The 55,975-nt window shown below is 71.5% G+C and carries 54 protein-coding genes and 1 pseudogene (2 of these 55 only partly in view); 32 read left to right on the forward strand and 23 right to left on the reverse strand.

Features of this window, described 5'->3' with window-relative positions; genetic code table 11:
- Positions 1-1,815, reverse strand: partial view of an FG-GAP-like repeat-containing protein gene (locus ACFVVO_RS01955; RefSeq protein WP_390051013.1) — the 5' portion only. Its footprint begins 795 nt before the window's first position; only the first 1,815 of its 2,610 coding nucleotides appear in the window; it begins with the start codon at positions 1,813-1,815; the stop codon falls past the left edge of the window.
- A gap of 402 nt (positions 1,816-2,217) precedes the next feature.
- On the opposite strand from ACFVVO_RS01955, the gene ACFVVO_RS01960 reads away from it, so the two are divergent.
- The 6 genes from ACFVVO_RS01960 to ACFVVO_RS01985 all read left to right on the forward strand — a co-directional run bounded on the left by ACFVVO_RS01960 (position 2,218) and on the right by ACFVVO_RS01985 (position 7,016).
- Positions 2,218-2,703, forward strand: a complete 486-nt coding sequence (locus ACFVVO_RS01960; RefSeq protein WP_390051014.1) for a hypothetical protein — start codon at positions 2,218-2,220, stop codon at positions 2,701-2,703.
- Between the two features lie 181 nt (positions 2,704-2,884).
- Positions 2,885-3,316 (forward strand): hypothetical protein, encoded by a 432-nt coding sequence (locus ACFVVO_RS01965; protein ID WP_390051015.1) that lies wholly within the window; start codon positions 2,885-2,887, stop codon positions 3,314-3,316.
- Positions 3,317-3,424: 108 nt separating this feature from the next.
- Complete coding sequence (locus tag ACFVVO_RS01970) at positions 3,425-4,060, forward strand: RNA polymerase sigma factor (protein WP_390051016.1); 636 nt, start codon at positions 3,425-3,427, stop codon at positions 4,058-4,060.
- Between the two features lie 129 nt (positions 4,061-4,189).
- Positions 4,190-4,975, forward strand: a complete 786-nt coding sequence (locus ACFVVO_RS01975) for a hypothetical protein (RefSeq protein ID WP_390051017.1) — start codon at positions 4,190-4,192, stop codon at positions 4,973-4,975.
- 260 nt (positions 4,976-5,235) lie between these two features.
- Positions 5,236-5,898: an RNA polymerase sigma factor gene (locus tag ACFVVO_RS01980; protein WP_390051018.1), complete on the forward strand. Its 663-nt coding sequence runs from the start codon at positions 5,236-5,238 to the stop codon at positions 5,896-5,898.
- Positions 5,898-7,016, forward strand: coding sequence for a hypothetical protein (locus tag ACFVVO_RS01985; protein WP_390051019.1), 1,119 nt, complete (start codon positions 5,898-5,900; stop codon positions 7,014-7,016). Before ACFVVO_RS01980 ends, ACFVVO_RS01985 begins: the two co-directional genes overlap by 1 nt.
- Before the next feature lie 222 nt (positions 7,017-7,238).
- On the opposite strand, the gene ACFVVO_RS01990 is transcribed toward ACFVVO_RS01985, so the two are convergent.
- Positions 7,239-8,114, reverse strand: a complete 876-nt coding sequence (locus ACFVVO_RS01990) for a L,D-transpeptidase family protein (RefSeq protein WP_390051020.1) — start codon at positions 8,112-8,114, stop codon at positions 7,239-7,241.
- 81 nt (positions 8,115-8,195) lie between these two features.
- Here ACFVVO_RS01990 and ACFVVO_RS01995 point away from each other — a divergent pair, with 81 nt between their 5' ends.
- Together ACFVVO_RS01995 and leuE are read left to right on the forward strand one after the other, a co-directional pair.
- Positions 8,196-9,776, forward strand: coding sequence for a methylmalonyl-CoA mutase (locus ACFVVO_RS01995; RefSeq protein ID WP_390051021.1), 1,581 nt, complete (start codon positions 8,196-8,198; stop codon positions 9,774-9,776).
- 67 nt (positions 9,777-9,843) lie between these two features.
- Complete coding sequence (gene leuE, locus ACFVVO_RS02000; protein WP_390051022.1) at positions 9,844-10,494, forward strand: leucine efflux protein LeuE; 651 nt, start codon at positions 9,844-9,846, stop codon at positions 10,492-10,494.
- A 66-nt stretch (positions 10,495-10,560) separates the two neighbouring features.
- Here leuE and ACFVVO_RS02005 read toward each other — a convergent pair whose 3' ends face one another.
- The gene (locus ACFVVO_RS02005) at positions 10,561-11,472 is read right to left on the reverse strand and encodes a class I SAM-dependent methyltransferase (RefSeq protein WP_390051023.1); all 912 of its coding nucleotides are present in this window, start codon (positions 11,470-11,472) and stop codon (positions 10,561-10,563) included.
- Between the two features lie 166 nt (positions 11,473-11,638).
- Positions 11,639-12,811, reverse strand: a complete 1,173-nt coding sequence (locus ACFVVO_RS02010; RefSeq protein ID WP_390051024.1) for an acyltransferase family protein — start codon at positions 12,809-12,811, stop codon at positions 11,639-11,641.
- 264 nt (positions 12,812-13,075) lie between these two features.
- On the opposite strand from ACFVVO_RS02010, the gene ACFVVO_RS02015 reads away from it, so the two are divergent.
- Together ACFVVO_RS02015 and ACFVVO_RS02020 are read left to right on the forward strand one after the other, a co-directional pair.
- Positions 13,076-14,533, forward strand: a complete 1,458-nt coding sequence (locus tag ACFVVO_RS02015; protein WP_390051025.1) for a hypothetical protein — start codon at positions 13,076-13,078, stop codon at positions 14,531-14,533.
- Positions 14,530-16,845, forward strand: coding sequence for a glycosyltransferase (locus ACFVVO_RS02020; RefSeq protein WP_390051026.1), 2,316 nt, complete (start codon positions 14,530-14,532; stop codon positions 16,843-16,845). The genes ACFVVO_RS02015 and ACFVVO_RS02020 overlap by 4 nt, the downstream gene beginning before the upstream one ends.
- 51 nt (positions 16,846-16,896) lie before the next feature.
- Here ACFVVO_RS02020 and ACFVVO_RS02025 read toward each other — a convergent pair whose 3' ends face one another.
- Positions 16,897-18,231 (reverse strand): polysialyltransferase family glycosyltransferase, encoded by a 1,335-nt coding sequence (locus tag ACFVVO_RS02025; protein ID WP_390051027.1) that lies wholly within the window; start codon positions 18,229-18,231, stop codon positions 16,897-16,899.
- Positions 18,228-19,205, reverse strand: coding sequence for a glycosyltransferase family 2 protein (locus tag ACFVVO_RS02030; RefSeq protein WP_390051028.1), 978 nt, complete (start codon positions 19,203-19,205; stop codon positions 18,228-18,230). Before ACFVVO_RS02030 ends, ACFVVO_RS02025 begins: the two co-directional genes overlap by 4 nt.
- 198 nt (positions 19,206-19,403) lie before the next feature.
- Here ACFVVO_RS02030 and ACFVVO_RS02035 point away from each other — a divergent pair, with 198 nt between their 5' ends.
- The 6 genes and pseudogenes from ACFVVO_RS02035 to ACFVVO_RS02060 all read left to right on the forward strand — a co-directional run bounded on the left by ACFVVO_RS02035 (position 19,404) and on the right by ACFVVO_RS02060 (position 26,875).
- Complete coding sequence (locus tag ACFVVO_RS02035) at positions 19,404-20,723, forward strand: DUF6716 putative glycosyltransferase (protein WP_390051029.1); 1,320 nt, start codon at positions 19,404-19,406, stop codon at positions 20,721-20,723.
- Between the two features lie 32 nt (positions 20,724-20,755).
- Complete coding sequence (locus tag ACFVVO_RS02040; protein WP_390051030.1) at positions 20,756-22,072, forward strand: cytidylyltransferase domain-containing protein; 1,317 nt, start codon at positions 20,756-20,758, stop codon at positions 22,070-22,072.
- Positions 22,073-22,086: 14 nt separating this feature from the next.
- The gene (locus ACFVVO_RS02045; RefSeq protein ID WP_390051031.1) at positions 22,087-23,025 is read left to right on the forward strand and encodes an N-acetylneuraminate synthase family protein; all 939 of its coding nucleotides are present in this window, start codon (positions 22,087-22,089) and stop codon (positions 23,023-23,025) included.
- A 50-nt stretch (positions 23,026-23,075) separates the two neighbouring features.
- Positions 23,076-24,224, forward strand: a complete 1,149-nt coding sequence (locus ACFVVO_RS02050; protein ID WP_390051032.1) for a hypothetical protein — start codon at positions 23,076-23,078, stop codon at positions 24,222-24,224.
- A 164-nt stretch (positions 24,225-24,388) separates the two neighbouring features.
- Positions 24,389-26,256, forward strand: a pseudogene (locus ACFVVO_RS02055) (restriction endonuclease).
- An 85-nt stretch (positions 26,257-26,341) separates the two neighbouring features.
- Positions 26,342-26,875, forward strand: a complete 534-nt coding sequence (locus tag ACFVVO_RS02060; RefSeq protein ID WP_390051033.1) for a GNAT family N-acetyltransferase — start codon at positions 26,342-26,344, stop codon at positions 26,873-26,875.
- Positions 26,876-26,898: 23 nt separating this feature from the next.
- Here ACFVVO_RS02060 and ACFVVO_RS02065 read toward each other — a convergent pair whose 3' ends face one another.
- Both ACFVVO_RS02065 and ACFVVO_RS02070 read right to left on the reverse strand, forming a co-directional pair.
- Positions 26,899-27,093: a DUF397 domain-containing protein gene (locus ACFVVO_RS02065; RefSeq protein ID WP_390051034.1), complete on the reverse strand. Its 195-nt coding sequence runs from the start codon at positions 27,091-27,093 to the stop codon at positions 26,899-26,901.
- An 8-nt stretch (positions 27,094-27,101) separates the two neighbouring features.
- Entirely contained in the window at positions 27,102-27,953 is an 852-nt protein-coding gene (locus tag ACFVVO_RS02070) for a helix-turn-helix transcriptional regulator (protein ID WP_390051035.1), read from the reverse strand.
- 207 nt (positions 27,954-28,160) lie between these two features.
- Between ACFVVO_RS02070 and ACFVVO_RS02075 the strand changes: the two genes are divergently transcribed.
- Positions 28,161-28,568 (forward strand): ATP-binding protein, encoded by a 408-nt coding sequence (locus ACFVVO_RS02075; RefSeq protein WP_390051036.1) that lies wholly within the window; start codon positions 28,161-28,163, stop codon positions 28,566-28,568.
- Positions 28,569-28,678: 110 nt separating this feature from the next.
- The gene (locus ACFVVO_RS02080; RefSeq protein ID WP_358936267.1) at positions 28,679-29,005 is read left to right on the forward strand and encodes an antibiotic biosynthesis monooxygenase; all 327 of its coding nucleotides are present in this window, start codon (positions 28,679-28,681) and stop codon (positions 29,003-29,005) included.
- 13 nt (positions 29,006-29,018) lie between these two features.
- On the opposite strand, the gene ACFVVO_RS02085 is transcribed toward ACFVVO_RS02080, so the two are convergent.
- Entirely contained in the window at positions 29,019-29,543 is a 525-nt protein-coding gene (locus ACFVVO_RS02085) for a hypothetical protein (protein WP_390051037.1), read from the reverse strand.
- Between the two features lie 147 nt (positions 29,544-29,690).
- Positions 29,691-30,347: a class I SAM-dependent DNA methyltransferase gene (locus ACFVVO_RS02090; RefSeq protein WP_390051038.1), complete on the reverse strand. Its 657-nt coding sequence runs from the start codon at positions 30,345-30,347 to the stop codon at positions 29,691-29,693.
- A gap of 226 nt (positions 30,348-30,573) precedes the next feature.
- On the opposite strand from ACFVVO_RS02090, the gene ACFVVO_RS02095 reads away from it, so the two are divergent.
- The 8 genes from ACFVVO_RS02095 to ACFVVO_RS02130 all read left to right on the forward strand — a co-directional run bounded on the left by ACFVVO_RS02095 (position 30,574) and on the right by ACFVVO_RS02130 (position 39,733).
- Positions 30,574-31,797, forward strand: a complete 1,224-nt coding sequence (locus tag ACFVVO_RS02095; protein WP_390051039.1) for an amidohydrolase — start codon at positions 30,574-30,576, stop codon at positions 31,795-31,797.
- Positions 31,798-32,086: 289 nt separating this feature from the next.
- Positions 32,087-33,142 (forward strand): BMP family protein, encoded by a 1,056-nt coding sequence (locus tag ACFVVO_RS02100; RefSeq protein ID WP_390051040.1) that lies wholly within the window; start codon positions 32,087-32,089, stop codon positions 33,140-33,142.
- A gap of 199 nt (positions 33,143-33,341) precedes the next feature.
- On the forward strand, positions 33,342-34,868 hold the full coding sequence (locus tag ACFVVO_RS02105) for an ABC transporter ATP-binding protein (protein WP_390051560.1): 1,527 nt from the start codon (positions 33,342-33,344) through the stop codon (positions 34,866-34,868).
- Positions 34,865-35,992, forward strand: coding sequence for an ABC transporter permease (locus tag ACFVVO_RS02110; RefSeq protein ID WP_390051041.1), 1,128 nt, complete (start codon positions 34,865-34,867; stop codon positions 35,990-35,992). Before ACFVVO_RS02105 ends, ACFVVO_RS02110 begins: the two co-directional genes overlap by 4 nt.
- The gene (locus ACFVVO_RS02115; RefSeq protein ID WP_390051042.1) at positions 35,992-37,281 is read left to right on the forward strand and encodes an ABC transporter permease; all 1,290 of its coding nucleotides are present in this window, start codon (positions 35,992-35,994) and stop codon (positions 37,279-37,281) included. Before ACFVVO_RS02110 ends, ACFVVO_RS02115 begins: the two co-directional genes overlap by 1 nt.
- The gene (locus ACFVVO_RS02120; RefSeq protein ID WP_390051043.1) at positions 37,278-37,685 is read left to right on the forward strand and encodes a cytidine deaminase; all 408 of its coding nucleotides are present in this window, start codon (positions 37,278-37,280) and stop codon (positions 37,683-37,685) included. Before ACFVVO_RS02115 ends, ACFVVO_RS02120 begins: the two co-directional genes overlap by 4 nt.
- A 72-nt stretch (positions 37,686-37,757) precedes the next feature.
- Entirely contained in the window at positions 37,758-39,041 is a 1,284-nt protein-coding gene (locus tag ACFVVO_RS02125; RefSeq protein WP_390051044.1) for a thymidine phosphorylase, read from the forward strand.
- 119 nt (positions 39,042-39,160) lie between these two features.
- Entirely contained in the window at positions 39,161-39,733 is a 573-nt protein-coding gene (locus tag ACFVVO_RS02130) for a Uma2 family endonuclease (protein ID WP_390051045.1), read from the forward strand.
- A 7-nt stretch (positions 39,734-39,740) separates the two neighbouring features.
- Here the strand turns inward: ACFVVO_RS02130 and ACFVVO_RS02135 are convergent, their stop codons facing one another.
- On the reverse strand, positions 39,741-40,673 hold the full coding sequence (locus ACFVVO_RS02135; RefSeq protein ID WP_390051046.1) for an AEC family transporter: 933 nt from the start codon (positions 40,671-40,673) through the stop codon (positions 39,741-39,743).
- Between the two features lie 75 nt (positions 40,674-40,748).
- Here ACFVVO_RS02135 and ACFVVO_RS02140 point away from each other — a divergent pair, with 75 nt between their 5' ends.
- A complete protein-coding gene (locus ACFVVO_RS02140; RefSeq protein WP_390051047.1) occupies positions 40,749-41,135 on the forward strand; it encodes an STAS domain-containing protein in 387 nt (128 codons plus the stop codon).
- Here the strand turns inward: ACFVVO_RS02140 and ACFVVO_RS02145 are convergent.
- Both ACFVVO_RS02145 and ACFVVO_RS02150 read right to left on the reverse strand, forming a co-directional pair.
- Positions 41,019-42,032: a sigma-70 family RNA polymerase sigma factor gene (locus ACFVVO_RS02145; RefSeq protein WP_390051048.1), complete on the reverse strand. Its 1,014-nt coding sequence runs from the start codon at positions 42,030-42,032 to the stop codon at positions 41,019-41,021. The genes ACFVVO_RS02140 and ACFVVO_RS02145 overlap by 117 nt on opposite strands.
- A 178-nt stretch (positions 42,033-42,210) precedes the next feature.
- Positions 42,211-43,500, reverse strand: a complete 1,290-nt coding sequence (locus ACFVVO_RS02150; RefSeq protein WP_390051049.1) for an MFS transporter — start codon at positions 43,498-43,500, stop codon at positions 42,211-42,213.
- Between the two features lie 119 nt (positions 43,501-43,619).
- Here ACFVVO_RS02150 and ACFVVO_RS02155 point away from each other — a divergent pair, with 119 nt between their 5' ends.
- Positions 43,620-44,513, forward strand: coding sequence for a LysR family transcriptional regulator (locus tag ACFVVO_RS02155; protein ID WP_390051562.1), 894 nt, complete (start codon positions 43,620-43,622; stop codon positions 44,511-44,513).
- Positions 44,514-44,547: 34 nt separating this feature from the next.
- Here ACFVVO_RS02155 and ACFVVO_RS02160 read toward each other — a convergent pair whose 3' ends face one another.
- On the reverse strand, positions 44,548-45,309 hold the full coding sequence (locus ACFVVO_RS02160; RefSeq protein WP_390051050.1) for an alpha/beta hydrolase: 762 nt from the start codon (positions 45,307-45,309) through the stop codon (positions 44,548-44,550).
- A gap of 131 nt (positions 45,310-45,440) precedes the next feature.
- On the opposite strand from ACFVVO_RS02160, the gene ACFVVO_RS02165 reads away from it, so the two are divergent.
- Both ACFVVO_RS02165 and ACFVVO_RS02170 read left to right on the forward strand, forming a co-directional pair.
- Entirely contained in the window at positions 45,441-46,616 is a 1,176-nt protein-coding gene (locus ACFVVO_RS02165) for an adenosine deaminase (RefSeq protein ID WP_390051051.1), read from the forward strand.
- A 151-nt stretch (positions 46,617-46,767) separates the two neighbouring features.
- On the forward strand, positions 46,768-47,100 hold the full coding sequence (locus ACFVVO_RS02170; RefSeq protein WP_390051052.1) for an ATP-binding protein: 333 nt from the start codon (positions 46,768-46,770) through the stop codon (positions 47,098-47,100).
- 90 nt (positions 47,101-47,190) lie between these two features.
- On the opposite strand, the gene ACFVVO_RS02175 is transcribed toward ACFVVO_RS02170, so the two are convergent.
- The 5 genes from ACFVVO_RS02175 to afsQ1 all read right to left on the reverse strand — a co-directional run bounded on the left by ACFVVO_RS02175 (position 47,191) and on the right by afsQ1 (position 51,032).
- A complete protein-coding gene (locus ACFVVO_RS02175) occupies positions 47,191-47,394 on the reverse strand; it encodes a PspC domain-containing protein (protein WP_390051564.1) in 204 nt (67 codons plus the stop codon).
- Positions 47,395-47,482: 88 nt separating this feature from the next.
- Positions 47,483-48,043 carry a VanZ family protein gene (locus ACFVVO_RS02180; protein ID WP_390051053.1) on the reverse strand — a complete coding sequence of 187 codons (561 nt, stop codon included), beginning with the start codon at positions 48,041-48,043 and terminating at the stop codon, positions 47,483-47,485.
- Between the two features lie 93 nt (positions 48,044-48,136).
- Positions 48,137-48,775: a hypothetical protein gene (locus ACFVVO_RS02185; RefSeq protein ID WP_390051054.1), complete on the reverse strand. Its 639-nt coding sequence runs from the start codon at positions 48,773-48,775 to the stop codon at positions 48,137-48,139.
- On the reverse strand, positions 48,772-50,358 hold the full coding sequence (locus ACFVVO_RS02190) for an ATP-binding protein (RefSeq protein WP_390051055.1): 1,587 nt from the start codon (positions 50,356-50,358) through the stop codon (positions 48,772-48,774). The genes ACFVVO_RS02185 and ACFVVO_RS02190 overlap by 4 nt, the downstream gene beginning before the upstream one ends.
- Positions 50,355-51,032 (reverse strand): two-component system response regulator AfsQ1, encoded by a 678-nt coding sequence (afsQ1, locus tag ACFVVO_RS02195; RefSeq protein ID WP_390051056.1) that lies wholly within the window; start codon positions 51,030-51,032, stop codon positions 50,355-50,357. Before afsQ1 ends, ACFVVO_RS02190 begins: the two co-directional genes overlap by 4 nt.
- Before the next feature lie 296 nt (positions 51,033-51,328).
- Here afsQ1 and ACFVVO_RS02200 point away from each other — a divergent pair, with 296 nt between their 5' ends.
- The gene (locus ACFVVO_RS02200; protein WP_390051057.1) at positions 51,329-52,066 is read left to right on the forward strand and encodes a SigE family RNA polymerase sigma factor; all 738 of its coding nucleotides are present in this window, start codon (positions 51,329-51,331) and stop codon (positions 52,064-52,066) included.
- A 169-nt stretch (positions 52,067-52,235) separates the two neighbouring features.
- Here the strand turns inward: ACFVVO_RS02200 and ACFVVO_RS02205 are convergent, their stop codons facing one another.
- Entirely contained in the window at positions 52,236-52,832 is a 597-nt protein-coding gene (locus ACFVVO_RS02205) for a uridine kinase (RefSeq protein WP_390051565.1), read from the reverse strand.
- A gap of 160 nt (positions 52,833-52,992) precedes the next feature.
- Between ACFVVO_RS02205 and ACFVVO_RS02210 the strand changes: the two genes are divergently transcribed.
- A complete protein-coding gene (locus tag ACFVVO_RS02210; RefSeq protein WP_390051058.1) occupies positions 52,993-53,409 on the forward strand; it encodes a hypothetical protein in 417 nt (138 codons plus the stop codon).
- A 96-nt stretch (positions 53,410-53,505) separates the two neighbouring features.
- Here ACFVVO_RS02210 and ACFVVO_RS02215 read toward each other — a convergent pair whose 3' ends face one another.
- The 3 genes in view from ACFVVO_RS02215 to deoC are tightly spaced (at most 5 nt apart) and all read right to left on the reverse strand, a layout consistent with a single transcriptional unit that may run on beyond the window.
- The gene (locus ACFVVO_RS02215; protein WP_390051059.1) at positions 53,506-54,390 is read right to left on the reverse strand and encodes an aldehyde dehydrogenase family protein; all 885 of its coding nucleotides are present in this window, start codon (positions 54,388-54,390) and stop codon (positions 53,506-53,508) included.
- Positions 54,383-55,819 (reverse strand): aldehyde dehydrogenase family protein, encoded by a 1,437-nt coding sequence (locus ACFVVO_RS02220; protein WP_390051060.1) that lies wholly within the window; start codon positions 55,817-55,819, stop codon positions 54,383-54,385. The genes ACFVVO_RS02215 and ACFVVO_RS02220 overlap by 8 nt, the downstream gene beginning before the upstream one ends.
- Before the next feature lie 5 nt (positions 55,820-55,824).
- Positions 55,825-55,975: the 3' end of a deoxyribose-phosphate aldolase gene (gene deoC, locus ACFVVO_RS02225; protein WP_390051061.1), read on the reverse strand. 815 nt of this gene lie beyond the right edge of the window; 151 of the gene's 966 nt are visible here — the last part of the coding sequence; its start codon lies beyond the right edge, outside the window; its stop codon occupies positions 55,825-55,827.

Raw genomic sequence — 55,975 nt, forward strand, 5'->3', positions numbered from 1 at the left:
GGAACCGGTGGCCGTGGTCAACGTGCCGGAGGTGGTGGCGCCGCCGGTCAGCCGGACGTTCCAGTTGCCACCCGTACCGGTGCCGGCCGAGAAGACGTCCGCCTTGCCGTCGGCGTTGAAGTCGCCGACCGCGACGGTGGAACCGAGCTTGGCGCCGGTCGCCGCGACGCTGCCCGACGTGGCGTACGAGAAGCCCGAGTCGAGGCCGGGCCCGTACATGACGGTGACCGCGCCGCGGTCGGCGTGGCCGCTGGTGTCGTCCTCGCCGGGCGCGCCGATCGCGAGGTCGGCGTAGCCGTCGCCGTTGACGTCGCCCCAGGCGGTCGCGGCGCCGAAGCTGTCACCGGACTCGGAGGAGCCGGGGACGCCCGGGCTGCTCTGGGTGAGCGTGAGCTTCTCGGCGGAGACAGGACCGTCCACCCCGCCCGGCACGACCGTCACCGAGTTCGCCTTCGGGGTGCCCGCCACCAGGTCGGCCAGGCCGTCCCGGTCGCGGTCGGAGGTCGGCAGCGCGTGCGAGATGCCCGGGGTCTTCGCCAGCGCGGCGATCAGGGACAGCTTGCTGTAGAGGTTGTCGCCGGGGCAGGCGGTGGCGTTGGTGTCCCGGTGCCCGAAGACCCGGGGCAGGGTGATGTCCTGGCCCTTGTCGATCAGGTTGCCGTCCTGGCCCTTGGGGCTGCCGGAGGTCAGCGTGACCTTGCCGGTCGGGTCGATGCCGTACATCCCGAACTTCCACGCCACGATCCGGGCGATCGAGTCGAGCGCGGCCCGGGACGGCTTCGCGGACACGTAGTTGCCGATGTAGGAGATGCCGACCGTGTTCGTGTTGAACCCGATGTCGTGCGCGCCCACCACCGGCAGGTCCATGCCGCCGCTACGGCCCTCGAAGATCTGGCCGCAGCGGTCGACGACGAAGTTGTAGCCGATGTCGAAGTAGCCGCGGGAGAAGTGCTCCTGCTGGATCGTGCGCATCCGGGCCCGCGAGTCGGCGCAGGACACCGCGTTGTCGCTGTCGACACCGGTGTGGTGGATGACGGCGGCCTTGATCTCCGTGCCGTAGCTCGGCGTGCCGTCGTAGTCCGTGGAGGCGCCCCACTCGGACTGCGTGATGACCGGCGGCTTGACGACCGTGGAGGGCCGCGGCGCCGGGACGGTGCTCGACGGGGACGGGGAGACCGAGTCGGACACCGACGGCGAGGCGGACGCGCCGGCGGAGTCGGACACCGAGGGCGAGGGGGACGACGTGTCCGGGGCCGACACCGAGTCGCTGGGCGCCGGGGAGTCGGTCGGTGACGACGGGTCGGACGGCGCAGGTGACGTGGTGTCCGCGGCGAACGCGGCCGGCTCTGGGCTGCCCGCCGGGTCCGTGCCCGGGTCGAGCAGCTTGACGTCCATCCCGGCCGGGAGCCCGGACGTCGTGGTGCCGTCGGCGTCGACCACCCGGACCGCGATGCCGTCCGCGTCGCCCGTCCACATGGACCCCGTGCCGCCGCGCGCCTTCGCCCGCGCGCCCTCGGCGCCGTCGGCGGAGAACGGGTCGTCGGGCAGCTTCGCCCAGTCCGACCACTTCCCGGTCTCCCGCGAGCGGTAACGCAGCTCCGGGGTGCCCTTCAGCTCGGCCCGCTCGTTGTCCCAGGTGAGCAGTGCGGCGCTGAACCGCTCGGTGTCCCGCTTGCCCAGCCCGCGGCGGCCCCCGCCCTGGTCCGCCAGCTTCACTGTGTGCACGGAGGCCTTGCGGCCCGCACCCTTGCCGTCGTTGTGCGCACCCGGGTCCGCGACCGCGTAGGTGACGGCTCCGGCACCGCCCAGTACCACGGCGCCGAGCGTCAGCCACGCCCGTCGCTTGAGACTGAGCGGTCTGTACGCATGGGTCCTGCGAGGACTCAACTGTCCCACCCCTAGAAAAAGAACACGGTGACATCAACTGCCACACGAGTGACACCTGTTCAGCGCACAGACCCCGCCGAACGTCACCCTGCCCGGCTCCGGCCCTGCCCGGCTCCGGCCCTGCCCGGCTCCGGCCCTGCCCGGCTCCGGCCCGGCTCCGGCTCGGCTCGGCCTCGGGCCGCCTCGGGCCGCCTCGGCCCCCGCTCCGCTCCCGGCGTCCGAACGGCCGCTTTCGGCACGGCCGGCCGCGATACGGTCGGTCGGGACGGTCGCCCGGGCACCCGGTGACATCAGGGGTCGGGCATCGACGAGCGGATCGGGCGGTCGGCAGTGGGACACATACGCGTACTCGCCGCGGGGCTCGTGGTGCTCGCCTCGCTCACCTCGTGCGCCTCGCCGGACGACGGCGGGGACGAGCAGGGCCGGTGTTCCGTACGGTCCGACCCGGCGCCGATCGAGAAACGCTTCCCCGTCCTCGGGACGCCGGAGCGGGCGCACTGGTGCGGTGTGGTCCTGAACGCCGGCGACGGACGCGTGCCCGGGCCGACGGACGTGCGGCTCGTCGGTGTCGTCGAACTCGCGCCCGAGGCCTTCGCCAGGATCGTCGAGGACCTGGGGGAGAACCCGGTCGCGGAGGCGCCGAAGGGGCTGCCCGACGAGATCGTGAAGTTCTTCCCGGGCGAGGCCCGATGGCGACGGAGCGACCGGCTCGATCGGTCCATCACCCAGGAGCGCTACAGCGGTTCGTTCCACGTCGACACGGCACACCGCGCGGTGCTCGTGGACTGCGTCGATCCAGTCCCGTCGACGCACTGAGCGCCGTCGCTCCGGGCGGAGACGCGCGAGCGGCCCCAAAGGTTGTACACCGCCTGCATTCTGTCCGTGTGGCAATCGACACTTCCGCGACCCGTGATGTTCTCGGGGGCGCCTCCGCTTGAGCAACTGGGGGAATCCGGCCGGGTGTTCCCCCGCAGTCGAGTCAAGGGGGAGCCGTCTCATGCGGGAAGTGTGTGAACGCCTGCCGTACGCCGAGGAGATGCGGGCATGCGCGGCCGCCTTCGTCACGCGGGTCACCGCCCGCAACCGGTTGCCGCTGGACTACTCCGAGCGCAGCCTGCGGCTCGTCGACTTCCTGATCGACGGGCTGCGCAAGGGCGGCGCCGACCGGGAACGGGTCCACGAGACGCTGCTCGGCCTGGGGGCGTACGTCGGTGAGGTGCTGGTGCGGCGCGCGGGGGCGGTGTGGGTGGACTTCGACGCCGGCCAGCGCGCGTACTTCGGGCAGCCGGCCGGCGTCCGCATGGGGGACGGCCGGGTCTGGAACCCGCTCGGCAAGGTCGTCAACCGCTTCGAGGCCGGCGGCCCCGAGGAGTCCCTTCAGACCTTCTATCTGACCCTGCACGGCCGGGTGCGCAGGGTGGCCGCCTGACGGCTTTCGGTGAACGCGCCGCGGCGGCTGTGACAAATCTGTGAGCTGCGGCGCTGATGACCTTGGGGCTCGGGGACGGCCCGGGCCCGGTTCGGACGAGGACGGTTCTTGGGCCAGGGAGGCGAACCCCGCCGCGTACAGGCGTACGACGGGGAACTGGGCGCTGCCGTCGCGCGGGCCCAGGACGGGGACGAGGCCGCGTTCGCGGTGGCGTACCGGATGGTGCAGCCGGGGCTGCTCGGCTATCTGCGCGGTCTGGTCGGCGAGGACGCGGAGGACGTGGCTTCCGACGCCTGGCTGGAGATAGCCCGCGACCTCGGACGGTTCAAGGGCGACGGCGCCGGGTTCCGCGGCTGGACCGCGACCATCGCCCGCCACCGGGCACTGGACCACCTGCGCAGACAGCGGGTACGGCCCCGGGCGGCGGCGGTGCTCGAACAGGACGTACTGGACCTGCCCGGACCGCACAGCACGCACGACCAGGCGCTGGAGTCCATCTCCACCCAGCGGGCCCTGGAACTGGTCCGCGCCCTGCCCCGCGACCAGGCCGAGGCCGTTCTGCTCCGGGTGGTCGTCGGCCTCGACGGCCCCTCCGTGGCGCGGGTCCTCGGCAAACGGCCCGGCGCGGTCCGCACCGCCGCGTACCGCGGGCTCAAGCGGCTCGCCCGTCAACTCGGCGGCCCGGGCGCGGCGGACGAGGGTGTGACGGACGGCGGCCCCCGCACGCTGGGGGAGTCGAAATGAACGGTGACGGCCGACGGCCGTACAGATCAGGCGGAAGCAGTATCAGCAGCGGAACCAGCAGCGGCAGTGGCACGAGGCTCCCCGGGCGATCCGGTGATCCGGCGGGCCGGACCAGGGACGGGAACAGGCATGGGTGAACGGCTGAGCGGCGAGGGGCTGCCCGCCCGCCGGCGCGGACACCCCGGCGGTACCGTCACGGGCTTCGCGCCGGCCGGTCCGGACACCGCGTTCGAGGCCCGCCTCGCCGCCGCGCTCCGCGGGGACGGCACGGGTGGCGTCGACCCCGAGGCCGAGCGGCGCGCCGTGGCCGCCTTCCGCACCGCCCGGGACACCGGGCAGTGGCGGGCGCGGACCCGGCGCCGGGACGACTGGCGGCCCGCGCGGCCGCGCCGCGCGAGGTTCTCGGTGCGGACCACGCTCTCCGTGTTCCTCGCGAGCCTCACGCTGGGCGGCGTCGCCTTCGCGGCGATCGGTGCCCCCGGGTTCGCCGGGCACGACGACGGCGGGACCGGCTCGCGCCGTACGCGGCCGCCGGTGAGCACGGCACCCCGGCAGCAGGCCGCCGAGCCGGCCGGCACCGCTTCCGCGTCGCCCTCGGCCCGCCCGCACCACCCCGCCACCGCCGAGGACATGCGCGCGCACTGCCGCGCCTACGAGCAGGTCCGGGGTCAGGGCAAGGCGCTGGACTCGACGGCCTGGCAGCGGCTCGTCATCGCCGCGGGCGGCGAGGACGACGTCGCCGACTACTGCGCGGCGCAGACCGCGCGTCCCGCGCGGACGAGCCACCCGGACAACGGCTCGGACAACAACGGCACGGGTAGCGGCTCGGGCAACGGCTCGGGCAACAAGGCGCGCAACAGCGGCAGTTCGGGCCAGAAGGCGGCCGGCCCCAAGAGGGCCGACGAGAAGAAGTGACCCCGCCCGGGCGGAAGTCCGGGGCCAGGGCAACGGCCGGGGCCGCCACCCCCCACAGGAGAGGCCCCGGCCGTCGCGCTTCACGGGCCGCGCCGCGGCCCGTACTTTCTTCAGCGCCAAGAGTGCGTTTTCTGTCACACCCCGTCGCTCCCCGACGTGTCACGAGTTAGTTGCATCTTCTACGGACATGGACGTGGGCGGGTTTCTCGCCGTAACGTGCCTTTCGCGCCGGACCGAAGACATGGCGTAAAGGGAGTGCGGTGCTGGGGGACGACGCGGAGCTGACCGCCGCGGTGCGTGCGGCACAGGACGGGGACGAGACCGCGTTCCGGACGGTGTACCGCGCGGTGCAGCCGAGACTGCTGGGTTACGTACGCACGCTGGTCGGCGATCCGGACGCGGAGGACGTCGCGTCCGAGGCATGGCTCCAGATCGCCCGGGACCTCGACCGGTTCAGCGGCGACGCCGACCGCTTCCGCGGCTGGGCCGCCCGGATCGCCCGCAACCGCGCGCTGGATCACATTCGGATGCGCGGCCGCCGCCCCGCCATCGGCGGCGACGAGACGGAACTGACCGGCCGGGCCGCCGACTCGGACACGGCCGGTGAGGCGATGGAGGCCCTGGCCACCGACAGCGCCCTCTCGCTCATCGCGCGGCTTCCGCAGGACCAGGCCGAGGCGGTCGTGCTGCGCGTGGTGATGGGCCTCGACGCCAAGTCCGCGGCCGAGACGCTCGGCAAGCGCGCGGGCGCCGTACGCACCGCCGCGCACCGGGGCCTGAAACGGCTCGCGGAGCTGCTCGGCGGCGATCCGGAATCGGCAGGTGTGCTCGACGCGCTGCCGCCCCAGCGAGAACCGCGTGGCCGCGCGGTGACGTCCGCGACTGTGACGCATACGCGTCCGCGGACGCAGAAGGACATGTGATGGCCGACGAGCGCTGTGTTTCTCCGGGGGACGACTCCCGGGCCCCCGGCGAGTGGCTCACCGGGGAAACGGCGGAACGTCTACTGCGCGGCGAGTCGCCGGCATCCCTCGACCCCGCGGCCCGTGACCAGGCCGAACGGCTCGCCGAAACGCTGCGCGCGCTCTCCGTCCCGGCGGCCGACGCCGGCGGTGAACTGCGTGGCGAGGAGGCCGCGCTGGCCGCGTTCCGCAAGGCCCGCGAGGCGGCCGAGGCCGAGCGTACCGCCGCTGCCTTCGGCGACGGCGCCCCCGGAAGGAGAGCCGCACCGCTCGCGGCCGGCACCGGCGAGGGCCTGGTCCGCATCGGTGCCCCTTCCCGTTCCGGAAGCCGCTCCCGCCGCCCGCGCTGGGCCCGGCCGGTCCGCCTGACGCTCGCCGCGGCGGTGGCCGCCGGCACGCTCGGCGGGGTCGCCGTGGCCGCCGGCAGCGGAGTGCTGCCCATCCCGTTCCAGGAGGACCGCCCGGCTCCCGCCGCCTCCGTCTCCGCGGGTGAGACACACGGACGACCGCGCGTCTCACCCTCCGCCCGGGTCCCGCAGGGCCCCGGCAACGGCATGGGCACCCCCGGCGGCGGCCCCGGCGCGTCTGCCGGTGGTGCCCCCTCGGGCGGGGCCACCCCCGGCATCGGCAAGGGCGGCACGCCCGGACCCGGCGCGTCCGGCGGGACCACCGGCAGCTGGTGGCGGGAGGCCACCACGGCCTGCCGTGACATCCGGGACGGCAAGGACCTGGGCAACAGCCGCAAGCGCGCCCTGGAGGGCCTGGCGGGCGGTGCCGCGCGGGTCGGCAAGTACTGCGACTCCGTCCTGACGGGCCGGCTCTCCACCGGCGGGGACGACAACGCCGGCGACGAGTCGGGCGAGGGTGGGAAGGGCGGCGGCAAGGGCGAGGGCGGTACCGGCAAGGGTGACGAGAACGGCCAGGGCGGTGACGAGGACGGCCGAGGGCGCGGTCATCACGGTGGCCGGCACCGGGGCGTGGTGGTGTCCCCCTCCCCCTCGGACCGCACGTCCCTGGCACCCGGCCGGAGCAGTGCCGCTCCGGTCCCCTCGCCGAGCCCCACGTACTCCGCCCTCTGACCTCCCGTCTTCGACTCTCTCCACCCCTCTGACCTGCGGATTTATCAATCGCGAAATTTTTTTCGCGAGAGGTGTGACGTTTCTGGTCCCCTCGACGCAGTACTGAGTGAGCCGACTGGTCATCGGCCGTCGCACTGAGCCGGGGTTCCCCCCGTACCTACGGCTCGTGCATATGGCGCGGGCGGGACACGTTCCCCCGGTCCCGCCCGCGCCCCGAATCCCTCACCAGTGGACGACGACCTTGTCGCCCACCCGCACCTGAGCGAACAGCGCGGCGATCGCCGCCTCGTCCCGTACGTTGACGCATCCGTGCGAGCCGCCCGCGTAACCCCGGGCCGCGAAGTCGTAGGAGTAGTGCACCGCCTGGCCGCCGCTGAAGAACAGCGCGTACGGCATGGGGGAGTCGTAGAGCGTCGACACATGGTGCCGTGACTTCCAGTAGACGTGGAACACACCCTCGCGGGTCGGCGTGTACTGGCTGCCGAAGCGGACCGACATCGTCCCCAGCGTGCGCCCGTCGACCACCCAGCGCAGGGTCCGGCTGGTCTTGCTGATGCACAGCACCCGCCCGGTCAGACAGCGCGGGTCGGGCGCGTCGGCCGGCTGGCCGCCCATCAGGTACAGCTCCCACTTGCCGGGCCGGTGGGTCATGTCCAGCAGCCGCTGCCAGGTGACGGTGTCCAATGCGCCGGTCCGCGGCAGCCGGCGCTTGCCCTGGAAGCCGCTGACGGCCCGCTCGGTCAGATCGTCGTACGTGCCGGTCGGCCCGTCGAACAGCCAGTCGACCTGGCGCAGCCGTGCCTGGAGTTCACGCACGCCCGTACCGCTGTCGCCGCGCGACCACAGCACCCGGGGCGCGGGATCTGCGGGCCTGGCGGTGGGGGTCGAGGCGGCCCGCCCGCCGGTCTCGGCCGCCCCGCCGGACTCGGCCGACCGGGTGGCAGTGGGAGCGTGGCTGGACGGCAGCTCGATGCGCACGGGCAGGTGGTGCTTGCCGTCGGCGTCCGCGGGCCGCACGCTGCAGCCGCTGAGCGCGGCGAGGGCGGCGGTCGAGACGAGTGCGGCGAGTACGGCGGCAGATCTCCCCGGGATCCTCATGCCGGAGATGCTTCCCCGCGTGACCGCCGCCGAACTACGGGGCATGGTGAGGTGGTGTCGGAACGTACTGCGGAGGCATCCATGGCACGTGAGTCGGAGTCGGGGCTGCCGATCGAGCCGGTCTACGGACCCGGCGACCTGACCGGCTGGGACCCGGCCGGAAAACTGGGCGAGCCGGGCGGATACCCCTACACGCGCGGGGTGTACCCGACGATGTACACCGGCCGCCCCTGGACCATGCGCCAGTACGCCGGCTTCGGCACGGCGGCGGAGTCCAACGCCCGCTACCGACAGCTGATCGCCCACGGCACCACCGGCCTCTCCGTCGCCTTCGACCTGCCCACCCAGATGGGCCACGACTCCGACGCGCCCCTCGCGCACGGCGAGGTCGGCAAGGTCGGCGTGGCCATCGACTCGATCGAGGACATGCGGGCGCTGTTCGACGGCATCCCGCTGGACCAGGTCTCCACGTCGATGACGATCAACGCCCCGGCGGCCCTCCTGCTGCTCCTCTACCAACTGGTGGCGGAGGAGCAGGGCGTACCGGCTGACCGGCTGACCGGCACCATCCAGAACGACGTCCTGAAGGAGTACATCGCGCGCGGGACGTACATCTTCCCGCCGAAGCCCTCGCTGCGCCTGACGGCGGACATCTTCAAGTACTGCGGCGCCGAGATCCCGAGGTGGAACACCATCTCCATCTCCGGCTACCACATGGCCGAGGCGGGCGCCTCGCCCGCGCAGGAGATCGCCTTCACCCTCGCCGACGGCATCGAGTACGTCCGCACGGCCGTGGCGGCGGGCATGGACGTGGACGACTTCGCGCCCCGCCTGTCCTTCTTCTTCGTGGCCCGCACCACGCTGCTGGAGGAGGTCGCCAAGTTCCGCGCGGCGCGCCGGATCTGGGCGCGGGTCATGAGGGAGGACTTCGGCGCGCGGAACCCGAAGTCCCTGATGCTGCGCTTCCACACCCAGACGGCGGGCGTCCAGCTGACGGCCCAGCAGCCGGAGGTGAACCTGGTCCGGGTCGCGGTGCAGGCCCTCGGGGCCGTCCTCGGCGGCACCCAGTCCCTGCACACCAACTCCTTCGACGAGGCGATCGCCCTGCCGACGGACAAGAGCGCCCGCCTGGCCCTGCGCACCCAGCAGGTGCTGGCGCACGAGACGGACGTGACGGCGACGGTCGACCCCTTCGCCGGCTCCTACGCGGTGGAGCGGCTGACCGACGACGTGGAGGCGGCCGCGCTGGACCTGATGCGCAGGGTCGAGGACCTGGGCGGTGCCGAGGCGGCGATCGAACAGGGCTTCCAGAAGGCCGAGATCGAGCGGAACGCGTACCGCATCGCCCAGGAGACCGACTCCGGTGAGCGCGTGGTGGTCGGCGTCAACCGCTTCCGGCTCGACGAGGAGGAGCCCTACGAGCCGCTGCGCGTGGACCCGGCCATCGAGGCCCGGCAGGCGGAGCGGCTGGCCCGGCTGCGGGCCGAGCGGGACCGGGGCGCGCTGGACGCGGCGCTGACCGCGCTGAAGAAGGCCGCGGAGGGCGAGGAGAACGTCCTGTACCCGATGAGGGAGGCGCTGCGGGCGCGGGCGACGGTGGGCGAGGTGTGCGACGCCCTCCGGTCGGTCTGGGGCAGCCACGTGCCCTCGGACGCGTTCTGAGCCCGGCCCGTCTCGCCCTCCGAAATCCCCGGCCGCACTGTCGTACCCCCGTGCGACACTCCTTGCCATGTTCGGCGTCATCGATCTCCCCACCTATCTGGCAGGGCTCGTCCTCATCGTCCTGCTGCCCGGTCCCAACTCGCTCTACGTCCTCTCCGTCGCCGCCCGGCGCGGTGTCCGGTCCGGCTATACGGCCGCCGCCGGGGTGTGGTGCGGGGACACCGTGCTGATGACGCTGTCCGCCGCCGGGGTCGCCTCGCTGCTGCAGGCCAACGCCGTGCTCTTCGGCATCGTGAAGTACGCCGGTGCCGGCTATCTGACCTGGCTGGCGCTCGGGATGATGCGGGCCGCGTGGCAGCTGTGGCGGACCCGGCGGGAGAAGGTCGTCGAGGAGACCGCCGCCGTCGTCGCGGCCGAGGAGCGGCCGTTCCGCCGCGCCCTCGTCGTCAGTCTCTTCAACCCCAAGGCGATCCTGTTCTTCGTCGCCTTCTTCGTGCAGTTCGTGGACCCGGGCTACGCCTACCCGGCCCTCTCCTTCGTCGTCCTCGGCGCCTTCGCGCAGGCTGCCAGCTTCCTGTACCTGAGCGCGCTGATATTCGGCGGCACCCGGCTCGCCGCCGCCTTCCGCCGCCGCAAGCGGCTGTCGGCCACGGCCACCTCGGCGGCGGGCGCCCTGTTCCTCGGCTTCGCGGTCAAGCTGTCGCTGGCGAGCGCGTAGGACGCGGGCTCCCGGGCCGCCCGCCCGTGCGGGCGGCCCGGGAGGACACCGGGGCCGTGCGGCCGGTCAGCCCCTGGCGGCGCGCGCGTTGCGTATCGCCCGCGTGACGACGGGCGGGAGCAGGTCCACCGCGACCCGGCGGGCCCGGTCGCCGTGGCGGGTGGTCGGCGCCGCGGGCGCCGGCGCCGAGCGCCCGGGTGCCGCCGGGGCGGTCGCCTTCGCGTGCCTGGAGGGCGGGAACTCCGGCGCCTTCATGCCCCTGGACTTCAGCCGGACGATCCGGTGCCCGGCGGCCTCCTGGACGCTCAGGTGGCAGTCGGACCGCTCCCGCGCCATGGCGATGAGTCGCTCCCGCACCGGCTCCGGATCGCCCCAGGTGCCGTAGAGCTTCTGCGTGCTCAGGCAGATGGGGCGCAGGCCCCGGTTGAGCACGGCCTCCCAGGCGGCCAGGGACACGCCCGGGGTGTGCTCGGAGCGGAAGTCGTCGAGGACGACGGTGCCGCCGGGCAGCAGCAGGTCGTGGGCCGCGCCTATGTCGTCGTGCACGTGCTCGTACAGGTGCGAGGCGTCGATGTGCACGAACCGGCAGGAGCGCGGCGCGACCTCCGCGCGCACCAGGGAACTGGGCCCCTGGACCACACGGGGCAGCTCGTCGTGGAAGGAGCGGTAGTTCTCCTCGAAGGCGTGCCGGGTCAGCGCGCGGTAGGACTTGGTCGACTCGGCCCGGTTGGCGTTGTCCGGGGCGTCGCCCTCGAAGAGGTCGCACACCGTGTACCGCTCGCCCGGCTGCCGGTGCCGGCCGGTGAAGATCGCGCTCTTGCCCATGTAGACGCCGACCTCCAGGAGGTCGCCGCGGGTCCCGGAGGCCTCCTGGAGGTTCAGGAACCAGTCGAAGAGCAGTTGGTCGAGCACCGGGAACCAGCCGGGCACGTCGTCGAGGCTGTGGGGCGGTCGCGTCGTTTCCTGGGTGGTGGCCATGGGGCGGATGCACTCCCTCGATAGGCAGTCTGTGAGATTCCTGCGAAAGCCCGTGGGGGGCGGCAGGCATCACGGTGTCTGCCCCGAGGGGCGGTGCGAAAGCCAGGAAAAGGTGAACGGATGACCAACGTCCGGATCGCCCGGCGGGCCGGCCGTTTTCCCTTCTCTATTTCGGCAAGGTGAACGACGCCGGAATTCCAGGTGTACGGGACTTCTTCAGCGCCCTTTTCAGTCGCGGACCGAATGGTTTCTCCACGAACCGGTGCATCAGCCACGCCAGCAGCAGCATGCCCAGCACCGTCGCCGCGAGCGTCGCGTACGCGGGCAGCCCGAGGCCCCGGCGCAGCACCCGGATGACGAACCAGCCCAGGTGCTCGTGGACCAGGTAGAACGGGTAGGTCAGCGCGCCGGCCGTGGCCAGCCAGGGCCAGTCGGCCCGCCGGGTCCAGCCGAGCGCCACGGCCGCCACGGCGGCGAAGGCGAGGGTGACGATCAGCAGGATCACGAGCGGGCTGCGGACGAAGTCGCCGTGCGCGCCCGGGTGCCACAGCCCGCTCGTCGCGGTGCTCTGCCCGAGCAGCCAGGAGACGGCCACGATGCCCCACAGCAGCGGATCGCTGCCGAAGCGGTGGATCAGGTAGAGGGCGAGACCGCCGATGAAGAAGGGCGCGTACTCCGGCATGACGAGCTGGTCCGTCAGCGCGTTGCCGCTGGTGCGGCACACCACCGCCGCCAGCGTCCACACGGAGGCGAACAGCACCACCCGGCGGTAGGTGACCCCGCGCAGGACGACGAACAGGGCGAACAGCGCGTAGAAGCGCACCTCGACCCAGAGCGTCCAGCACACGCCCAGCACCCGCGGCGCGCCCATGGGCTGCTGCAGCATCGTCAGGTTGACCAGGAACTCGTCCGGCCGGACCGCGTGCACCACGGCCGGCAGCACCAGGGCGGCGCCGGTGACCAGCACCAGGGCCACCCAGTAGGCGGGGTAGAGACGGGCGACCCGGGACCGGAAGAAGTCGCCGAGGCTGCGGCCCCAGCTGCTCATGCAGATGACGAAGCCGCTGATGACGAAGAAGAACTGGACGCCCAGACAGCCGTACGTCGCCACCTGGGACAGGGTCGGGAAGACGCGTGACGGGCTCTGGTGCCAGGACTCCGAGACCGTGCCGCCGCGTCCGGCGTAGTGGTAGAGGCAGACCATCAGCGCGGCCACGAGCCGCAGACCGTCGAGGGCGTGCAGCCGGCCCCGCCGTCCGGTGCGGACGGCGGGGGCCGAGCCCGCCTCGGGCACCGGGGGAGCGGGAACGGTGGCGAGGGAAGGCGAAGAAGCAGGCATGGTGTCCCAGAACTTAGTCGATAAACCACTGATAATCCCGATCCCTTTTGTGAAAGTCCCCGGTGCGGAGGCAGCGGATCACCGAGACCTGGGCGAATCACGGAAACGACTTGGTTGACAGCCCAACCATTCGCCGTGCCGTCCGAATTCGTTCACCCGGACGTCGTTTTGGCTTCCTAGTTTCTCCATCAACCCCCACGTTTCGGCAAACCCATGGCATGCCGCCGTATACAGAATCTTTGCTTGGCACACATCAGGAGAGCTATGACGAGGGTCCAGAACCGGCGGACGCCCGCTCGTGGAGGGGGACTGGAGGACTGCCTGCACGCCTGTGCCGTACACAGCGGCAAACTCGTGGGCAGCCTCGACCGCCGGCGCACGGAACTGGCCGAGCAGCTTCGCAGGCTGCTCGTGGTGGCCAGCACCACCGGCGCCGCCGTCCCCGCGCCCGCCCCGGCCGGCGGCGCGACCGCGCTGCTCAGGCGGGCCGTCAAGGGCACCGCCGCGCCCGCCGGCGGCCTGGCCAACGACCTGCTGGACGCCCTGCTGGCCGTCGCCGGCAAGGCCCTGGAATGCGGATACGACGACGAGCTGCACCTCGCCCTGCGGATCAGCGACACCGTCCTCGCCCAGCGACGCAACTCCCGGGCCGGCTGGCGGCTGCGCGCCCGCGTCCTGGAGGCGCTCGGCGAGGAGCGGGAGGCCGTCGAGGCGTACGAACGCTATCTGGAGCTGACCGACGAGGACGGCTTCGGCGTGGCCGCCCGGATCACCGGGCTGCGCCGGGCCGCCGAGCGCGAGCGCGACCTGCTCGCCCTGCTGGAGCGCCAGTGCCCGCGCGCCGCCGGCTTCGCCCACGGGCCCGCCACCGACGTCTGGGCCGAGGGCCTCGCCCTGCACGCTCGCGGCGACTGGGAGGCGGCCGAACCCCGCCTGGTCGGCGCCCTGCTGGCGCTCGCCGCCGAGCAGGCCCCCGTCGCCGACCGGCAGGAACTGCTCGGCCAGTACCTCGAACTGCGCACCGGCATCCCCGGCGACGACCTCACCGAGGCCGTCGCCCTCTACGCCGAACAGCGCCGGGTCCGTATGCGCGGCCCGGTCGCCGACCCCACCGTCGGCGGCGTGAACTGGATCGGACTCGGCGAGTTCCGCAACCTGATCGCCGGCCGGTCCGTGTGCCTGATCGCCAACTCCGGCCGCGTGGGCGAGAGCGGCCTGGGCGGCCGGATCGACGACTACGACCTCGTCGTGCGCTTCAACTCCTACCGGATCGACGCGAAGCACACCGGCGGCCGCACCGACATCCACGCCACCATCCACAAGCACGGCTTCAACTGGGACAAGCCGGTGACCACCCGGCTCGTCTTCGGCGGGATCTCCGGCGACTGGAAGCACTCGCTGCGCAACCGCCTGGTGCCCGGCGCCCAGCGGTACCTCGGCGACGAGTCGCTGCGCTGGCCCGTCCGCAACATCGGCCGGCTCGGCAACGACGTCTGGTCCGGCATCCCCACCACCGGCTTCAACATGCTGTGGCTGCTGGACTTCCTGGACGTCAGTCCCACCCTCGACCTGATCGGGTTCGACTTCTACGAGAGCGGCGCCTACCGCGTGCCGGAGGCCATGAAGCTCGCGATCACGTCCGTGCACGAATACACCAGCGAGAAGGCCTGGGTCATGGAGCGGGCCCAGAGCGTGACCGACCTGAGGATATCCCTGCGATGACCACCGCCACCCCGGTAACACCGGAGACCTCCGCGCACGCGCTCACCGGAAAGCGGCGCATCGCCTTCGCGAGCTTCGTCGACGAGAACTACCTGCCCGGGTTCCTCGTCCTGCTGCGCAGCCTCGCCCTGTCCAACCCGGGCGTCTGCGAGGACTTCGTCGTCCTCCACGACGACCTCAAGCCCTCCTCCGTCGCCCGCATCCGCGCCCTGCACCCGAGGATCGTGCTGCGCCGCGTCGACGCCGCCCACTACGACTCCTACGTCAAGGGCGACCAGGACAACTACCTCATCCGCAAGGCGTACTTCATCCTCGACGTCTTCCGGCTGCGTGACTACGACACGGTCATCACCCTGGACACCGACATGGTCGTCCTCGGCGACCTGGGCGAACTGCTCGCGCTGCGCGAGGGACTCGCGGCCGTACCGCAGTTCTTCTACGGGCAGCACAAGCTCAACTCCGGGCTGCTGGTCATCCAGCGCGAGTACCTCTCCGACGCGTTCTGCGCGCGGCTCGACGCGGTCGGGCGCGGCGGCGGCTACGAACTCGACAAGCACGACCAGGGCATCCTCAACGCCGTCCTCGACGGCGACTTCGTCCGCCTGGACACCCGCTACAACTTCGTCAAGCGGCGCCTGTCCGGCGACCTGCCGGTCCCGGACGACACCGCGATCCTGCACTTCACCGGCCGGCACAAGCCCTGGCAGGGCGGCGAGGCCGGATACCAGCAGGCCGAGGAACGCTGGCGGGAGTTCGAGCTGTCCGACGCCGAGTTCCACGCGGCCTACCTGGGGCGCGGCGGCACCCTCCACCACGACCTGCTGGTGCACTACGGCACCCCGCACGTGCGGCGCACCGGGGACGTGGAAGCCGCCCGGAAGGTCGCCGCCGCGCAGATCGCGGCCGGCGAGTACCAGGACGCCGTCGACATCCTGAGCGGCGTGCGCATCCCGCTGGACGAGGCGTGGCCGCACGAGGTGTTCGGGCACGCCCTGATGAGCGTCTCCCGCTACGCCGAGGCGAAGACCCAGCTCCTGCTGGCCACCGCGGCCCCCAACCGGGCCGCCACCGCCTACGCCCGCCTCGCCCAGATGGCCTGGGTGCACGGCGACAACGCCGAGGCGCTGGGACACGCCACCGCCGGTCTCACCGTCGACCCCACCCACCGCTCCAGCCGGTTGTGGGCCCAGCGCGCCGCGGCCGTCCCGGCCCAGGAGCAGGGCGCCGCCGAGGACCAGCTCGCGCACGTCGCCTTCTACATGGACCGGCAGGGCAACGCGGGCGACAAACTGCTGCCCGAGACCGTCCGGCTCGCCTTCGGCCCCGACACCACCTCCCGCCGCTGGCACTCCGTCCACGCCCACCGGCTGTTCGACAGGGGCGCCCTGGAACGGGTCAACGCCCGGCGCGGCCTGGTCATCGGCGGCGGCGGACTGTTCATCCCCGACACCATGCCCAACGGCAACAGCGCCTGGCAGTGGAACGTCCCGGACGAGCACCTGCGCGCCGTCGACGTACCGATCATGGTGTTCGCGGTCGGCTTCAACGCCTTCGACGGGCAGTCCTACCGCGCCCGGCGGTTCAACGAGAGCCTGCGGCTGCTGGTGGAGAAGTCCGCCTTCTTCGGGCTGCGCAACCACGGCTCCATCGCCAGGGTCCGCTCCCTGCTCCCGCCCGAGCTGCACGACCGGGTCGTCTTCCAGCCCTGCCCGACCACGGTCATGCGCCAGTTGGTGGCCGGCTGGTCCGACCCGGCGGACCGCGAGGACACCGTCCTGCTGAACGCCGCCTACGACCGCGCCGGTCTGCGCTTCGGGCACGACTACGGGCACTTCCTCGCCGAGATGGCGAAGGCCGTGCGCGCGATCGGCGCCCACACCGAGGTCCGCTGCGTCGCCCACTCGCTGGACGACGAGCGGATCGCCTTCGACCTGCGCCGCGAACACGGGATCTCGCTGCCGGTGATCCCGATGTACGACTTCGACAACGACACCATCCGCGCGACCTACGCCAGGACGAAGCTGGTCATCGGCATGCGCGGGCACGCCGGGATGATCCCCTTCGGGGTCGGCACGCCCATCGTCAGTCTGATCTCGCACCCGAAGATGACGTACTTCCTCAGCGACGTCGAGCGCCCCGAGTGGGGTGTCTCGGTGCACGAGCGGAACCTGGGCGAGGTGCTCACCGAGCGGGCGCTCGACATCCTGGACCACCACGACCGGACCGTCGCCGACGTGCACGACCGGCAGGAACTGCTCTGGAAGGTCACCCAGGAGAACGCGGCCCGGATCCGCACGATCCTCGGCCGCTGAACGCCGCGAAGGGCGGGCCCGGAAAGGGCCCGCCCTGGCGAAGGAGGGGGATCAGCGCCGTACGGCCCGGCGCAGACCGCGCGCCTTGCGCGCCATCCGGCGGACCGTGGCGTTGCGCGGGATGAACGCGAGCTGGGACGGCACCCCGCCGGGCAGCGCCAGCGAGGTCAGCCGCTTGCGCTTGAAGTAGCGCAGGGTCCGCTCGTTCAGGTTGCCCGCGAGGTACCGCTCCGTCCCGCCGCGCAGCCCGGGCAGGATCTTCGGCTGCATCGCGAAGCCCACCGCGCGGATCAGCGCGCCCAGCGCCGCCACGTCCATGCCCGGCCGCCGCCCGCCCACCGCGGCGCGGTCGTCCAGGTCCGGCAGCAGCGCGTCGACCACGGTGACCGGGATCCGGTTGCTGTTCTCGAACGGCGTCAGCCGCTCCAGCAGCATCTCGGTGCCGACCCGGGCCACCGGCAGGCCGTACAGCGCGGACGCCGTGAGCAGGGCGGTGGAGAAGCAGCCGACGACCAGCGCGGGACGCATCCGCTGGTACAGCACCTCGGCGAGGACCGGCGAGTCCAGCACGGTGAGGCCGACCCCGAGCCGCTCCGCCTCCTCCTCCAGGGTGCGGGTGAAGCGCGCGGGGGCGGTGGGATGCGGCTTGAACACCACCGTGCCGTGCCCGAGTCGATGGGCACCCCTCAGCATCCGCACATGCAGGTCCTCCTCCTGCTCGGCGGTGAGGATGTCCAGCGCGGACAGGTACTGGCCGAGCAGCAGCGCGGGCTCCTCCACCTCGGGCAGTTCGTCGGCCGGCGGCGCGAGTTCGGCCAGGACCTTTGTGAAGGCGGACGTCGGCACGATCTCCGCCGGGACACCGAACTCCGTGAGCAGCAGCGGCTCCAGGCCCGGCACCAGGTCCAGGTGAAGCACCCGGTCCACCCGGGTGCCGACCAGCGGGTCGATCTTGTTGCGGGTGGGGCCGTAGCTCATCAGGCCGTCGGCGTAGACGGTGACCGGGCAGCCGGTGAAGATCTGCGCGAGCGAGAGCGACGGGTTGACCTGGATCGACTCCACGGCCAGCTCGACGTCCTCGTCCCCGAGCCGCCACTCGTGGCGCAGATACCGCTCCCAGAGCGGCAGGTCCTCCAGCCGGGGCGCCCAGCCGCCGGGGTGGAAGGGGAAGATCGCCTCGTTGTACGACAGCACGTCGTCGAAGCGCTCGCGCAGCCGCTCGAAACCGGGCATCAGGTCCGGTCCCGGCGTGGTCTCGGGCGTGGCCGCGTTGTTGCAGACCAGCAGGATCCGCCGGTCGGCCGGGCGGAAGCAGCCGGAGTCCAGGGCGGCGGCCAGGGTCGCCGTGCCGTACAGCGTCGACGCCTGGAAGATCTGGGTGGTCACGCGGCGGCTCCCGCGGGGGCGGGGCGGCGGCGCAGCCGGCGCAGCTTGGTGGCGCGCTGCAGGTCCATGGAGTCCAGCGCGTCGTCCAGGACGTCCTGCGGCATGCGCCTCAGCGCCGCGGAACTCAGGGATTTCAGTTTTCTCGCCACCGCCGGCTCGAACCTTTCGATGGATCCCAGGTGATGGGAAATGATGGCGCAATACGTTCGGACGGCCTTCGGCAGCAACGCACCGGCTTCCGGGTCCTCGGCGGTTTCCGCGACGACCTGATCGAAAGCGCGAATGAAATCGAGCTGGCGGACATCACCGATCTGGGTGAGTGAGGAGGCGACCCCGCGCCGGTAGAACACCCCGAGCAGGCCGACCGCGGCGAAGGACTCCGCCTCCCGGTGCAGCTTCCAGATCCACGGCCGGTCCTCGGCCGTGCGCAGCCCGTCGGTGAAGTGCAGCAGCCCCTTGTCCACCAGCCGGCGGTGGTAGACGCCCGCCCAGGCGTAGGCGTAGTCCACGGAGGTCGACCGGTCGGCGGGCAGGATCGCCTCGCGCGGGTCCAGCACCACGTTCCGCCGCCCGACCGGCACCCGGTGCACGGCGCGGGCCCGCGCCGTGCACTGCACATGGTCGGTGCGCAGGAAGTCGCAGCCCAGTTCCTCGATGGCGGCGACCAGCTTCGGGTAGTAGCCGGGGGCGAGCCAGTCGTCCCCGTCCAGGAACGTCAGATACTCGCCGCGCGCCCGGTCGATGCCGGTGTTGCGGGCGGTCGCCAGCCCCCCGTTCCGCTCGTGCCGGACGAGGACCGCGCCCGGCAGCTCGCGCTCCGCGCGCGCGAGGATCTCTGGTGTCCCGTCGCGGGAACAGTCGTCGACGAGAATGAATTCGAAGTCCTCACGCGCGTTCGCACCGAGGCTCCTCAGGGTGTCGGGCGCGTATTGCTGCACGTTGTAGAACGGCACGATGACGGAGAGCTTGACCACGTCACGGACGTTAGGGCGAAGCCCGTCATTCGTCTTGACCGTCGGCTTGATGCCGGGTGAACGGCGCGTGGCGAAGCTGTGAACCAGGTCTTTTTCCGCGCCGATCACGGCCCGATTCGCCATTCGGCGATGTGCTGTTAACCGTTTGTTGCATTCGGGTTGGGCGGAACCTCTCCATGCCTTCCTAGCGTCTTCGGCGTGCCAGCAAGTGCAACGAAGTCCCTGCGGATCGCCGTCCTGGCGGATTCCGACACCCGGTGGAAGTGGGGCGCGCTCACCGCGCGACGACTCACCCCCACCGGTGCCGACGTCCGGCTCGACGGCTACCTCCTGCGCGGACGAGCCACCCCCACCGCCCGCCAGCTCCGGGAGGTCGGCGTCCGCGCGGACTCCCTCAGCGAGGTCACCGGCGTCCAGTTCCTGCGCGCGATGAGCGACAGCGCCGAGGAGCCGTACGACATCCTCGTCCTCGCCCTGGTCGGCGGCGGTGTGCAGGCGATGCTGCACGGGCTGCGCAACGCCTGGGCCTCCGGCAGGCGCCCCGTCGTCGTCACCGGATACGTCGGTGTCGTCTACGAGAAGCTCGCCGACGGCCTGCTGCTGCGCCACGGAGCCGATCTCGTCCTCGCCAACTCGGCCCACGACGCGGACCGCTTCCGGGCCGTCTACGAAGGGGTCGGCGCCGACGCCTCCGCGGTCACCGAGGTCGCGCTGCCCTTCCTCGGCGGGGAGCCCTACGCCGGCGAACACGACCCGTACACCGTGGTGTTCGCGGCCCAGCCCTCCGTCCCGGACAGCCGCCGGGACCGTACCTACCTGCTGAACCGGCTCATCGAGCACGCCCGCAGGCACCCCGAGCGCGAGGTGCTGCTGAAGCTGCGCTCGAAGCCCGGCGAACACACCACCCACATCGAGGAACTGCCGTACCAGAAGCTGGTCCAGGGCATGGAGCCGCCCGCCAACTTCCACCTGGTGTACGGCCACATGGGCGAGGTGCTGGACCGCACCGACCTGCTGGTCACGATCAGCTCCACGGCCGCCCTCGAGGCCCTGCACCGGCGCGTCCCCACGGTCGTCCTGACCGACCTGGGCGTGCGCGAGGTGCTCGGCAACCACCACTTCACCGGCTCCGGCTGCCTCGCCTCCTGGGACCAGCTCGACGCCGGCCACCGCCCGGCCGCCGACCCGCAGTGGCTGGCCCGGCAGGGCGTCTGCGCCGGGGGCACCTACGGGACCGCCTTCGACACCGCCCGCGAACGCATCACCAAGCTGCTGGACCGGCCGGGCGGCCTGCCGCCCCTGAACCCCTACTACACACCCGAGACCGCGCCCGGCTACCTGCCCGGCATCCTCGCCCGCCACCACCTCGGCCCCGACGGCGCCCCGCTGCCCGGCGCGCCCGCCGCCGACAAGGAGCCCGGCCCCGTCCGCCAGATCGTGCGCCGGGCCGCGCGTGGCGCCTACCGCCACGGCGTGCAGCGGGTGGCCCCCGTGATCCGACGGATGGGGGAGCTGTGAACGGCCGGATCCCACGCCAAGGAGAGAACCCCATGCCCCAGACGGAAGCGAAACCGGGCGCCTCGGTACCCCGGGTGCTCGCGGTGATCCCCGCTCGCGGCGGCTCCAAGGGCGTGCCCGCGAAGAACCTCGCCCCGGTCGGCGGCATCCCGCTGGTCACCCGCGCGGTGCGCGAGTGCCGGGCGACCCGCCTGGTCACCGACGTCGTGGTCTCCACCGACGACCAGGCCATCGCCGCCGCGGCCCGCCAGGCCGGCGCCGAGGTCGTACTCCGCCCCGCCGCGATAGCCGGAGACACGGCGACCTCGGAGGCCGCCGTCCTGCACGCCATGGACGCGCACGAGGCCCTGCACGGCGCCCCCGTCGACGTCGTCCTGCTGGTGCAGTGCACCAGCCCGTTCCTGGTCCGCGAGGACGTGGACGGCGTCGCCGCCGCCGTCGCCGAGAACGGCGCCGACACCGCCGTGACCGTCGCCGCCTTCCACGGCTTCGTCTGGCGGGACGCGGCCGACGCCCCGGTGACGGCCGGCACGGACTCCGCCGCCGCCGTCGGCGCCTCCCTCACGGCCGCCGACACCACGACGGTCCCCGACACCACGACGGTTGGCGGCGGTTACGGCGTCAACCACGACAAGTCCTTCCGCCCCCGCCGCCAGGACCGCCCCCAGGACCTGCTGGAGACCGGCGCCGCCTACGCGATGGACGCGGCCGGCTTCCGCGAGCACCGGCACCGCTTCTTCGGCCACACCGAGCTGGTCCGCACCGACCCGGCCCGGGTGCTGGAGATCGACGACCCGCACGACCTGGCCCGCGCCCGGGCCCTCGCCCCGCTCTTCGACGCGGACCGGCCCGGCGCCCTCCCCACCTACGACGACATCGACGCCGTAGTCCTCGACTTCGACGGCACCCAGACCGACGACCGGGTGCTGATCGACTCCGACGGACGGGAGTTCGTCTCCGTGCACCGCGGCGACGGACTCGGCATCGCGGCCCTCCGCCGGAGCGGCCTGAGGATGCTGATCCTGTCCACGGAACAGAACCCGGTGGTCGCCGCCCGCGCCCGGAAGCTCAAGCTCCCGGTGCTGCACGGCATCGACCGCAAGGACCTCGCCCTCAAGCAGTGGTGCGAGGAGCAGGGCATCGCGCCGGAGCGCGTGCTCTACGTCGGCAACGACGTCAACGACCTCCCGTGCTTCGCCCTCGTCGGCTGGCCCGTGGCGGTCGCGAGCGCCCACGACGTCGTACGCGGCGCCGCACGCGCGGTCACCACCGTCCCCGGCGGTGACGGCGCGATCCGAGAGATCGCCAGCTGGATCCTCGGCCCCTCTCTCGATTCCCTCCCCAAGTAAGGACATCTCCTGCCATGAGCACCAACTCCCGCATCCGCACCTTCGGTACGCGCGAGGCCGGCCCGGGCCGCCCCGTCTACATCTGCGGTGAGATCGGCATCAACCACAACGGTGAGCTGGAGAACGCCTTCAAGCTCATCGACGTGGCCGCCGAGGCCGGCTGCGACGCCGTGAAGTTCCAGAAGCGCACCCCCGAGATCTGCACCCCGCGCGACCAGTGGGACATCGAGCGTGACACCCCCTGGGGCCGGATGACCTACATCGACTACCGCCACCGCGTCGAGTTCGGCGAGGACGAGTACCGCCAGATCGACGAGTACTGCAAGAGCAAGAACATCGACTGGTTCGCCTCCCCGTGGGACACCGAGGCCGTCGCCTTCCTGGAGAAGTTCGACGTCCCCGCCCACAAGGTGGCCTCCGCCTCCCTGACGGACGACGAGCTGCTCCGCGCCCTGCGCGCCACCGGCCGCACGGTCATCCTGTCCTCCGGCATGTCGACGCCGAAGCAGATCCGCCACGCGGTCGAGGTCCTGGGCAGCGAGAACATCCTTCTCTGCCACGCCACTTCGACGTACCCGGCGAAGGCCGAGGAGCTCAACCTCCGCGTCATCAACACCCTGCAGGACGAGTACCCGAACGTCCCGATCGGCTACTCCGGCCACGAGACCGGCCTGCAGACCACGCTGGCCGCCGTCGCCCTCGGCGCCAACTTCGTCGAGCGCCACATCACCCTCGACCGCGCCATGTGGGGCTCCGACCAGGCCGCCTCCGTCGAGCCGCAGGGCCTCACGCGCCTGGTCCGCGACATCCGCACCATCGAGGCCTCCCTCGGCGACGGCGTCAAGAAGGTCTACGACTCCGAGATGGGCCCGATGAAGAAGCTGCGCCGCGTCACCGGCGTCGTCGCCGAGGCGGAGATCGCGGCGGCCGCGGGCGAGCCGGTCGCGGTCTGAGCACACCGATCGCCTTACGGATTGCCCTGAGACGGGACGGTCGTACGCCGATGAGCCCCCGCGCCGGTCACACCGGCCACCCTGCCCGCACGCTCGCCTTCGTGGAGAGCCCGGTACAACTGCTGAACGTACTGGAGTGGGCGCACCTGCACGGCCTGCAGGGCGCGCAGCCGGACGCTTCGCCGTCCGTGCCCGCGCAGATACGCCGGTCGCCGGCCGGTGCTCCGCCATCGGCCGGCGCGGAGCTCACCCTCGTCGTACTGTCCCCGACCGACCCCATGACCCGGGGCCAGCTCCGCCGCATGGCCGACCTGGCCCGGGACGAGGGGTACCGGGTGCGCTGGGAGGAGGCGCGGGGCGGCACGACCGCGCCCTTCCACACCATCGGCGGCCTGGCCGGCCCGCTGCGCCGCGCCGACCGCATCGTCATGGGAGACCCCTTCTCCCGCTACGTGCAACTGCTTCTGACCATCACCCGGGCCCGCGACCTGGTCGTCGTCGACGACGGCACCGCGACCATGGAGTTCGTCGCCCAACTGGCCCGCGGCGAACGCCTGGTCCGCTGGCACCGCAAGGGCGGCCGCCCCGGCCCCCGCGACCTGCTCTTCGCCCCGGTCTCCTCCTCGGCCCGCCGCCGCCTCACCCCGAGCGAGCACCGCCGCGTCGAGGTCTTCTCCTCCATGCCGGTGACCGAGACCCCGGCCGGCGTCACGGTCACCGTCAACGACTTCGCCTGGACCCGCGCCCGCTTCGGCCCCCCGCGCATCACCACGAGCGCCGACATGGTCGGCACGTCCCTGGTCGAAACCGGCGTGGTCGACGGCGACCGCTACCTGGCCGCCGTCCAGTCCCTGGCCAAGGCCCACGGAGCCACCCGCTACTTCGCCCACCGCCGCGAGAACACCGACAAACTCCACCGCCTGGCCACGGAGACAGGCCTGGAAATCGTCCGCCCCGAGCTCCCCCTGGAACTCATCGCCCGACGGGGCCCCATCGGCCGCACCATCCTCAGCTTCCCCTCCACCGTCGTCCACACCCTGCCGTTGGCCCTGGCCGGCACCGGCGTCCGCGTGGCGGTCTGCGACATCGACCCCACCTGGCTCACGGAGACCGCCTCGCCCCGTGCGCAGGGGTTCCTGTCGGGGGTCACGGGGACGGCGCGGGATGTGCACCGGCTGGCTGCGGTGGGGTGGGCCTGAGAAACGGGGGCGTGCCTCTCCCCACCGTGGTATCTCTGCGACCGGCCCGTAACGGCGGGGCGGACGCTGCCTGACGCGGCAGTAAAGTCTTCACGTTACAACTGGTTGTGGGGACAACCAGGGTGCCTTTCGGCTGCCGACGTCCTGGGGAGGGGTTGCAGCGCATGAGTCGTCGCTCTACTGGTGTGGTCGGTGTCTGGGCGGAAATGCAGCGGCAGCAGCAGCGTCAACTGGAAGCCGAAGCCCGACGGCGGAGACAACAAGAACAGCAGGCGCGGGCCTACCAGCGGCGAGCTGCCCAGAGTCACCGCGAGTACCGGCAGGCAGAGGCCCTGCGGCGGACGGAGGAGCTGGACGCACAGGTCGCGTCCTTGCAAGGGCTTCTCGCCGCGGGCTGCCGGGCACCGGCCTTCCGGGCCTCCTCCCTCATGCGACGTGAGGAGGTTCAGCCCTTCTCTCCGGGACCGTTGGCGCAACCGGTGCCGATGCCGGACTTCAGCCGCTATGAAACGCAGAGCGGCTGGACGGCGGGCCGCCGGGCCCAGGCGCAGGCCGAAGCCCGAGCGCGCTTCGAGCGCGATTGGCAGGCCGCCCAGGCCGCGGAGGCTCACCGGCAGCAACAGCTCGCGTCGTACCAGCGCCAGTACCAGCAGTGGGCTGATGCCCAGCTGGGCGATGTACGGAGGCACAACGCCGGCGTCGTCGCGCTGACCGAGGGTGTGGGACGCCACGATCCCGATTCGGTGATCGAGTACTTCTCGGCCGCTCTCTACGCCTCGACGGCATGGCCGGAAGATCTCCCGCGTCAGGTGGCGGCGGCCTACGACCCGGCAGCCCGGCAGCTCGTCCTGGACTGGGAGTTGCCCGCCTACGGCATCGTGCCGGAGGTCAAGGCCGTTCGGTACATGTCCGGGGTCGATCAGGACAAGGAGACACCCCGCCCGGTGGGCCGGCGCCGTGCTCTGTACAGGGAGGTCCTCGCGCAGTGCATGCTGCTCGTGCTGCACGAGCTGTTCGCCGCGGACGAGTTGGGTGCGCTCGAGTCGGTGGCCCTGAACGGCTTCGTCGGGTCGGGAACCGTGTGGTCGCCCACGGCGGCGACGAGGAGCCGGACCTGTTCGCGATGGACCCCATCGCCTTCGAGAATCTCGTCGCGGATCTCTTCCGGGCCATGGGCATGCAGGCGGTCACCACCCAGCGCTCCAACGACGGCGGCGTCGACGTCGACGCACTGGATCCGGCACCCATCCGGGGCGGCAAGATCGTCGTGCAGGTGAAGCGCTACCGGAACACGGTGCCGCCCACCGCTGTACGTGATCTGTACGGAACCGTGCAGGACGTCGGCGCCAACAAGGGTGTCCTCGTGACGACGTCACGGTTCGGTCCCGGCTCGCACACCTTCGCCAACGGCAAGCCGCTGGAACTCGTCTCGGGCCCCGAACTCGTCGACCTGCTGCATCGCCACGGGCTGGGCGGGCGGCTGGGGGAGAGTGGGCGCCAACCCGCGGCGCGACCGACGCCTTCCGGGCCGGACACCCGGCTGCCCGACGACTACAACGTCCTGGGCATGTCGTGGACCGGGAGTGTCGCCCTGGACGTGTGCGCTCTCGTCTGCCGTGGCAACAGCGTCCTCAGCGACGATCACTTCGTCTTCTTCAACAACCCCCGGACGTCGGACGGCTCGGTACGCACTCTTCCCGCCACCGCACTCGACAAGGCCGCGATCTGCGTCTCCTTCGACGGATTGCCGAGTGAGGCCGACCGGTTCGTACTCGTGGCCGCCATTGATCCAAGTGTCAATCCAGCCGCCGATCTCTCCGGCTTCACGGACGCCCGCATCAGGCTCCGTGATCCAGGCATGACCGAGCTGGGGTGTCTGGAGGTCTCGGACGGCCGACCGCATGAGACCGCCCTGGTCCTCGGCTCGTTCCGGCGCAGGTCCAGCGGCGACTGGGACTTCGTCCTGGGTGGCAAGGGCTACACGGGAGGCCTGGAAGAACTCGTGCGGGACTTCGGCATCGACGTGGAGTAGACCGATGTCTGTGCGGAGCCACGACATAGCCCACGACGGCCGTACGAGGTCGGACCCCGTGGCCGAGAGGATCAGGAGTCGTTCCATGTCCGATGAGATCACGCTGCGCCCGGTGACCGCCGACGATGTCGACCTGTTCGAGCGCGAGTTCAATGGGCCCGAAGGGATCGGCGAGTACCAGTGGTTCGGCTACGGTTCACCGGCCGCCCTGCGCCGGCAGTTCGCTGAGACCGGCCTGCTCGGCCCCGACGGCGGTGTGCTCTCCGTCCTGGAGGCGGGCCGGACGGTCGGCCGGGTCGAGTGGTTCGCCGGCACCTGGGGGCGGCCCGCCACCTCCACCTGCTGGACCCTGGCGATCGGCCTGGTGCCCGCCGCGCACGGCCGGGGCATAGGAACCCGGGCCCAGCGACTGCTGGCCGAGTACCTCTTCGACCACACCAGGGCCGAACGCCTCCAGGCCTGGACGGACCACGCCAACCTCGCCGAGCAGCGCGCGCTGGAGAAGGCGGGCTTCGTCAGGGAGGGCGTGCTGCGCTCCGCGCAGTGGCGCGGCGGCCAGTGGCACGACCAGGTGATCTTCTCCATGCTCCGCTCGGAGCGGTCCGGCGAGCCCAGGTGAACACAAGTCGGTACGGCAGTCTCTCAGCGGTGCCGTTCGCCCTTCACGATTTCGATGAAGTGAGCGAATACCTCGGGTGGGAAGGCGAGGGTGCCTGCGGACGGGTTCTTGGAGTCACGGACGGCTATTCGGGTGGGGGAGTCCGCGATCTCGACGCAGGCGTTGCCGTCGCCGCTGCCTGAGTAGGACGACTTCCGCCAGTTGTCCTGGGGGGTCACCGTGCACCTCACAGTTCCTTGGCCACTCTCCGGATGAGGTCACGCGACCGGGCAGGGTCGAGTGACGCGCCCTCAACCCTACGGAAGAGTGTTCGGAAGACGCCGAGCTGTGCTTCGGAATCGATGAGCAGGGCACCGTGAGGGCCGTCGCGCACCACTGTGTCCAGCTTGGGTACCGAGCCTCCGGCGTACACCATTGCGGCTGTGATGTCGGCGAAGTCGTCCAGTTCGAAGGGGATGACTCGAACGGTCACATGGGTCGCGTCGGAGAGTTCCAGAATGCGGGCGAGTTGAGCCCGCGAGGTCTCACGACCGCCCACCCTGATGCGCAGGGCCGCCTCGTGCACCAGGACCGTGTACCGAACTGGTTCCGGCTGCTCGATGATGACGCGCCGCTGCATCCGATGCCGGACGCGCAGATCCAGTTCCTCCTGCGGTAGTTCCGGTACCCGGCGGGAGAACAGAGCCCTGGCGTAGTCCTCTGTCTGGAGCAGGCCCGGGATATGCAGGAAGTCGACGTCCCATCGGTACGAGGCGTGGAACTCCAGCTCCGACAGATCCAGGAACGAGGTGGGCAGCAGTCCACGGTATTGCTCCCACCAGCCGCGTGTCCGATCAGTGGCCAGTGCGACCAGAGCGTCGATGTGCCGTTCGTCAGTGCAGACGTAATGGGATGCGAGGCGACGCAGGCGCTTTTCGCTCACGCCTGCGAGCGCGGACTCGATGTGGGTGATCTGCGGGGCGCTCACCCCTAGCAGCGCTGCCGCCTCCCGAGCGGTGAGGCCCGCCGCTTCACGGAGTCTGCGCAGTTCAGTGGCCAGCCGCAGCTGCCGTGCCGTTGGTTCGCGCCTCAGTGCCATCGGTCGCTCCCTGGTCCAACGCGCCTGCAGACGCGACTCGTTCGAAGTCAGGTTACGCGACCGGCTTGCGAAACATGAATCAATAGACCTACGTTCAGTGAGGCAACGCACACGCTGCGGAAGCGCACCGTGGCGTCGTTCCGCGACGGCTGCGGCAATGCCACCGCGTGCGCCTGAATCCCATCGCCGTAACGGAGTTGATGTCGCATGCCCGAAACCTGGGACTACACCCTCTACATCCCCAACGACCTCAGAGCGGTGACGATCTCTCGTCGCACTCTGCGCCTGATCCTGACGATGCACGGCCTGATCGGCTTGGTCGACACGGCCGAACTCCTCGCGACGGAGCTGGTGTCGAACGCGGTACGGCACACGAAGGGGCCGGCCGCGTTGAGGGTGCGCCGCTCGGCGGAGGGGGTGGTCTGGATCGGGGCGTGGGACACGGACCCCGGCCCGCCGGAGCCGTTCCAGCCGCTGGAGGAGGTGGCCGAGCTGGGGGAGGGGGGCCGGGGCCTGGCCCTGGTCAGGGCGTGCGCGGACTTCTGGGGCTGGCAGCCGTCGGCCAGGTTCGGGAACCGGGGAAAGTACGTGTGGTGCGAACTCGCGGCGGCGTAGCTCGTTGATCACGTCGACAGACAGGACGGACCTGATGACAGCGACTCAACGCGGCGGAGTTGTTCGCCGGGGAGTGAGCGAGCGGCGTGGGCACGGGGCAGGATGGGGGCATGAGCGTAGTCAAGATCAACGTGCTGTCCGTGCCGGCCGAGCAGCGGGAGACGCTGGAGAAGCGGTTCGCGTCGCGGGCCCACGCCGTGGAGAACTCCGACGGGTTCGAGTGGTTCGAGCTGCTGCGGCCGGTCGAAGGGACCGACCAGTACCTCGTCTACACCCGCTGGCGGGACGAGGAGTCGTTCCAGGCCTGGATGGAGGGGCCGATGAAGTCCGCCCACCAGGGTGGCGGCGAGGGCGGTGAGCGGCCGAAGCCCGCCGCCTCCGGGTCCACCCTGTGGTCCTTCGAGGTCGTCCAGCAGGCCGAGCCCAAGGGCGCCTGACCGCCGCAGCCGGTCAGAGCGATTCAGGCGTCGCCGCGGGGGGCTCCTCCTGCGGCGGCGCTCCTCTGCCGATGGTCATCGACCAGTGCACGGATGACGGGGCCTCGACGGAGGCAACGCCGCTGCCTTCCGCGCCGCTGACGTTCACCTGGTTGTACGTGGTGCTGGGCCGGTCGGCGCGGCACTCCAGCGGGAAGGAGACGTGGACGGGGCGCACGGCGATCTCCACACGTCCCGCGCCTTGGCAGCGCACCGCGAGGATCAGGGTGTCTCCCTTCCGCCCCTTGCCGAAGGCGATGCTCGCGTTCCCCGTGGTCAGCCCTTGGCGGCCGGCCAGGGTCTCGTCGGCGTCCAGTTCCGGAGGCCTCTGGGTCGGCGCAACCGCGGTGCTGTCCGGTCCTGCCGTTGCCATTGCCGCTGTCGCTGCCGCGGTTGGGCCCTTCCTGGACGCGTGGCCGTGCTCCGCGGTGCAGCCCGCGAGCGGGACGAGCAGCGCGGTGCACGCGATGGTCAGGCCCGTGAGGGTCCGGAGGGACATGTCGGCTCTCCCAGGTGGCGGCCGGTGGCTGACGGGATCATGGCAGTGCCGAGGGGCGGACCGCGGGCGTCCGGGGGTTCTCTGAGCAAGATGTGAGGTCCATCGGGGCAGGCCGGCCCCGGTGAAGACCTGACCGGTCCAGCGGGCTCACTCCGGCCGGCGCGCCAGCAGGAAGGCGCGCGGGCGGGTCTCCTCTTCCTGGGGCTCGCGGACCACCGTTGCCACCAGGTCCAGGCCCGCCCCCGTGAGCATGGACTTCATCTGCTCCGGCGTACGCCAGTAGTACCGCAGGTCGATCTCGTGGCCGAAGCGTTCGGCCAGATGGAGCCGGCCGGGCTCGGTGCCGGTCTGGAAGGCGAGCAGGACGTGGCCGCCGGGGACCAGGGTGCGGTGGAAGCCGGCGAAGGCGGCCGGGAGGTGGTCGTCCGGGACGTGGATGGTGGAGTAGAGGGCGAGGATGCCGCCCAGCGTGGCGTCCGGCAGGTCCAGGGATGTCATCGAGCCCACGTGGAAGCGCAGCTCCGGGTGGGCCTCGCGGGCCAGCGACACCATCGCGGGGGAGATGTCCACGCCGAAGACGGGGACGCCGAGGCCGTGCAGGAGGGCGGCGACGCCACCGGGGCCGCTGCCGAGGTCGGCGACGGGGGCGGGGCCGTTCGCCGTGACCAGCTCGGCGAAGGCGTTGATCAGCGCGCGTTCGAGAGGGTGGGACAGGCCGTGCGGATAGCGGGACGCGTAGTCCTTGGCGATCGCGTCGTAGGAGGAGCCGGTGGTCTGCAGGAAGTCCGCGTTCGAGTCGCTCACGGCGCCGCACCCTACCGGCCGGCACTGCGTCCGCTCGGCGGACTGAGGGAGCGTGAGGGCGGTGTTGCGTGGTATGCGTGGAGGAAGGAAACAGAGGTTTTACCCACCGAAGTCCGCCGCCATGCGTCCGCCGGTCAGATTTTCTTCCCCTAACGGGCTGAACTTTTGTTGATCCGGGGTCAGTTGGCCGGTCGGGCGTCCTACCCTTCAGAGGGTGAAGCAATTGATGTCCCGAGAGTCCGAGGCCAAACTGCCCGGGGATGTGCTCCCCGGCGTGCTCAGCGAGTCGCTGCACGCCGAACTGGTCGCCTTCCGCCGTGACCTCCACATGCACCCCGAGCTGGGCAACCAGGAGTTCCGTACGACCGCCGCGATCAAGGAGCGGCTGGAGCAGGCCGGGCTCCGGCCCCGCGTCCTCGCCACCGGAACCGGACTCATCTGTGACATCGGTCTGCCCGAGGGGCGGCGGCCCGCCGTGCCGATGCTCGCCCTGCGCGCCGACATCGACGCGCTGCCCATCCCGGACACCAAGATCGACTGCGCGTACCGGTCCACCGTGCCCGACCGGGCCCACGCCTGCGGCCACGACGTGCACACCACCGTCGTGCTCGGCGCCGGTCTCGTCCTCGCCGACCTGGAGGCCAAGGGGCTGCTGTCCCGCCCGGTGCGGCTGGTCTTCCAGCCCGCCGAGGAGGTGCTGCCCGGCGGCGCGCTAGGCGCGATCGGGGACGGTGCGCTCGACAACGTCGGCCGGATCCTCGCCGTGCACTGCGACCCCAAGGTCGATGCCGGCCGGATCGGACTGCGGCACGGGCCCATCACCAGCGCCTGCGACCGGCTGGAAGTCGCCCTCGACGGGCCCGGCGGGCACACCGCCCGGCCGCATCTGACCACCGACCTGGTCACGGCGGCCGCCCGCGTCGCCATCGACGTGCCCGCGCTGGTCGCCCGCCGCGTCGACACCCGCGCCGGTCTCGCCGTCACCTGGGGCCGGATCGAGTCGGGCCATGCCCCGAACGTCGTACCGCAGCACGCCGAGCTGTCCGGCACCGTGCGTTGCCTGGACCTGGACGCCTGGCGGGACGCGCCGGACATCGTGCACGCGGCCATCGACGAGATCGCCACGCTGCACCGCGCCAAGTCGGAGATCAACTACGTGCGGGGTGTCCCGCCGGTGGTCAACGACCGGGAGTCCACCGAGCTGCTGCGCCGGTCGATGGTGGCCCGGCGCGGTATGGAGTCGGTCGAGAGCACGGAGCAGAGCCTCGGCGGCGAGGACTTCTCCTGGTACCTGGAGAACGTGCCCGGCGCCATGGCCCGCCTGGGCGTGCGCACCCCCGGTGACCGTATGGTCCGGGACCTGCACCAGGGCGACTTCGACGCCGACGAGCACGCCATCGCGGTCGGCGTGGAGATGTTCACGGCCGCCGCGCAGCTCGACGACATGTAGGCCACCCCGGCTCCGAAGGGCGGGCCCGGGGTGGCCGGACCGCCCCGGGGCAACACACTCGTAAGCCAACTGTGCACTGTGCGCAACAGGGGCGTGAGAGGTCCGGTACGCCGAGTTCAGGCGGTGTTTGCCTCGAATAGATAACGGCTTCGCGAGGGGGTTTTTTGCGACATCTACGCGCGTTACGATGCCGCGAAGCCGACGCCGTCGGGGCGTCTCGGCCCGAGCACCGATCCGGTGCTCACATCAAGCGCCGACAGGCGCTCAGGTCAGGTGAAGGAGCCTTCCCGTGCGCCGGGTAGCCAAGCTTTCCGCTGCGTGTGTAGCCACCGCAGCTCTCGCCCTCACTGCCACCGCGTGTGGCAGCACCTCCTCAGACAACGACACCTCGTCGTCCTCCTCCGGCGACGGCAAGGGCGTCAAGATCGGTCTCGCCTTCGACGTCGGCGGCCGTGGTGACCGTTCCTTCAACGACTCCGCCGCGCGCGGTGCCGACAAGGCGAAGAAGGAGTTCGGCGGCGAGATCAAGGAACTGACCGCGAAGACCTCGGACACCGAGGCCGACCGCGAGCAGCGCCTGTCCGACATGGCCGAGGCCGGGTACAGCCCGATCATCGGTGTCGGTTACGCGTACGCCGCCTCGATGACCAAGGTCGCGGCGAAGTACCCGAAGATCAGCTTCGGCATCGTCGACTCGGTGGTGGACGCCAAGAACGTCGACAGCATCACCTTCACCGAGGAGCAGGGCTCCTACCTGGCGGGTGTCGCCGCCGCGCTGAAGACCAAGAAGGACCACGTCGGCTTCATCGGCGGTGTCGACGTTCCGCTGATCAAGAAGTTCGAGGCGGGTTACGTCCAGGGCGTCAAGGACACCAACTCCAAGATCAAGGTCGACACCCAGTACCTGAGCCACGGCTCGGACACCTCCGGCTTCGCCAGCCCCGACAAGGGCAAGGAAGCCGCGCAGGGCATGCTGGACAACGGCGCCGACGTGATCTACTCGGCGGCCGGCTCCTCCGGCAACGGCGCGATCGAGGCCGTCAACGGCGTCAAGGGCGCCTGGGCGATCGGCGTGGACTCGGACCAGTACAGCATCCCGGGTCTGGCCAAGTACAAGAACTCGATCCTGACCTCGATGGTCAAGAACGTCGACCTCGGCGTCTACGACTTCGTCAAGTCCGTCCACGACGGCAAGCCGCTGACCGGCACCAACACCTACTCGCTCAGCAAGGACGGCGTCTCGCTGTCCACCAGCGGTGGCTTCATCGACGACATCCAGGCGAAGCTGGACGCGGCGAAGAAGAAGATCGTCGACGGCTCCGTCAAGGTCAAGACCACTCCGTGACCTGACGGGTCCCGTCGGACCTGGGCTCGGCGCGGGGGCGGCTTCCGCAGCCCCTCGCCGAGCCATAACAATGTGTCAACTCTACGCGTGTAGCATTGAGTTGCCGCGCTAGCGTCGCCGACGCCTGCCCTCCCCCCGCAGCCCCTTTCCCCGAGGAGAGTGCGCCATCAACGCGTCCAGCCCTCCCGCTGCCGTCGAACTGCGCGGCATCACCAAGCGTTTCCCCGGCGTCGTCGCCAACCGCGACATCGACATCACGGTCCGCACGGGCACCGTACACGCCCTCTGCGGTGAGAACGGCGCCGGCAAGTCCACCCTGATGAAGATCCTCTACGGCATGCAGCAGCCGGACGAGGGCACCATCAAGGTCAACGGTGAACCGGTCACCTTCAGCAACCCCGGCGACGCCATCGCCCGCGGCATCGGCATGGTGCACCAGCACTTCATGCTCGCCGACAACCTCACCGTTCTCGAGAACGTCGTCCTCGGCGCGGAGAAGCTGTACGGCATCGGCGGCAAGGCGCGTACGAAGATCAAGGAGATCTCCGACGCGTACGGCCTGGGCGTGCGGCCCGACGTCCTGGTGGAGGCGCTCGGCGTCGCCGACCGCCAGCGCGTGGAGATCCTCAAGGTCCTCTACCGCGGCGCCCGGACCCTCATCCTGGACGAGCCGACCGCCGTGCTCGTGCCGCAGGAGGTCGACGCCCTCTTCGACAACCTCCGCGAGCTGAAGGCCGAGGGCCTGACGGTCATCTTCATCTCCCACAAGCTGGGCGAGGTGCTCTCCGTCGCCGACGAGATCACCGTCATCCGGCGCGGCACCACGGTCGGCACGGCCGAGCCGCGCAGCACCACCTCCAAGCAGCTCGCCGAGATGATGGTCGGCAGCGAGCTGCCGACGCCGGAGACGGAGGAGTCCACCGTCACGGACGTCCCCATGCTCACGGTGGACAAGCTGCACCTGTCCCAGACCGACCTGGACGGCGTCGAGCGGATCATCCTCGACGAGATCTCCTTCACCATCCACAAGGGCGAGGTCCTGGGCATCGCCGGTGTGGAGGGCAACGGCCAGTCCGAGCTGGTCGAAGCGATCATGGGCATGCGGAACCCGGACGCCGGCGTCGTCACACTGGACGGCGACGACATCTCCCACACCCCCACCCGCCGCCGCCGTGAGGCCGGCGTCGGCTACATCCCCGAGGACCGCCACCGCCACGGCCTCCTCCTCGAGGCGCCGCTGTGGGAGAACCGCATCCTCGGCCATGTCACCGAGCGCCCCAACTCGCGCGGCGGACTGCTCGACATCAAGGCCGCCCGGACCGACACCGAGCGCATCGTCCGCGACTACGACGTCCGCACGCCCGGTATCGAGGTGACCGCCGCCTCGCTGTCCGGCGGAAACCAGCAGAAGCTGATCGTCGGCCGCGAGATGAGCCACAACCCGAAGCTGCTCATCGCCGCCCACCCCACCCGCGGTGTGGACGTCGGCGCGCAGGCGGCGATCTGGGACTACATCCGCGAGGCCCGCCGCGAGGGCATGGCCGTGCTGCTGATCTCCGCCGACCTGGACGAGCTCATCGGGCTCTCCGACACCCTGCGGGTGATGTACCGGGGCCGTCTGGTCGCCGACGCCGACCCCGCCACCATCACCCCCGAGGAGCTGGGCTCCGCCATGACGGGTGCGGCCTCCGGCCACCTGGAGCACACAGAGGACGACGAGCGATGAAGAAGCTGACCTCACGGATCGACAAGGAGCGGCTGCTCCTCGGGATCGCGGCCCCGCTGCTGGCGATCGTCGCCGCGCTCGTCGTCACCACCCTGGTGATCCTCGCCACCGGCAAGAACCCGGGCGACGCCTTCAGCGACATGGTGACCTACGGCTTCGCCAGCGACAGCCAGGTCTACATCCTGAACAAGGCGACGACCTACTACCTCGCGGGTGTCGCGGTGGCCATCGGCTTCCGCATGAACCTGTTCAACATCGGGGTCGACGGCCAGTACCGGCTCGCCGCGTTCGTCGCGGCCGTCCTCGGCGGCGCGCTGACCGTGCCCGGCTGGATCGCCATCCCTCTGATCATCATCTGCGCGATGGCGACCGGCGCCCTGTGGGCGGCCATCGCCGGCGTGCTCAAGGTGACCCGCGGCGTCAGCGAGGTCATCTCGACGATCATGCTCAACTCGATCGCCACCGCGATCATCGCCTACCTGCTGCAGCCCGGGAAGCTCGGCCAGCTCGACCAGGCGGGCACGCTCGTCTCCACCAAGCCGCTGCCGTCGTCGTCGTACTTCTTCAGCATCGACACCGGCCCGGCCGGCATCCTGTGGGGCTTCTTCGTCATCGCCGTGGTCGTCGGCGTGGGCTACTGGTTCGTGCTCGGCCGCACCCGGTTCGGCTTCGACCTGCGCACCGTCGGCCAGTCCGACACCGCCGCCGCCGCGAGCGGCGTCGGGGTGAAGAAGATGGTCGCCACCAGCATGATCATCTCGGGTGCGGTGGCCGGTCTGATCGGCATGCCGACCCTGCTCAACGACAGCCACCAGTTCAGCAACGACTTCCCCGCGGGCATCGGCTTCACCGGCATCGCCATCGCGCTGCTCGGCCGCAACAGCCCGATCGGCATAGCGCTCGGCGCCCTCCTGTGGGGCTTCCTGGAGCGCACCACCAACCACCTTGAGTTCCAGGGCTACGACAAGGAGATCCTCGGCGTGATCCAGGGCGTCATCGTCCTGTGCGTCGTGATCGCCTACGAGGTCGTCCGCCGCTACGGCCTCAAGCGCCAGCAGCAGCGGGTCGGCGCCGAACTCGCCGCCCAGGCCGCCGCCCCGACGAAGAAGCAGGAGGTGGCGTGATGACTGCCACGATGACCGACGCGCCGCCGCCCGCGGCGCCCAAGGCGGAGGGCGCGGCCGGCAAGCGCTCGGGCCGGTCGCTCGGCCAGATCCTCATGATCGTCGCGGGTGCGCTGCTCCTGGTGGCCGCGGTCCGCGTCATCACCGGTGCCGACCAGCTCACCTCCGAAGGACAGGTCGGTGCCGCCCTCGGCCTCGCCGTGCCCATCGGTCTCGCCGGTCTGGCCGGTCTGTGGTCCGAGCGGGCCGGTGTGGTCAACATCGGCCTCGAGGGCATGATGATCCTCGGCACCTTCGGCGCCGGCTGGGTCGGCTGGCAGACCAACCCCTGGCTGGGCCTGCTGTGCGGCATCGGCTTCGGTGTCCTCGGCGGTCTGGTGCACGCCGTCGCCACCATCACCTTCGGTGTCGACCACATCGTCTCCGGTGTCGCGGTCAACCTGCTCGCGCTCGGCGCCACCCAGTACCTCGCCAAGCTCTTCTTCGCCGAGGGCAAGCCGGCGGAGGCGGGCGGCAACCCCAAGCAGTCCCCGCCCGTGGACTCGCTGCCCCACGTCACCGTGCCCGGTCTGTCCGACGCCCTGCAGTCGGTCCAGAACCACCACTGGTTCCTGGTCTCCGACCTCGCGGGCATCGTCGGCGGTCTGATCACCGACCTGTCGGTGGTGACGATCCTGGCCGTGCTGCTGTTCGTCGGCAGCTGGTGGCTGCTGTGGCGCACCTCGTTCGGCCTGCGGCTGCGTTCCTGCGGTGAGAACCCGATCGCCGCCGAGTCGCTCGGCGTCAACGTCTACCAGTACAAGTACGTGGCCGTGGCCGTCTCCGGCGGTCTCGCCGGCCTCGGCGGCGCGTTCCTCGCCCTGGTCACCTCCCACACCTACCTGGAGGGCCAGACCGGCGGGCGCGGCTACATCGGCCTCGCGGCGATGATCTTCGGCAACTGGCGGCCGGGTGGTCTGGCCATGGGCGCCGGCCTGTTCGGCTACTCCGACGCGCTGCAGCTGCGCAACGGCGGCACGACCGTGCACGCGCTGCTGCTCCTGCTGGTCGTCCTGCTCGTGGTCCTGGCCGGCTGGAAGCTGTACCGCTCCGCCGTCTGGCAGGGCGCCATCAGCCTCATCGTGGGCGGTCTGGTCCTGGCCTGGTACCTGCTCACCGACGAGGTCCCGAGCGACTTCGTGGGCGCCACGCCGTACGTCGTGACGCTGCTGGTGCTCTCGCTCTCCGCCCAGCGGCTGCGCATGCCCAAGGCGGACGGCATGCGGTACCGGAAGGGACAGGGCAAGTGACGGCCGCGCCGGACGCCGGCTTCGACTGGGAGCCGCTGCGCGCCGAGGCGCGGGAGGCCATGACCCACGCCTACGTCCCCTACTCGGGCTACCCGGTCGGCGTGGCCGCCCTGGTCGACGACGGGCGCACGGTCACCGGCTGCAACGTCGAGAACGCCTCCTACGGCCTCGGCCTGTGCGCCGAGTGCGGGCTCGTCTCGCAGCTCCAGCGCACGGGCGGCGGCCGCCTCACGCACTTCACCTGCGTGGACGGCGAGGGTGCCCTGCTGGTGCCGTGCGGCCGCTGCCGCCAGCTCCTCTACGAGTTCGGCGGCCCCGGCCTGCTGCTGGACACTCCCGAGGGCGTCCTCCCGCTCTCCGAGATGCTGCCCCAGGCCTTCGGCCCGGGCCATCTCTCCAAGTAACTCCCCGTACGGCCCCCCTGACCCGATCAGGGGGGCCGTGCACTTCGCACCTCCCGGAAGGAAGCCATAGCCATGGCCATGGACGCCATCTCCGTCATCCGTACCAAGCGGGACCGCGGTGAGCTGACCGACGAGCAGATCGACTGGGTCATCGACGCGTACACCCGCGGCGAGGTCGCCGACGAGCAGATGTCGTCGCTCGCGATGGCGATCCTGCTGAACGGGATGAACCGCCGGGAGATCGCCCGCTGGACCGCGGCCATGATCGCCTCCGGCGAGCGTATGGACTTCTCCTCGCTGTCCCGCCCGACGGCCGACAAGCACTCCACCGGCGGCGTCGGCGACAAGATCACGCTCCCGCTGGCCCCGCTCGTCGCGGCCTGCGGCGCGGCCGTCCCGCAGCTCTCCGGCCGGGGCCTCGGCCACACCGGCGGCACGCTGGACAAGCTGGAGTCGATCCCCGGCTGGCGCGCGCTGCTGTCCAACGAGGAGATGCTGCACGTCCTCGACACCACCGGCGCGGTGATCTGCGCGGCGGGCGACGGCCTGGCCCCGGCCGACAAGAAGCTGTACGCCCTGCGGGACGTGACCGGCACGGTCGAGGCGATCCCGCTGATCGCGTCCTCCATCATGTCCAAGAAGATCGCCGAGGGCACCGGATCCCTGGTCCTGGACGTGAAGGTGGGCTCCGGCGCCTTCATGAAGACGATCGAGGACGCCCGCGAGCTGGCCTCCACGATGGTCGGCCTCGGCACCGACCACGGGGTGAGGTCGGTCGCGCTGCTGACCGACATGTCCACCCCGCTCGGCCTCACCGCCGGCAACGCGCTCGAGGTCCGCGAGTCGGTCGAGGTCCTGGCGGGCGGCGGCCCGGCGGACGTGGTCGAGCTGACGATCGCCCTGGCCCGCGAGATGCTCGACGCGGCCGGCATCAAGGACGCCGACCCGGCGAAGGCGCTGGCCGACGGCTCGGCGATGGACGTGTGGCGCCGGATGATCGCGGCCCAGGGCGGCGACCCGGACGCCGTGCTGCCCACGTCCAAGGAGCAGCACGTCATCAGGGCGTCCGCATCCGGCGTCCTGACCCGGCTGGACGCCTACGGCATCGGTGTCGCCGCCTGGCGCCTCGGCGCGGGCCGCGCCCGCAAGGAGGACCCGGTGCAGGCGGCGGCGGGCGTGGAGATGCACGCCAAGCCGGGCGACACGGTGACCGAGGGCCAGCCGCTGCTGACCCTGCACACGGACACCCCCGAGCGCTTCGAGTACGCACTCCAGGCGGTCGAGGGCTCGTACGACATCGCGGCCCCGGGCACGGCCTTCACGCCGTCACCGGTGGTGCTGGAGCGCATCGCCTGACCTGGGCCCGCGGCCGGAGGCCGCGGATGTCACGGCTCTTTCGGGTGAACGGGATCGGTGGACCGCCGCCGGTCCCGTTCGGCATGCTGGGATCGGTGACGTACCGATGGGAGACCGCCGTGAGCGCACTCACCGTCAGCCAGGACCCGGACCAGAACTGGGACGACCTCGTCCGGTACTGGGAGGAGATGGAGTGGCCCGAGGGCAGCAAGGTGGAGATCATCGAGGGGATCATCACCGTGTCACCTGCTCCCGCACCCCGTCACAACGTCATCGCGGAGCGGATTCAGCGTCGCCTCCCCGACGACTGGGGGATCTACCAGACACTGGCCATCGCAGTGCCGTCTCGCCTGGGGATGCTCATCCCGGACCTTGTGGTCGCCCCGTTGCCCGAGTGCACGGAATCGGACACCCACATTCCGGCCGCTCCGGCGGAACTGGTCGTAGAAGTGACATCCAAGTCCAACGCACGACACGACCGCATCAGCAAGCCTGCCGCGTACGCGTCCGCAGGCATCCCGCTGTACCTCCTCGTCGACCGCTGGGCACCCGGCGGTCCGACGGCGACGCTCTACGGAGAGCCGAAGGGCGAGGTCTACCGAGTCCTCCAAGCCGTGAAGTTCGGCGATCCCATCAAGCTGCCGGAGCCGTTCGACATCACCCTCGACACCGGCGAGTTCCCTGTCGACTGACACGCCCTCACCCCAGTAGCGTCGCCACCCCCACCAGTACCGGCACCGAGACCATCGTCGACAGCAGGACCGACTCGCGGGCCAGGGTCTCGGCGACCCGGTAGCGGCTGGCGTAGGTGAACAGGTTCTGGGCGGCCGGCAGGGCCGAGGTGACGACCACGTCCAGCAGGGGCGCGCCGTGCAGGCCGAAGACGCCGCGGGCCAGTACCCAGGCCACCAGCGGCTGACCCAGTGACTTCAGCGCCACCGACAGCAGGACCAGCTGGCGGTCGAGCCCCCGGCCGGGAGCCGCGCTGCCGCGCAGGGACATGCCGAAGACCAGCAGGGCCGCCGGGACCGACATGTTGCCGATCATGGTGAGCGGCTCCATGACGGGGCCCGGGACCTTCCAGCCCGCCGCCGACACCACCACACCGGTGAGCGAGCCCACCGCGATCGGATTGCGCAGCGGGGCCAGCAGCCGCTGCCACACCGTGCCCTTCTCGCCGGTGCCGGTGACGGTGCCCGTCAGGTCCAGGACGGTCAGGGCGACCGGCGTGACGATGACGACCTGGAACAGCAGGACCGGGGCCACCAGGGACGCGTCGCCCAGGACGTAGGCGGCGATCGGGATGCCGAGGTTGCCCGAGTTGACGTACCCCGCGCACAGGGCGCCGATCGTCGTGCGGCCCACGCCCCAGTGCCGCAGCGCGCCGACCGCCACGAAGGCCGCCGAGACCGCGGCCGTGCTCAGTGCCGTCACCAGCAGGCGGCTGGAGAACAGCACGGAGAGATCGGCCCGGGCCAGCGTGTGGAACAGCAGGGCCGGTCCGGCCACCGAGAAGGCGAGCCGGGTCAGCACGTCACGGCCCGGCTCACCGAGGGTGCCGCGCCACCCGAGCACATAGCCCACCCCGATGACGACCGCGATCACCGCGAACCCGCTCAGCACCCCCGTCACGGCCCCCACCCTCCGCCGGGGCGCGGCAGCGGGTCAATGTGATCTCCGCCCGGCCGTGTCCGGCGGGCGCCCGCGATGAGTTGTGCCCTCGCCGCCGGTCTACCGCACGTGGACGCCAACGCACCCGCCGTGCTCGTACTGCCCGGACCCGTCACCCGTGCCGAGGTGGCCGGGCTCTGCGCCGATGTGCGGGCGCTGCTGGCGGGCGGCGGGGCCGCGGTCGTGGTGTGCGACGTGGCCGGGCTCGGGCCGCCGGGGCTCCAGACGGTGGACCTGCTGGCCCGGCTGGAACTCGCCGCCCGCCGGGCCGGCGGGCGGATACGGCTGCGCGACCCCGACCCCGCGCTACACGCCCTCCTCGACCTGGTCGGACTCCGCTTCCAGATGGAGGGGCAGACCGAAGAGCGGGAACCAGCGCGCGGTGTCGAGGAAGCAGTGGAAACCGGTGATCCGGCCGCCTGACACCTCCAGCACCTGCACCGCCCAGGGAGTGAAGCCGCCCTTCTCCTCGTCCGGCTTGTAGTGCGCGAACCCCGGCAGGCCGTTCGCCCGCACCGGCAGCAGCCGGGAGCCGGCGCAGGACGCGCCCAGGGTGGTCATGAAGCCGGTGATGTCGGCCGGGCCGCGCAGCCACAGGTCGAACGGCGGCATCGTCATGACGGCGTCCTCGTGCAGCAGCGCCGTGAGCGCCGTCATGTCGTAGCCCTCGAACGCCTTCACATAGCGTTCGAGCAGTCTCTGCTGATCCTCGTCCAGCGGGTCGGACACCGCCCCCGCGGCGCCCTCGGATGCCCGCTCGGCGAGGGTGGCCCGGGCCCGCTGCAGGGCGCTGTTGACGGAGGCGACCGTGGTGCCCAGCAGCTCGGCGACCTCGCTCGCCCGCCAGGCCAGCACCTCGCGCAGGATCAGCACCGCCCGCTGCTTGGGCGGAAGCTGCTGCAGGGCCGCCATGAACGCCAGCCGCACCGACTCCCTGGCGACGGCCGCCTCCGCCGGGTCCTCCACCGTGGGCAGTACGCGCGCGTCCGGCATCGGCTCCAGCCAGGTGTTGTCCGGACGGGGGGAGAGCGCCGCCTGCGCGAGCGGCGTCGGATCGGTCAGGTCCATCGGCCGGGCCCGCTTGTTGCCCGCCGTCAGCATGTCCAGACACACGTTCGTGGCGATCCGGTACAGCCACGAGCGCAGGGAGGAGCGACCCTCGAACTTGTCGTAGCTCCGCCAGGCCCGCACCAGCGTGTCCTGCACCGCGTCCTCGGCCTCGAAGGAGGACCCGAGCATCCGGTAGCAGTACCCGGTCAGCTCGGTCCGGTGCTTCTCCAGTGCTGCGTCGAGGTCCGTCGTCGCCGTTCCGCTGCCCATCGTGCACCCACCCCTGTGGCCGTCCCCGTTGCGCGCCTTCGCGCCCCAGCACTTCGGAAGCTACCGCAGCCCACTGACAATGGCGCCCGGAGCACGAAAATGCCCGGCCGGGACCGGTTCCTTCACACGACTGGGCGGACACCGAAGCCGGTGCCCGCCCAGTCGTACGCGCGTCGCCTCAGTGCGCCGGCACCGGCTCCCTCCGGGCCGTCACCCGGGCCGCCCGGGACCCGAGGACGGTGATGGTCACGACGCCGAGCACCGCGAGGACACCGACGCCGACCGTGCCCGCCCAGCCGCCGGCGTGGAACGCCATCGCGCCCACCGTGCTGCCCGCGCTGGAGCCGATGTAGTACGCGGACTGGTACAGGGCGGAGGCCTGGGCGCGGCCGTGCTCGGCCGTCCTGCTGACCGCCGAGGAGGCGACCGCGTGGCCCGCGAAGAAGCCCGCCGTGATGAGCACCAGACCCAGCAGGACCAGCGGGAGGGAGGGCGCCAGGGACAGCAGCAGGCCCGCCGCCGTCGTACCGCCCGCCAGGTAGAGCGCGCCCCGGCGGCCGAGCCGGCCCACCAGACGGCCCGCCGTCGACGCCGACACCGTACCGACGAGGTACACCAGGAAGATCGAGCCGACGATGCCCTGCGGCAGGGAGAACGGCGCCTCCGTCAGCCGGTAGCCGATCACCGTGTACACGCCGCCGAACACCGTCATGAACAACGCGCCGATCGCGTACAGCCGGCGCAGCAGCGGGTCGGCGAGGTGGCCGCGCACCGTGCCCAGCAGCACCCGCGGGCGCAGCGAGCCCGCCGAGAAGTGCCTCGGGGCCGGCAGCAGCAGCCGGAACGCCACCGCGCAGGCCACCGCGACCGCGCCGATCACACCGACGGCGACCCGCCAGCCCCACTCCTGCGCGACCCAGCCGGTGATCACCCGGCCGCTCATCCCGCCGACGCTGTTGCCCGCCACGAACAGGCCGATCGCCGTGACCAGTGCCTTCGGCCGGACCTCCTCGGCCAGATACGCCGTCGCCGAGGCCGGCAGACCCGCCAGCGCCGCGCCCTGCACCGCCCGCAGCACCACCAGCGCGCCGATCGACGGCGCGAAGGGCACCAGCAGGCCCACGCCCACCGCGACCGTCAGCGAGGCCGTCATCACCGTACGGCGGCCGAAGCGCTCCGACAGGGCGCTCATCGGCAGCACGAACAGCGCCAGACCGCCGGTCGCGGCCGCCACCGTCCAGCTCGCCTCGCTCGCCGCCACCCCGAACTCACCGGAGATCAGCGGCAGCAGGGCCTGGGTGGAGTAGAGCAGGGCGAAGGTCGCGACCCCGGCGAGGAAGAGGGCGAGGCTCATCCGGTGGTAGCCGGGGCCGCCCGGAGCCATCCGGGAGTCGGTCGCGGAGTCGGAGGAGGGGACGGGCGTGACGGCGTCCAGGGTGGCGGACGCCCCGGTACTGGCGGGAGACATGCTTCGACGCTATGCACGGCCCACTGATCCGTCCAATGCATGGAATCGCCATAATCGTTCCCGTGAAGCATGAGCAGAGGTCACAGGGTCAGCTGTCATCGTTCAGTGACATGGAAGACATGGCGCTGTTGCTCGCGCCGCGCCTCGCGTATTTCGCCGGGGTCGCCCGTACCGAGCACGTCACCCGGGCCGCCCACGAGATGAACGTCCCCCAGTCCACGCTCTCCCGGGCCATGGTCCGGCTGGAGCAGGACCTCGGCGTCGGCCTGTTCGCCCGCCACGGCCGCACGGTCTCCCTCACCACCGCCGGCCGCACCTTCCTGGCCTCCGTCGAGCGCGCCCTCGCCGAGATCGAGCGCGCCGCCGAGGAGGTACGCGCCGACGCCGACCCGGCCACCGGCAAGGTCGCCTTCGGCTTCCTGCACACCATGGGCGCCGAGACCGTACCCGGCCTGCTGCACGCCTTCCGCGCCGACCACCCGCGCGTCCGCTTCAGCCTCTTCCAGAACTACGGCGAGGCGATGCTGGAGCGGCTGCGCGCGGGTGAACTGGACCTCTGTCTGACCTCCCCGGTGCCGGACGCGCCCGACCTCGTCGCCCGCCGCCTGGACGAACAGAAGCTGCGCCTGGTCGTACCGGCCGACCACCGCCTGGCCGGCCGCCGCCGCATCCGGCTGGCCGAGGCGGCCGAGGAAACCTTCGTCACCCTGGAGCCGGGCTACGGCCTGCGCCGCATCACCGACGACCTGTGCCGCGAGGCCGGCTTCAAGCCCCGCATCGCCTTCGAGGGCGAGGAGGCGGAGACCCTGAGGGGCCTGGTGGCGGCGGGTCTCGGGGTCGCCCTGCTGCCGCCCCCGACGGTGCCGCGCCCGGGAGTGGTGGAACTGACGGTCACCGCGCCGCGGGCGGCCCGGGAGATCGGCGTCGCCTGGCTGGCCGACCGCCCGGACACCCCACCGGTGACGGCCTTCAAGAAGTTCCTGCTCTCCAGGAGGGGGAGTCTGCTCCCCTAGGGGAGCCCGCGGTTTCCCGGTGAGGCACCGGGCCTCATCGCCGCAGGGACCTGCCGAAGCCCGCGGCCAGCGGCATCCGCAGCCCGATCGGCGGCGGAGCGGCCAGCGCGTCCTCCACCGGCCGTGACACCGAGTGCCCGAACAGCGCGCCCATGACGAAGTCCACGGCGAGCGAGCGCACCTCGTCGCGGTACTGGTGCAACGTGTGGCCGTCGGTGTGCACTTCGAACCGGCACACGTTCCGGTTCGCCTTCTTCGCCCGCTCCGCCAGCCGGAACGACAGCTCCGGGTCGGTGCGTTCGTCGTTCGTGCCGTGCACGATCAGCACCCGCCGCCCCACCAACTGCTTCACCGGTTCGGCGGGCGCGGCCACGTCCTCCTCGGGCAGCCAGGGAGCGAGCGCGACGACGGAGTTCACCGCCTCGTGGCCGCCCGCCCGCAGCGCCGCCCGGCCGCCCATGTCCAGGCCCACCAGGCACACCGGCACATCCCCGTACCGGCGTACGACTTCGTCGGCGGCCCACTGCGCGTCCGCCGCCAGATGCGCCTCGCTGCCGTTCCAGCCGCGGTACCGGTAGTGCACGGTGTGCACGGCCAGCCCCTCCTCCCGGCCCGCGCGGGCGAACCGGCGGCCCAGAGAACGTACGAAGGCTGTCGCCCATACGGGGGACGGCCTGCGGGCGGAGATCTCCTCCCCGCCGGGGAGCAGCAGTACCGCTCCGCTCACCGCCGTCGGCTCCGACCCGACCGCCTTTCCCAGTCCGGCCGTTCGGACCGGCGTCGCTTGCTGTCCCATGACAGAACAGTGTCAGAAGCCGTGGTGTACGAAACCCGTCCGGGCGGTCACCGTTGCGTATCGGCGGAAAATCTGCTGTGTCTCCTTGCGTACCGGGGGTGCTCTACGCGCGTAGGAGTTAGAGTGCGGAAATGACGAGCCAGACTGCACCGACTGGGACCGTCCCGGCCCACGTTCCGACGCCGGACCAGATCCGACGGGCGCCCAAGGTTCTGCTGCACGACCATCTCGACGGCGGGCTGCGTCCGGGCACCGTCGTCGAACTCGCCCAGGAGACCGGGTACTCCCAACTGCCCGAGACCGACCCCGACAAGCTGGGCCTCTGGTTCCGTGAGGCCGCCGACTCCGGTTCGCTGGAACGGTACCTGGAGACCTTCTCGCACACCGTCGGCGTGATGCAGACCCGGGACGCGCTGGTCCGGGTCGCCCGGGAGTGCGCCGAGGACCTCGCCGAGGACGGGGTCGTCTACGCCGAGGTGCGCTACGCGCCCGAGCAGCACCTCGCGGCCGGACTGAGCCTCGAAGAGGTCGTCGAGGCGGTCAACGAGGGGTTCCGGCAGGGGGAGCGGCTGGCCAGGGAGGACGGCCGCCGCATCCGGATCGGCGCCCTGCTGACCGCCATGCGGCACGCGGCCCGCGCCCTGGAGATCGCCGAACTCGCCAACCGCTACCGGGACATGGGTGTCGTGGGCTTCGACATCGCCGGTGCCGAGGCCGGCTACCCGCCCACCCGGCACCTGGACGCCTTCGAGTACCTCAAGCGGGAGAACAACCACTTCACCATCCACGCCGGCGAGGCCTTCGGACTGCCCTCCATCTGGCAGGCGCTGCAGTGGTGCGGCGCCGACCGGCTCGGGCACGGGGTGCGGATCATCGACGACATCGAGGTCCGCGCGGACGGCTCGGTGCGGCTCGGGCGACTGGCCTCCTACGTCCGCGACAAGCGCATCCCGCTGGAGCTGTGCCCCAGCTCCAACCTGCAGACCGGGGCCGCGCCCTCCTACGCCGAGCACCCGATCGGGCTGCTGCGGCGGCTGCACTTCAGGGCGACGGTGAACACGGACAACCGGCTGATGTCGCACACCAGCATGAGCCGGGAATTCGAGCATCTCGTCGAGGCGTTCGGTTACACGCTCGACGACCTGCAGTGGTTCTCCGTCAATGCGATGAAATCAGCGTTCATTCCTTTCGATGAACGACTCGCGATGATCAATGACGTGATCAAGCCCGGATATGCAGAGCTGAAGTCCGAATGGCTGTTCCAGCAGACCGCCTCCACCAGTGCTTCTTCCGGCTCGGAAGGCTGACGGCTGGCAAATCGGCTGCCGAAATGCGAACGGCCCTTCACGAGCCGTACGCATTTCGGTGTTTGCGGCGGGCTGTGCGGGATGTCTACGGTCGTGGGACCGCTCAGATCTTTTGTGGTCACCCGTCTCCGTATCCAAGGACGCATTTAACATGAAGCAGTCTGCTGCCAAGACCCTCGGTGTCGCCGCCCTCGGTGCCGCTTTCGCGGCCGTAGGAGCGGGCGCCGCCGAGGCGGCCCCGGCCGCTCCGGTCGCCCCGCAGGCCCTGGACTCCGTCACCACCGCGCTGCCGGCCCAGAACGTCGGCCAGGCGCTCGCCCAGGGGCAGGGCGCTCTCGGCACCGGGGGCACCACCGCGCAGCCGGTCGTCGGGAACGTCCTCGCCGGAGGGCCGACCGCGCCGCTCGCCGGGCTGCTCGGCGGACTGCCGCTCCAGGGCATGCCCACGCAGGGCGTCGCGGTGAACGGCCTGCCGCTCGGCTGACGTCCGCCGTACGACGCCGTCGGCGCGCCCCGGAACCTTCCCGGGTCACGCCGACGGCGTCCGCGTGCGCGGTGTCCGGCCCGCGGGGGCTCACCAGGTGGCGGCGCGGGCCTTGCCCTCGGCCGGGAGCAGGATCCACAGCGCTATGTAGAGCAGGAACTGCGGGCCGGGCAGTAGGCAGGACACCAGGAAGACGACCCGCATCGTCGTCGCGGAGGTGCCGAAGCGCCGGGCCAGCGCGGCGCACACTCCGCCGATCACGCGGCCGTGGGTGGGGCGGGCGAGGCTGGACATCTGCGGCTCCTTCGTGGACGACGAGGCGGTCCGGTCGGCTGCCTCGATGATGTCCACGGTACGGAGACGAAGGGGGCGAAGCGTCGCTCTATGGGGCGATCCCGACCCTGGGAATCGTCGGGGTACGACCCTGAGCCAGGTCCTCCTGGACGGTGACCTGCCCAGTCGCGCCGGGTGCCCGCCCGGTCCGCCGGCGCAGCCGGGCCCGGCCGGCCGGGACCACGGCCAGGTGGGCCAGGGCCACGCCCACGGTGTTCAGCAGCAGCGAGTCGACGTCCACGACCCGGCCGGGCACGCCGGTCTGCAGCAGGGCGATGCCGGTGGAGACCAGGGCGCCCGCGGCGGTCGTACGGACCAGGGAGGCGAGCGGCGACACGGCGAGCCTGCCGTGTGCCGCGGGAAGCAGCACGCCCAGCGGTGCGAGCAGCGCCAGCCCCTCGGCGATGCGCCTGGCCGCCTGGGCCCCGCCCAGCGCCAGATCGGCCCGGATGCCGGCCAGCGGACGCAGATTGGCGGGCATCACCCAGGGCACGTCCAGGGGGCGCAGCATCAGCCAGGCGACGAGCCCGAGATGGGCGACGAGGAGGACACCCCCCGTCACACGGATACGGATCGCGGCGCTGCCGCCGATGGAGCCTTGACGCTGCACGCCCCCCAAGACGCACCCCTGTGCACAATCGGTTCCGCAACCGTCACGGGGACGTGCGTGAGGCGTCCGCCACACCCGGGCGCCGCCGGCTCCTCAGCCCGCGGTGACCTCGCTCGACGGCGGGTCCGTGCTGCCCGGGCGGTTGCGGACGGTGTCGGTGCACTCGTAGCGGCGCAGCGGGGCGGGGGCCGGGCCGCCCAGGATCACCGAGCCGTCGCCCTCCGCCGCCGCGGAGTCGGACAGGGTGCACACGATCTGGGCGAGGGCGTAGGAGGTGAGCCGGGCCGGGGTGGCGCTCAGCCGCAGCGTGTCCTCCGGGTCCTTGTGGCCGTGTCCGGCCACGCCCAGGCCGCCCGGCACGTACGTGGTGTAGCCCGCCGACCTCTCCGCGGCCGAGGGGGACGCGGCGAGCTGGTCCAGCAGGCCCTGGGCCACGATGACCCGGCGCCGCGCGTCCGGGGTGCCCTCCGGGACGCGCACGGTGCGGTCGACGGCGACCAGGGAGGACCCGCACAGCAGGAACACCTGAACCGGTACGCCGTGCGCGGACTGGGTCGTCACATCGGGCGCGGACAGCGAGCACGGCACCCGGGAGGGCGCCGCGCCGAAGTCCGTCGGCACCTCGGTGGGCCGGATCCCGCACCCGGCGAGCACCGTGGTCAGGAGGGAGGCCGCGAGCAGACGTCGTACGGTCCGGGCCGTCGGCTCGGTCCGTTCGGTCCGTGCGGTCATGATCCCTCCTTCCCGGTGGTGTTCCCGGCCTTGTCGTCCTCGGTGTTCTCGTCGTCCTCCGCCGTCAGCCGCGAGGCGTCCCGTGGCAGCCGCAGTGTGAACACCGCGCCGCCGTCGGGTGAGTTGGCGGCGGTGATGCCGCCGCCGTGGATGTGGGCGTTCTCCATGGCGATGGACAGGCCCAGGCCGCTGCCCTCGGAGCGCGGCCGGGAGGCGCTGGCCTTGTAGAAGCGGTCGAAGACGTGCGGCAGGACGTCCTCGGGGATGCCCGGCCCGTGGTCGCGCACCGCGATGACGAGATCGTCGCCGTCGATCCGCACCGACACCCTGACCGGCGAGCCGCCGTGCTTGAGGGCGTTTCCGATCAGATTGGCCAGTATGACGTCCAGGCGGCGCGGGTCCAGCCGGGCGTGACGCCCGCGCTCGGCGTCCAGCTCGACCGCGTCCAGCCAGGCGCGGGCGTCGATGCAGGCGGTGATCTGGTCGGCGATGTCCACGTCGTCCAGGACCAGCCGGGCGGTGCCCGCGTCGAACCGGGTCACCTCCATCAGGTTCTCGACCAGGTCGTTCAGCCGCCGGGTCTCGCTGACCACCAGCCGTACGGCGGGCTCGATCATCGGGTCGATGCTGCCGGCCTCGGCGTCCAGCTCCTCCTCGAGCACCTCCGTCACGGCGGTGATGGCGGTCAGCGGGGTCCGCAGCTCATGACTCATGTCCGCCACGAAGCGGCGCGAGGACTCGTCCCGGGCGGCCATGTCGGCGACCCGTTTCTCCAGCGCCTCGGCCGCGTTGTTGAACGTCCGTGACAGATCGGCCAGTTCGTCGGTGCCGGACACGCTGAGCCGGGTGTCGAGCCGGCCCTCGCCGAGTCGCCGGGCGGCCACCCCGAGCCGGTGCACCGGCTTCAGCACGGTCGTGGCGGCGGCCTGCGCGAGCAGCGCGGAGCCGATCAGGGCCAGGCCCGTCGCGATCCCCAGCGACCAGGCCAGCGAGTTCAGGTCCTTGGCCTCCGGCTCCAGCGACTTGGCCAGATAGCCCGTAGGCCCACCGCCGGCCAGCCGAGCCCCGGCCACCAGGTACGGCGTGCCGTGGTCGTCGACCCGCTGCCAGTACAGGTGGTACGGCGCCTTGTTGCCGTCGGTCACCTTCTGCCGCTTGTTCACCGCCGCGCGCAGCGACGCCGGCACGTCCTCCAGCGAGAAGCCGTTGATCCCGCCCGAGGTGCCGTACACCGTCTTGCCGCGCGCGTCCTCGGCGACCAGCAGCACGCTGAACCGCTGGCTGCTGCCGGCCATCTGGCCCGCCGCGCGCTGCAGTTCGTCCTGGGTGGGGCGCACGGGCAGCGCGCCCGCCCGGTTCTGCATCTCCTGCTGGAAGTCGCGCAGCACCGCGTCCTGCGCGCGCGTCAGCACGGCCTCGCGGTTCAGCCAGTACGCGATGCCCGACGCCGACACCGCGGCGGTGAGCGCGACCAGCGCGAAGACGACGACCAGCCGCAGTCTGAGGCTGGTGAACCGCAGCCGCGACACACTTCCCTTGCGCCCCGCGGCCCAGCCGCGCGGTCCCCCTTGCGTATCGGTCACTGAGGACTGTCCAGGCGGTAGCCGACACCACGGACGGTACGGATCAGGGTCGGGGAGGAGGGCACGTCCTCCACCTTGGCGCGCAGCCGCTGCACACACGCGTCCACCAGACGCGAGTCGCCCAGGTAGTCGTGCTCCCACACCAGCCGCAGCAACTGCTGCCGGGAGAGCGCCTGACCGGGCCGCCGGCTCAGCTCCAGCAGCAGCCGCAGCTCGGTCGGCGTGAGCTGCAGGTCCTCGCCGTTCTTGGTCACGGTCATCGCGGAGCGGTCGATGACGAGGCTGCCGAAGGTCGCCGAGTCGCTCGACTCGCGCTCCCCGCGTCGCAGCACGGCCCGGATCCGGGCGTCCAGCACCCGGCCCTGGACGGGCTTCACGACGTAGTCGTCGGCACCGGACTCCAGTCCGACCACCACGTCGATGTCATCGCTGCGGGCGGTCAGCAGGATGATCGGAAGCTGGTCGGTGCGCCGGATGCGCCGGCACACCTCGAACCCGTCGATGCCGGGCAGCATCACGTCCAGCACGATCAGATCCGGCCGCTGCTCGCGCAGCAGCTTCAGACCGTCCTCACCGCTGGCAGCGGTCACCACCCGGTGTCCCTGGCGCGTCAGGGAGAGCTCCAGGGCCGTGCGGATGGCGTCGTCGTCCTCGATCAGCAACAGGGAAGGCACGGGCTCATTCTGGCCCATGGACGGGGTGCGGATCGACCGGTGGGACGCAGATCGCGGTGCATGGTGCCCCACGGCGGTCCGGGCGGGTCCCGGCGGGTGGTTCCGCCAGTGCCCGGCGAGACCGTGTCGCCGGCTCGGGCGAAGCTCTTCTGACACGCCCCGGCCCGACCCCTGTGACAGGTCTGTGACAGTCGGCGGACACGGCCATGAAGGTCACTAGGCAAGCTTTTCGGCACAGGCAAGGAAGCACGACCGAGCAGGCCGGGGCACCGGAAGTCCACGACGGGGAGCGCGAGATGAACACGCTGCACAGCATCAGCACCAGCGCAGTGGTCACGCGTCTGCACGACGTGCACCGGGGCCCGGAGAAGTCCGGTGCCGTGGGAGGGCGGGGGTGCTCCCGCGGCACCGGGCGTCAGCACACCGGTTACATGACGGTGGTTGACGCGCCCACGGGGGAGACGCACGGGGGATCCGCGTACGGGGAGGAACCGGGGGAGCGTCGCTCGCTGACCGAGGCGGAGTTCACCGCCTACGTCCAGGAGCGCCGCGCCTCCCTGTACGCCACCGCCTACCACCTGACCGGCGACCGCTTCGAGGCCGAGGACCTGCTGCAGAGCGCGCTGTTCTCGACGTACCGGGCGTGGGAGCGGATCAGTGACAAGGCGGCGGTCGGCGGCTATCTGCGCCGCACCATGACCAACCTGCACATCAGCGCCTGGCGGCGCCGCAAGCTCAACGAGTACCCGACCGAGGAACTGCCGGAGACGCCCGGCGACACGGACGCGATGCGCGGCACCGAACTGCGCGCGGTCCTGTGGCAGGCGCTGGCCCGGCTGCCCGAACTCCAGCGCACCATGCTGGTCCTGCGCTACTACGAGGGCCGTACGGACCCGGAGATCGCGGAGATCCTCGGCATCAGTGTCGGCACGGTGAAGTCCAGCATCTGGCGATCCCTTCGCCGGCTGCGCGAGGACGAGGTCCTCAGCTTCGGCCGTGACGAGGAGAACGCCTTCGGCGAGCTGGTCGCCTGAGGTCAGGGGGGGAGTCACGGGGGAACGGGGGACCACTGGGGGGTGGAACCCACGGGGGAACACGGGGGAGTGAAAAGGAGCGGGACTGGCGGGCCTGAGGCCCGTCCAGTCCCGCCTCGCGTTCGGCGCGCCGCGCGTCCCTCTCAGGGCCTGATCCGCCGGACAGGCCCTACGCCACCGTCCGCTGCGGAGCCGGCGGGCCCGCCGTGGCCATCCGGTCCAGTGCCTCGTCCCGGTCGCAGGGATGGGCGCCCAGGGACACCTGCCGGGCCACGATCGACCGCTCGGTGCGCATCAGCCGCCAGCCCCGCCGGAGCAGGAACGGCACCGACTTGCGGCCCTCCTTGAGGTCCCGCAGGAAGCGCCGGCGGAAGGTGGTGACCGAGCCCCGGTTCAGGCACAGCGCGTCGGCCAGCACGCCGCGTTCCCGGCAGCGCTCCACGATCTCGGCGGCGAAGATGCCCTCCGCGATGAACAGCGGCGCGGGCCCTATGCTCAGCGTCTCCTCGCCGGTACGGGCGCTCAGCGCGAGGTCGTACACCGGTACGGGCGTCGCCCCCGTGGCGCACAGCCGGACGATGGCCTCGACCGCGACGTCCGCGTCCCACGACCCGGGGTGGTCCCAGTCGATGTCCGAACTCCCGTCCACCAGCGGCAGGGTCGGGTCGGCGGCCTCCTTGTAGAAGTCGTCGAGGCGCAGCACGGGAAGCCCGGAACGGGCGGCGACGAGGGACTTGCCCGAACCCGAGGGGCCGCAGAGCAGCACGACACGGGCGGGGGACGGGGGATGAAGGCTCACGGAACACCAGTTTGACGCATGGCGGCGCTCCTGCCGACCCCGCGGGTCGGCTTTGGAGCGCGCGTCACATCTCAACTACCCTACGTGCTGATCTGTTTACCCTGCGCACCAGAAGGCGGCCCAAGCGATGGCCCGACACACTTCCTCCCCGCACCCCACCGTGCAGCGCGCCCTGATCGCCCTCGCGGCCGCCGGAGCGGCGCTGGGAGCGGGCGCGGCGTCCGCGCACGCGGACGGCGGCGCCCGGCTCGCCGACGCGCCCGCCTCGCTCGGCGACCTCGACCCGGCCGCGGGCCTGACGTCCCTCACCGGCACGGTCGGCTACGCCACCGGCCCGGTCTCCGGCCTCAAGCCCAACCCGCTCGCGGGCACCGGCGTCGACCCGCTGGACAACGGCGTCGGCACCCAGATCGCCGACTTCAAGCCGGTCAGCTCACGCGATCTGACCCGGCCGGTGGCCGAGGCGGATTCGCTCGGGAGCCTGCCGGCGCTGGGGCAGGTCATGGACCCGCGGGGCGCCTCCCAGAGCGCGCCGCTGGGCTGACCCGCGCCCCCCGGCCGACGCCCCGGTACGACGAAGAGCCGCGCCACCCCCGGACGGAGGGGTGACGCGGCTCGCTCGTGCAGGGCGTGGGCCGGCTCAGTACGACGAGCCGGAGGCGCCCAGGGAGCCCGTCGGGTGCCAGACCGTCTTGGTCTCCAGGAACGCCGTCAGGCGGTCGGTTCCCGGCGTCTCGAAGTAATCCACAGGCTGTGGACGAAGGACGCGCTTGAGGTTGTCCGCCGCCGCGATCTCCAGCTCCTTGGCCAGTACCTCGTCGGCGCCCGCGAGGTCGATCGCGTTGACGTCCTGGTGCGCGGCCAGCGGCGCGGCGATCTCCGCCGTACGGCCCGACAGGATGTTCACGACACCGCCGGGGACGTCGGAGGTGGCCAGCACCTCACCCAGGGACAGGGCGGGCAGCGGGGCCTTCTCGGAGGCGATCACGACCGCCGTGTTGCCGGTGGCGATCACCGGGGCCACGACCGAGACCAGCCCGAGGAACGACGACTCCTGCGGGGCCAGGACGGCGACCACGCCGGTCGGCTCGGGGGAGGAGAGGTTGAAGAACGGGCCCGCGACCGGGTTGGCGCCGCCCACCACCTGGGCGATCTTGTCGGTCCAGCCCGCGTACCAGACCCAGCGGTCGATCGTGGCGTCAACGACCGCGGCCGCCTTCGACTTCGACAGGCCCTCGGCGTCCGCGACCTCCCGGACGAACTGCTCCCGGCGGCCCTCCAGCATCTCCGCGACGCGGTAGAGGACCTGGCCGCGGTTGTAGGCGGTCGCGCCGGACCAGCCGCCGAACGCCTTGCGCGCGGCGACCACCGCGTCACGGGCGTCCTTGCGGGAGGACTGCGGGGCGTTGGCCAGCCACTTGCCCTTTGCGTCGGTCACGTCGTACACCCGGCCGCTCTCGGAACGCGGGAACTTCCCGCCGACGTACAGCTTGTAGGTCTTGAAGACACTGAGCCGATCAGACATCGAGGTACGCCTCCAGGCCGTGGCGGCCGCCCTCGCGGCCGAAGCCCGACTCCTTGAAGCCGCCGAACGGCGAGGTCGGGTCGAACTTGTTGAACGTGTTGGACCAGACGACACCGGCGCGCAGCTTGCCCGCGACGGCAAGGATCCGGGAGCCCTTCTCGGACCAGATACCCGCCGACAGGCCGTACGCGGTGTTGTTGGCCTTGGCGACCGCCTCGTCGGGCGTGCGGAAGGTGAGGACCGACAGCACCGGGCCGAAGATCTCGTCGCGGGCGACGGTGTGCGCCTGGGTGACGTTCGTGAAGAGCGTCGGCGCGAACCAGTAACCGGAGCCCGGCAGTTCGCAGGCGGGGGACCAGCGCTCGGCGCCCTCCGCCTCACCCTGCTCGGCCAGCGCGGTGATCCGGGCGAGCTGCTCGGCGGAGTTGATCGCGCCGATGTCGGTGTTCTTGTCGAGCGGGTCGCCGAGCCGCAGGGTGGACAGCCGGCGCTTGAGGGAGTCGAGCAGCTCGTCGTGGATGGACTCCTGGACCAGCAGCCGGGAGCCCGCGCAGCAGACCTGGCCCTGGTTGAAGAAGATGCCGTTCACGACGCCCTCGACGGCCTGGTCGATGGGCGCGTCGTCGAAGACGATGTTGGCGCCCTTGCCGCCCAGTTCGAGGGTGAGCTTCTTGCGGGTGCCGGCGACGGTCCGCGCGATCTCCTTGCCGACGTTCGTCGACCCGGTGAACGCGACCTTGTTCACGTCCGGGTGCGCGACGAGCGCGGCGCCCGTGTCGCCGTAGCCCGGGAGGATGTTGACGACGCCCCTGGGCAGGCCCGCCTGGCGGCAGATGTCCGCGAAGAACAGGGCCGACAGCGGGGTGGTCTCGGCCGGCTTCAGCACGACCGTGTTGCCGGTCGCCAGCGCCGGGGCGATCTTCCACGCCAGCATCAGCAGCGGGAAGTTCCACGGGATCACCTGGCCGGCGACACCGAGGGGCTTCGGGTCCGTGCCGAACCCGGCGTGGCCGAGCTTGTCGGCCCAGCCCGCGTAGTAGAAGAAGTGCGCGGCGACCAGCGGGAGGTCCGCGTCCCGGGTCTCCTTGATCGGCTTGCCGTTGTCCAGCGTCTCCAGGACCGCCAGCTCGCGGCTGCGCTCCTGGATGATGCGGGCGATGCGGAACAGGTACTTGGCGCGCTCGGAGCCGGGCAGCGCCGACCACTTCTCGAAGGCCTTGCGGGCGGCCCGCACGGCGCGGTCGACGTCCTCGGCGCCGGCCTGCGCGACCTCGGAGAGCACCTCCTCCGTGGACGGGGAGACCGTCTTGAAGACCTTGCCGGCGGCGGCCTCGGTGAACTCGCCGTCGATGAAGAGGCCGTAGGAGGGGGCGATGTCGACGACCGCGCGGGACTCGGGCGCCGGTGCGTAATCGAATGCGGATGCCATGGTGATCAGTCCACCGTCACGTAGTCGGGGCCGGAGTAGCGGCCGGTGGCCAGCTTCTGACGCTGCATCAGCAGGTCGTTCAGGAGCGAGGAGGCGCCGAAGCGGAACCAGTGGTTGTCCAGCCAGTCCTCGCCCGCGGTCTCGTTGACCAGGACC

Origin of the sequence: Streptomyces sp. NPDC058145, assembly GCF_042884245.1 — a bacterium.
Taxonomy (GTDB): Bacteria; Actinomycetota; Actinomycetes; order Streptomycetales; family Streptomycetaceae; genus Streptomyces.

Bases quoted from the DNA above. Each gene is read 5' to 3' on its own strand.
- ACFVVO_RS02070 (WP_390051035.1), bottom strand. From the start codon at position 27,953: ATGGCACTGAGGCGCGAACCAACGGCACGGCAGCTGCGGCTGGCCACT.
- leuE (WP_390051022.1), top strand. From the start codon at position 9,844: ATGTTCGGCGTCATCGATCTCCCCACCTATCTGGCAGGGCTCGTCCTC.
- ACFVVO_RS02060 (WP_390051033.1), top strand. From the start codon at position 26,342: ATGTCCGATGAGATCACGCTGCGCCCGGTGACCGCCGACGATGTCGAC.
- ACFVVO_RS02165 (WP_390051051.1), top strand. From the start codon at position 45,441: ATGACGAGCCAGACTGCACCGACTGGGACCGTCCCGGCCCACGTTCCG.
- ACFVVO_RS02005 (WP_390051023.1), bottom strand. From the start codon at position 11,472: ATGGCCACCACCCAGGAAACGACGCGACCGCCCCACAGCCTCGACGAC.
- ACFVVO_RS02110 (WP_390051041.1), top strand. From the start codon at position 34,865: ATGAAGAAGCTGACCTCACGGATCGACAAGGAGCGGCTGCTCCTCGGG.
- ACFVVO_RS02220 (WP_390051060.1), bottom strand. From the start codon at position 55,819: ATGGCATCCGCATTCGATTACGCACCGGCGCCCGAGTCCCGCGCGGTC.
- ACFVVO_RS02080 (WP_358936267.1), top strand. From the start codon at position 28,679: ATGAGCGTAGTCAAGATCAACGTGCTGTCCGTGCCGGCCGAGCAGCGG.
- ACFVVO_RS01965 (WP_390051015.1), top strand. From the start codon at position 2,885: ATGCGGGAAGTGTGTGAACGCCTGCCGTACGCCGAGGAGATGCGGGCA.
- ACFVVO_RS02155 (WP_390051562.1), top strand. From the start codon at position 43,620: ATGGCGCTGTTGCTCGCGCCGCGCCTCGCGTATTTCGCCGGGGTCGCC.
- ACFVVO_RS02210 (WP_390051058.1), top strand. From the start codon at position 52,993: ATGGCCCGACACACTTCCTCCCCGCACCCCACCGTGCAGCGCGCCCTG.
- ACFVVO_RS01985 (WP_390051019.1), top strand. From the start codon at position 5,898: ATGGCCGACGAGCGCTGTGTTTCTCCGGGGGACGACTCCCGGGCCCCC.
- ACFVVO_RS02145 (WP_390051048.1), bottom strand. From the start codon at position 42,032: ATGGGCAGCGGAACGGCGACGACGGACCTCGACGCAGCACTGGAGAAG.
- ACFVVO_RS01995 (WP_390051021.1), top strand. From the start codon at position 8,196: ATGGCACGTGAGTCGGAGTCGGGGCTGCCGATCGAGCCGGTCTACGGA.
- ACFVVO_RS02150 (WP_390051049.1), bottom strand. From the start codon at position 43,500: ATGTCTCCCGCCAGTACCGGGGCGTCCGCCACCCTGGACGCCGTCACG.
- ACFVVO_RS02175 (WP_390051564.1), bottom strand. From the start codon at position 47,394: ATGTCCAGCCTCGCCCGCCCCACCCACGGCCGCGTGATCGGCGGAGTG.
- ACFVVO_RS02075 (WP_390051036.1), top strand. From the start codon at position 28,161: ATGCCCGAAACCTGGGACTACACCCTCTACATCCCCAACGACCTCAGA.
- ACFVVO_RS02040 (WP_390051030.1), top strand. From the start codon at position 20,756: ATGCCCCAGACGGAAGCGAAACCGGGCGCCTCGGTACCCCGGGTGCTC.
- ACFVVO_RS02160 (WP_390051050.1), bottom strand. From the start codon at position 45,309: ATGGGACAGCAAGCGACGCCGGTCCGAACGGCCGGACTGGGAAAGGCG.
- ACFVVO_RS02170 (WP_390051052.1), top strand. From the start codon at position 46,768: ATGAAGCAGTCTGCTGCCAAGACCCTCGGTGTCGCCGCCCTCGGTGCC.
- ACFVVO_RS02085 (WP_390051037.1), bottom strand. From the start codon at position 29,543: ATGTCCCTCCGGACCCTCACGGGCCTGACCATCGCGTGCACCGCGCTG.
- ACFVVO_RS02185 (WP_390051054.1), bottom strand. From the start codon at position 48,775: ATGACCGCACGGACCGAACGGACCGAGCCGACGGCCCGGACCGTACGA.
- ACFVVO_RS01975 (WP_390051017.1), top strand. From the start codon at position 4,190: ATGGGTGAACGGCTGAGCGGCGAGGGGCTGCCCGCCCGCCGGCGCGGA.
- ACFVVO_RS02215 (WP_390051059.1), bottom strand. From the start codon at position 54,390: ATGTCTGATCGGCTCAGTGTCTTCAAGACCTACAAGCTGTACGTCGGC.
- ACFVVO_RS02115 (WP_390051042.1), top strand. From the start codon at position 35,992: ATGACTGCCACGATGACCGACGCGCCGCCGCCCGCGGCGCCCAAGGCG.
- ACFVVO_RS01990 (WP_390051020.1), bottom strand. From the start codon at position 8,114: ATGAGGATCCCGGGGAGATCTGCCGCCGTACTCGCCGCACTCGTCTCG.
- ACFVVO_RS02010 (WP_390051024.1), bottom strand. From the start codon at position 12,811: ATGCCTGCTTCTTCGCCTTCCCTCGCCACCGTTCCCGCTCCCCCGGTG.
- ACFVVO_RS02200 (WP_390051057.1), top strand. From the start codon at position 51,329: ATGAACACGCTGCACAGCATCAGCACCAGCGCAGTGGTCACGCGTCTG.
- ACFVVO_RS02140 (WP_390051047.1), top strand. From the start codon at position 40,749: ATGAGTTGTGCCCTCGCCGCCGGTCTACCGCACGTGGACGCCAACGCA.
- ACFVVO_RS02095 (WP_390051039.1), top strand. From the start codon at position 30,574: ATGTCCCGAGAGTCCGAGGCCAAACTGCCCGGGGATGTGCTCCCCGGC.
- ACFVVO_RS02125 (WP_390051044.1), top strand. From the start codon at position 37,758: ATGGCCATGGACGCCATCTCCGTCATCCGTACCAAGCGGGACCGCGGT.
- ACFVVO_RS02045 (WP_390051031.1), top strand. From the start codon at position 22,087: ATGAGCACCAACTCCCGCATCCGCACCTTCGGTACGCGCGAGGCCGGC.
- ACFVVO_RS02020 (WP_390051026.1), top strand. From the start codon at position 14,530: ATGACCACCGCCACCCCGGTAACACCGGAGACCTCCGCGCACGCGCTC.
- ACFVVO_RS02015 (WP_390051025.1), top strand. From the start codon at position 13,076: ATGACGAGGGTCCAGAACCGGCGGACGCCCGCTCGTGGAGGGGGACTG.
- ACFVVO_RS02050 (WP_390051032.1), top strand. From the start codon at position 23,076: ATGAGCCCCCGCGCCGGTCACACCGGCCACCCTGCCCGCACGCTCGCC.